This is a genomic window from Flavobacterium channae (assembly GCF_021172165.1).
Lineage (GTDB): Bacteria > Bacteroidota > Bacteroidia > Flavobacteriales > Flavobacteriaceae > Flavobacterium > Flavobacterium channae.
The window spans coordinates 2594322-2651992 of sequence record NZ_CP089096.1 but is presented as its reverse complement, the minus strand read 5'-3'; the positions used below and the strand labels follow the sequence as shown (position 1 = coordinate 2651992).

Genomic DNA, 57671 nt, shown 5'->3' with positions numbered 1-57671 from the left:
AACTGAAAAAACACTTGGCGATATTATTTGGCAAGAAATTGAAGATTCAGAAACCATTATTTTTAATGATTCAATTGTGAACACTTTGGATTCATTATTACTGCCAATTTGTAAAGAAAATGACATCGAAAGAGACAGTTTGAAAGTTCACATCATTGATAAAGATGAAGTAAATGCTTTTGCTATGCCAGATAATCATTTAGTGGTTTACACTGGATTGATTAAAGCGTGTAAAAACGAACAAGCGTTATTAGGTGTTTTAGGTCACGAGATTGCCCATATCGAAAACAAACACGTAATGAAAAAACTGTCTAAAGAAATTGGACTTTCGGTCTTATTATCGATTACAACAGGTTCTAATGGTGCGGTTTTAAGCGAAATTTTAAAAACACTTTCGTCATCCGCTTACGATAGAAGTTTAGAAACGGAAGCTGATATGGAAAGCGTAAAATACATGCTTAAGGCCAATATCGATCCGCGTCCATTTGCTGATTTTCTTTACGAATTATCTTTAGATAACGAATTGCATAAATACACGTATTGGGTTTCTACGCATCCTGAATCAGAAGCGAGAGCCAAAACTATTTTGAAGTACTTAAAAGATAAAAAAATAAAATCGAAACCGATTTTAACAAAAGAAGCTTGGGAAGAGTTTAAAGAAAAAGTTGAGAAAATAGAGAATGAATAATTCTGAAAACAAAATAAAAAAGGCTAATCAATCGATTAGCCTTTTTCTTTTCTTTCCAATTCTGCTTGAAATTCTTCCATTACTGGTTTTACTGTGCTTTCTGGTAAATCGGCAATTTTAATATACATTAATCCGTCTACCGAATTATTAAACAATGGATCTACATTAAAAGCAACTACTCTAGCGTTTTGTTTGATGTATTTTTTAATTAAAACAGGCAAACGTAAATTTCCTGGTTCTACTTCATCAATTATTTTGTCAAACTTATTTAAGTCAGCTTCAGTTTCGTTAAATACGAAATCTTTATCTGCGTCTTTCAGTTTTACTTTGTATTCTTTTTTAGGGTGAACGTATTGCGCAATATATGGATCGTAATAGTGCGACTTCATAAATTCAATCATCAACGATTTAGAAAAATCTGAGAATTGATTACTAATACTTACACCACCAATTAAATATTTATGTTCCGGATAATGTAAGGTTGTATGAACAATTCCTTTCCATAATAAGAACAAAGGCATTGGTTTTTGTTGGTATTCCTTAATGATGAAAGCTCTACCCATTTCGATAGATTTACTCATCATATCATATAATTCTGGTTCAAAACGGAACAATTCGTGTAAATAGAAACCATCAATTCCGTGTTGTGGATAAATGTGCGAACCTAATCCCATTCTATAAGCTCCTGCAATACATTGCGCTTCATCATCCCATAAAAACATGTGATGATAATATTTATCGTAATCATCAAGATCTAACGATTCGTTGGTTCCTTCTCCAACTTCTCTAAACGTAATTTCTCGTAAACGACCAATTTCATGTAAGATATTTGGAATTTTATCAGCAGTTACGAAGTAAACTTCATAATTTTTACTTTGTAATAATCGGTAATCACCTTTTTTTAAGCAAGCCATTTCCTCAAGAATTTGCTCGTGATTAGCCGGTTTTGCAATTTGTTTTGGAGGTTTTGGTATCGTTAATTTTGGTAAATTAATTTTACTTTCATCTTCAAAAACATTTGAAAGCATGTAAGTTTTCTTTCTTAAGAATTCACCATAACTTTCAATATCTTGGTATTCGTTTTGTTCGGCAACCGAAATCGGTTTTCCAATACGAACTTTAATTACTCTGTCTTTTTGTGTTAATAATTCGCTTGGTAATTTTGCAGTTCTAAGTGTGTCGTCGATTTTTGATAAGAAGTAAAATAGTTTACTGTTCTTAGCATGAAAATAAATCGGAACTACCGGAACTTGTGCTTTACGAATAACTTTAATTGCGCCTTCTTCCCAAGGTTTATCAACTACAATCTTACCATCTTTATAAGTAGAAACTTCTCCAGCAGGAAACATTCCTAATGGTTTTCCGTCACTCAAATGACGTAAGGTTTCCTTAATTCCAACCACACTTGATTTGGCGTCTTTATGATTTTCAAACGGATTTACCGGCATAATATACGGCTTCATCGGTTCGATTCTGTGTAATAAAAAGTTCGCGATAATTTTAAAATTAGGCTCTCTTTCTAACATTAATTTCAATAAAAGAATACCATCAATTCCACCAAGTGGATGGTTTGAAATAGTAATATAAGCACCGTCTTTTGGTAAACGTTTTAAATCTTCTTCAGGGATTTCAAATTTGATTTGGAACTCATCTAAAATAGCATTTAAAAATTCCAATTCACTCAAATGTTTGTTGCGATCATAAATTTTATTCATTGTCGAAATCTTAAGCACTTTCATGAGCAACCAGCCCGAGAAAGTCCCGAAAACGCCATATTTATCAGCATTAATTGCTTTTGCAACTTCTTTAGCAGTAACTAAACCCATTCATTTTTGTTTATTGAGCAAGAAACAAAGATAATAATAATGTTGAATTTATGTGCTTTTCGTCTTGTATTAAAAATCGAAATTTGTTATATTTTTTTAGATTACTGACTGTTAGTGTGTTATAAAATCAGTGAAATCTACTATTTATATTTAGAATCCTTTTTCCTATATTTGGTCAAAATGCCAAACAAGCAAATGAAAATCATATCGTACAATGTTAACGGGATTCGAGCAGCTATTACTAAAGGATTTTTAGAATGGTTGCAACAAGCAAATCCAGATGTTATTTGTCTTCAAGAAATTAAAGCTACAGAAGACCAAATTCCAAAATTAGAAATTGAAGCCGCAGGTTATCCATATCAATACTATTTTCCAGCTGAGAAAAAAGGATACAGTGGTGTAGCTGTTTTATCAAAAATCGAACCTAAAAAGGTTGTTTTTGGTACTGGAATTCAGCACATGGATTTTGAAGGTCGAAATTTACGTGTTGATTTTGATGACTTGTCTGTAATGAGTTTGTATCTGCCATCTGGCACAAATATTGATAGGTTAGAACATAAATTCATGTATATGGATGACTTTCAAAACTACATTAACGAGTTAAAGAAAGAAGTTCCCAATTTGGTTATTTGTGGCGATTATAATATTTGTCATGAAGCTATCGATATTCATGATCCAATTCGAAATGCGAAGATTTCAGGTTTTTTACCAGAAGAACGTGCTTGGTTAGATGGTTTTATGAAAAGCGGTTTTATAGATACATTTCGTCATTTAAACAAAGAACCACACAATTATAGTTGGTGGAGTTATAGAGCAAATGCTCGTAATAATAATAAAGGATGGAGAATTGATTATTGCTTGGCAGCCGAACCTTTGAAAGATAAAATTCAAAGAGCTTTAATTTTGCCAGAAGCAAAACATTCTGACCATTGCCCGGTTTTAGTAGAAATTAAATAAGTAAAAATTCAATCTCAAATACAAAATTCAATCACAAAAATATGATAAGAAAAATTGCCCTTGCCTGTGTAGTTTTAAGTTTAACTACGTCATGTGTTTCTAAAAAAATCTATCAAGATTTAGAAAATAAATATGCTGATTTAAAGAAAGAAAACAATGCTTTATCTGATGAAAATGGAGTATTAAAAACAGATAAAAATCAGTTAGAATTAGATAAAAATAAATTACAATCGGAATTAGACAAATTAAAAGCGGAGCGTGATAAATTAGCTTCTGATTATGCAGCAACTAAAAAGAATTTAGATAATTTAAAAGCATCTTATTCGGCTCTTGAAAAAGATAGTAACGATGCATTAGAAGCAAATATCAATAAAAACAGACAATTGTTAGCGCAGTTAGAAGCTAAAGAAAAAGCATTGGCTGCAGAGCAAGAGCGTTTAAATAAATTGAAAAAAGATTTAGAAGCGTCTTCAAGCAGATTAGCAGATTTAGAAAAAATGATTGCTGATAAAGAAGCTTTAATGAACAAATTAAAAGAAACATTATCTAAATCGTTAAAAGCATTTGAAGGTAAAGGTTTAACAGTTGAAAATAGAAATGGAAAAGTTTATGTTTCTATGGAAAACAAATTACTTTTCGAATCTGGAAGTTGGACAGTTGGTGCTGAAGGGAAAAAAGCGGTTAAATTAGTTGGTGATGTTTTAGGTCAAAATCCTGATATTTCAGTATTGATTGAAGGACATACTGATAATGATAAAATTACAGGAACAATTGGTGGTGGAGTAGAAAACAACTGGGATTTATCTACAAAACGTGCTACTGCAATCGTAAATATTTTATCTGAAAATAAAGCTATTGATAAGAAGAACTTAACTGCTGCTGGTCGTGGTGAATATATGCCATTAATGAGCAACGATACAGCTGAAGGAAAAGCAAAAAACAGAAGAATTGAAATTATTTTAACACCTAAGTTAGATGAGATTTCAAAACTGATGAATGAACTATAACATTTCATAAAAGATTGATAAAAAAGGCTTGAGTTTCAAATTCAAGCCTTTTTCTTTGGTTGAAACTTTGTAAATTTGTCTTTTAAGATTTTAAATTCAAAAATGAACTACACAACACTACCCAATACCAATTTAAAAGTTAGTAAAATTTGTTTAGGAACGATGACTTTTGGTAATCAAAACACCGAAAGTGAATCACACAGTCAATTGGATTTCGCAATTGAAAAAGGAATCAATTTTATTGATACTGCCGAAATGTATCCAATTGGCGGAAACGCCCAAATCTTTGGAAGTACAGAACGTCACATCGGAACTTGGATTAAGAAAATTGGTGCTTCGGAAAGAGAAAAATTAGTTTTAGCTACTAAAATTGCTGGACCAAATCGTGGAATGGATTATATCCGTCAACCACTAGATTTTTCTAAGAAAAGTATTCATGAAGCGGTAGAATTAAGTTTAAAAAACCTGCAAACCGATTATATCGATTTGTATCAAATGCATTGGCCAGAACGCGTAATGAACATGTTTCAAAAACGTGGTGTTCAAGAAATTGATACCAAATGGCAAGATAATATTTTTGATGTGTTAACGGTTTATGATGGTCTGATTAAAGAAGGAAAAATCAAACACATTGGTCTTTCTAATGAAAATCCGTGGGGCGTGATGCGTTTTCTGATGGAAAGTGAAAAACACGGTTTACCAAGAATTGCTACTATTCAAAATCCGTTTTCGTTATTGAATCGTTTGTATGAAGTTGGTTTATCAGAAATTGGAATGCGTGAAAATGTTGGTTTGTTAGCATATTCACCTTTAGGTTTTGGATTCCTAACAGGAAAATATTTGAAAGGTTATCCAGAAAATTCTCGAATGAAATTGTTTCCAAATTTTGTTCGTTATACTAATGAAAATTGCTTCAAAGCAACCAAATTATACAAAGAATTAGCAGAAGCTAATGGTTTAACATTAACCCAAATGGCTATTGCCTTTGTACACCGTCAAAAGTTTGTGACTTCAACAATTATTGGTGCCACAACGATGGAACAATTGCAAGAAAATATTGCTGCTTTCGACACAATTTTAACTGATGAAATTGTAGCTGAAATAGAGAAAATTCAGGAATTAATCCCGAATCCAGCTCCTTAATAGTAAACAGTTTTCAGTCTCAGTTAGCAGTATATCACTGAAAACTGAGACCGTCAACTGCGACTTTTTTATAAATTGTCTATAAACTTATCCTTTGGATATTTAATCTTATAACTGATTCTAAATTTCTTAGTTTCTCCTGCAGCAAGTTTTAAATCCCAAGTTAAGATTCCGGTTTCTGGGTTTACTTTTGCTTTTCCGCTTTCTAACAATTCGATAGTGATTTCCTTATCTGTACTAATTGGATATTGATCTTTTAGCAACATTTCAACCGCTTCTTTTTTGTTGTTTTTCACCGTAATATCATACGTAAACGTTTGTTCTTTGTAACCTGATAAGAATTTAGTTCCCGATTTATCTGCAATTTTTTCACGTTTGATAGCGATTTTTTTGTCTCTTCCCATGCTCAAATTCAAAGTGTCTGAAGTTTGATTTGGGTTAATCATTGTTTTGCCTACATACATGCCCTCGAAGATAATATTTGCTTCACCAGGTAATAAATTGAATTTAGAATACTCGCTAATTTCAGCTAGCAAGAAAGCTTCTTTTTCTACTTTTGGAGCTGCGTAATATTTGTAAGAAGCTGGTAGTTTTAAATCTTTTAAAGCAACACTATGTGCTTTTCCATTCGATAAAATATCATACGGAATATCAATATCAAATGAAATGTTCAATTGGTTTTCGTTGATAGTAGTATAATTTGAAATTGAAGATTCATCCATTTCTGCTTTTTTATCATATGAAGCATATCCTCTTACAGCAACAGTATTCATTGCAGCATTACTATTATTGTAAACTCTTGGATAACCAAATCGTAAAAACCAAGCTTGTAAAATAGGGGCTGTATTATTTTGATTCGGATTGCCACTAGAAAGTGTTAGTTTTACTTTTTTCCAATCAATTCCTGTATTTTGAACTACTTTTGCTTTATACATTAAATTAATTGGCGAATTGATATTGTCGGCACGTAAATCGTAAAATGGCGACCATGAAGCATTATTAGTTAAATAATTGATGTCTAAATTCACCGAGCTTGCCACATCGGTCATTACTTGTAAAACTAATTTTCCTTGTGAAGATTTTTCCTGCTTTTGGGTATTTAGTTCTAATTTAGAATTCAGTTTTGAAAGTCTAAGTCTAAGTTTTTCTTCCTTTTCTATTAAGTTGTCAACTAAGTTGCTCAACTCATTTCTTTTAGCTCTGTAGTAATCCACAAGTTTCATTAATTCGGAAACATTTAAGCCCGAATTTTGTCCAGCAACAGTTTGGTTTTTGTCTAATAAATCTATCGTTTTAGAATACGACACTTTTTCATTGGCAATTTTGCCCATTTCTTTTTCAATGATAGCAATACTATCGCGTACTTTTTTAATTATTGGGTTGCTTTCATCAATTTCATATTCCGAAATAAAATTTCGTGTAAACTGAACTGATAAAACCGTAACATTTGCTGGAGCGCCAATTTGAATGGTGTTTTCATTGACGTAGTCGGCTACGTTTTTAACGACTATCTCGCTGGTTCCTGAAGGAAGTGTAACGGAAGCCGATTGTAATAATTCAGCCGAATTGCTATATACAGTAGCACTTTTAATTTTTGCAGAAGTAAAAATTGGTTTTTGAGCAAATACCATTGCTGAAAAACAGAACAAGGTTAAAACGAATATTTTTTTCATCTCTATAAATTTTAGTATTTCTACTATAGAGTGAAATAAAATGGAAAAGGTTGGGAAGCTTTTTTAAATATTTTGTAAAATTGTAAGAAAATATAGATTTATGAAACGTTTTTTTCTATTGTTGGTTTGTTTTGTTGGAAGTTTAGGTTTTTCACAGAAAAAATATCATTTCGATTATGCATTAATTTATGATAATCCTGTTTCTGTAGATAAAGAGACTAAATCGAATTTATATTTTATTAATTCAAACGATAATAGTTATCGAACTTTAGTGTCTTTTGAAAATGATTCTCTAAATGTTACATTACGGTTAACTGATTACAAAGGTTTGTATATTAGCGCTATTGTCAAAAAGAAAAATTTTTATGAAGCTGAAACTTTTTCTAATGAGTGCAATTCTGTTTATAGGTTTTCAAATAAATTTAAGTATAAGACAAAAGAATACGATTTTATAAAGCATAAAGACACAACAATTAATGACACTGTTTACTTTCATTACTCTATCAAATGCAATAAAAGTTTAGCATATCAAAAAAGAAATGAAATTGTTACGTCACATTATATTATTGATAAAAATAGTGAGCAATTTAAGCCTTTTTTATACCATAGTACAGTATACAATAAGTGGTTTGAAACTTTAAAATTACCTAACGGAATTATTAAAATAAAGTATGATGTTAATGTTGAAGGTGAAATAATTTTCAAACAAGAATTAATTAAGGTGATTCAAATAAATAAATTTTTCACAATCCCAGAAGAATGCGATTATACTAAATCCCCAAAATAATCTTGGCAATTGTAAAATAGGTCAAGATTCCTAAGATGTCGTTACTGGTTGTAATAAACGGTCCTGTTGCTAATGCAGGGTCAACGCCATATTTGTTTAAAATAATTGGAATAAAAGTTCCAATTAACGACGCCATAATAATTACCGAAAGTAAGGCAATTGAAACGGTATATCCTACATGAATTTCGTATCCTAATAAAAAGTAACTTCCTAAAAGTAAAATTGCAGAAAGAATAATTCCGTTAAGTAAACTTAAGGAAAGTTCTTTTAATAAACGTTCCACAATAGGGCCAATAATAGTGTTGTTTGCCAAACCTTGGACAATAATCGCCGAAGATTGTACACCAACATTTCCAGCCATTGCGGCAATCAGCGGTGTAAAGAAAAACAACTCAGGATGTAATTTCATGATAGGTTCGAAAATTCCCAAAACATGAACCGAAATAAAACCTCCTAATAACGCTAAAACCAACCATGGTAAACGCGCTTTTGTTAATTCTAAAACGCTATCATCCGCTTCAACGTCTTGCGAAATCCCGGCTGCTAACTGGTAATCTTTGTCGGCTTCTTCCTTGATAACGTCTACGATATCATCAATGGTAATTCTGCCTACTAAACGCCCAAGTTCATCCACTACCGGAATGGCCTCCAAGTCATATTTTTGCATTATTCGGGCAACTTCTACATCTTTTGTATCAACTTTTACGTAGTCTACTTTTTTGATGTAAACTTCGCTAATTGGAGTTTTTGTTGAGGTAGTTAATAAATCTTTTAAAGACAAACGACCTTTCAATCTTTCTTCATCATCAACTACGTAAATAGAATGCACTCTAGAAACGTTTTCTGCTTGAGCTCGCATTTCTTTTACACAAGTAAGAACATTCCAGTTTTCGTTAACTTTTACAAGCTCTTTTCCCATTAATCCACCGGCAGAATCTTCATCGTAACGTAATAAGTCAACAATGTCTTTTGCGTGTTCAACGTCTTCTAATTCCGAAATTACTTGTTCTTTTTTGTGTTGTGGTAATTCGGCAATAATGTCGGCAGCGTCATCAGTACTAAGTTCGTCTAACTCTTCTGCAATTTCTTTTGGTGAAAGGTTTTTTAAGATTTTCTCACGAACTTCTTCATCTAATTCAAGAAGAATTTCGGCTGTTTTTTCAGAATCAAGGGTGTTAAATATATAAGAAGCGCCATAATCATCGAGTTCTTCCATGATTTCGGCAATATCAGCAAAGTGAATATCTTCAAGAAGTGTAAGTAATTCTTGCGATTTGTTTTCACTTATAAGTTGTTCTATTTCAGATAGAAACTCTCTGCTGATTTTAAACTCCATCGGCTGCTATTTTTTGGGTGATTTCAATAAATTGTTCTACCGAAAGTTGCTCCGGACGCAGGTCAAAGATACTATCTTCTTTTAAATTATCAGAAAAATTCAATGTTTTTAAGCTATTTCGCAATGTTTTTCTTCTTTGTTGAAAAGCGGTTTTCACTACTCGGAAGAATAATTTTTCATCACATGGTAACGAATAATCTGCTTTTCTTCTTAATCGCATTACACCAGAATCTACTTTTGGTGGTGGATTGAAAACATCCGGCGGAACTGTAAATAAGTATTCTGCCTCATAAAATGCTTGGGCTAAAACGGATAGAATTCCATAGGTTTTACTTCCTTTTTTCTCGCAAATTCTTTCGGCTACTTCTTTTTGAAACATCCCAGCGAATTCCGGAATTTGATCGCGCATTTCTAGAGTTTTGAATACAATTTGAGTCGAAATATTGTATGGAAAATTTCCAATAATTGCAAAAGGTTCGCCATTGAAAACTTCGTTTAAATTGTATTTTAAAAAGTCTTTCGAAATGATATGATTTTCTAATTTTGGATAGTGAACGCCCAAATATTCTACCGATTCTTTATCGATTTCAATTACAAAGGTTTCGGTTGGTTTGTCCAATAAATATTTGGTTAAAACACCCATTCCTGGACCAATTTCCAAAATTTTAGAATAGCCTTCTAGCGAAAGTGTATCAGCAATATCTTTTGCGATGCTTTCGTCTTTTAGGAAATGTTGTCCTAAGTGTTTTTTTGCGGTTACTTTTTCCATTTTAATTCGTTTCTCCGTAGAATTCTTCCATCACTTCCAACTCCGTTCTAAACGCTAACATTTTATCTGCAAAAAGTTGTAAGCCTTCTTGGCGTAATCTTGGTGCGTGATTTTGGTAATAGTCTTCCAATTTGGCTCTAGAATCGGTAAAATATTGAACGGCATATGTTACGCCACCCATTTCTTCTTCTACCAAAACGCGAACCATTTTAGCATTGGTAAACAAACCGGTTGCTAAAACATCGTTAATATGTTTGTTTTGCATCCACTTTAACCAAGCGGAATGAATGCTTTCGTCTACGTTTATGGTTACGTTGTATATAATCATTGTTTATGTTTAATCGTTTATGTGTTTAGTTGTTTAACTTTTTTCTTTAAATTGTCGAATCACCTCGCAATGTTCTGTATTGTTTTCTACTTTCGGTATAATACAAACTATCGGGATGTTCTAAAACTACTTTTTCGTATAATGCTTTTGCTTTTTCGTTGTCTAAAAGATGTTTTCTATAAATCTCTGCTGAAAAGTATAAAGCTTCATCTTTGTAAATTCCGTCTTTATGGTTGTCTAAAATATTTTGATAATACGTTAAGGCTTTGTTGAAATCACCTTTTTCTTCATAAATTTTGCCAACTTTGAATAAGGTTCCTTCTTCGATTCTTTCGCCTTTGTGTTTTTGTAAAATGGCTAAAAAGAGTTGAAGTGCTTCTTCTTTTTTATTCTGATACAATTTTAAATCCGCTGTTGAATAGGCTTGAAGTGCTACTCGTAAACTGTCTTCGGCTGAATTGTCTTGAATAAGTAAAAACATTTCAATCGCATCATTTGCAATTAATAAACTTGGCGATTGTTTCAAAACTTTTACTTGTTGCAATGTCCAATCGAAATCTTTTTTATAGAAGTTGGCTTTTGCTAATTTCAGGCTTGCTTCGTGCGCTAAAACATCGTTTTTTAAATTATCTTCTACTTGTGCATAATACAAAATGGCTTGATTGAATTTTTCATCATAGACCATAATATCAGCTAATTCCATTTTTACTTTTGATTGTTCTCTCACATTTAATGGAAGTTTCAAGGTGTTTTGCAACAATTCAATTCCTAATTTCGATTGATTCAAATAAAACGTTTTAAAGTGAGCCGAGAGAATTTGCAAGTCTGTTGAATACGGACTAATGCCATATTTTTTCAACAACTCTTGAAGTTTTAAATCAATAGCAGGATAGTCTTTTGAAGTCGCTGATTCCATTTCCATGGAAATTAGAAAATGATGCGCTTTCATTTGTAATTCTACATCTTGGGTATTTTCCAAAACAAATTCCAAAATTAGTTTAGTATCCTCAAATTGTTTTTCTTCCATTGCCATGCTTCCCAAAGTGACAATGTTGTAAAAACTTTCTGGATTTCTCTTGTAAACCGCTTTCTCTTGAATAAATGCTTTTCCGTATTCTTTTTGCTGAACGAAAAACCAACTTAAAAATTGGTTCCAATATACATCTTGCGACTTTTGAGTTCTTAGCAATAAGTTTTTTCGAATAGTCGCTGCAAAAGTACCATCGGTATCGTCCATTAAAAAACGAGTCAACTGATTTTGAACCATTGGAGTTCCATCTGGCGTATTGAAACCGTAATCTAATAATTTGTTCAACATGACTTCTAAATTGCCCAATTGCCCTTGAATCATAGCAGTTTGGTAATCGAAATTTAGATTAGGATTTTTCTTTTGAGCCGTTTCATATGCTTTTAATGCCCAAGTCAACAATACTTTTTTCTCAAAGGAATTAGCAACTTGATATGCGTAATTCGGCTCTTTTTCAACTTCTTGAATGGCTATTTCGTAATTTTTATCCGCTTTGTCGGTGTTTTTTTGAAGTTGGTAATTGTAACCCAATTCAATATATAACAAAGGTTGGTTGTATTTGTCTTTTCGTTTGGTGATTGCGTTTTCCGCTTTATCGTATTGTTGCAATTGTTGGTAACATTCCACTACTTTTTGAAAAAAGAAATAATTGGAAGGTTGTTTGGTCGAAATTTCCTCAAATAAAGTCAGTGCTTTTTGAAACTCGCCTTTTTCAAAATAGTCCATAGCCAATTGCTCATTCTGTGCCGAAACCCAAAACGAGGACAAAAACAATATGAAAAAAGCAATTTTTTGCAACATAAATAAAACAAATAATGTACTAAAGTAACACTTTTTAGCGTCAAATTAGTACATTATTTTATAAAGATTAACGTTTAGTTAATGATATCAAATCCAGTGTATTTTCTTAAAACTTCAGGAACTACGATACCTTCTGGCGTTTGATAGTTTTCTAAAATTCCAGCTAATACTCTTGGTAACGCCAATGAACTTCCATTCAACGTGTGTGCTAATTGGTTTTTACCTTCTTTGTCTTTAAAACGTAATTTCAAACGATTTGCTTGGAATGTTTCAAAATTAGAAACCGAACTAATTTCTAACCAACGCTCTTGTGCTGTTGAATACACTTCAAAATCATAAGTTAAGGCAGAAGCAAAACTCATATCGCCACCGCATAATCTTAGAATTCTATATGGTAATTTTAATTCTTGTAAAATTCCTTTTACGTGTTCCACCATTCCATCTAATGCTTCGTAAGATTTTTCAGGATGTTCAATACGAACAATTTCTACTTTGTCAAATTGGTGCAAACGATTCAATCCACGAACGTGAGCACCATAAGAACCTGCTTCGCGACGGAAACATGGTGTGTAACCTGTGCAAAGAATTGGTAAGTCATTTTCGTTTAATAAAACATCTCTGAAGATATTCGTTACTGGAACTTCAGCTGTTGGAATTAAATACAAATCATCAACTCCAACGTGATACATTTGTCCTTCTTTATCAGGTAATTGCCCTGTTCCAAAACCAGAGGCTTCATTTACTAAATGTGGAACTTGGTATTCTAAGTAACCAGCATCGGTATTTTTATCAAGGAAATAAGTGATTAAAGCACGTTGTAATTTAGCACATTTTCCTTTGTAAACTGGGAAACCTGCACCTGTGATTTTTACGCCTAATTCGAAATCAATTAAATCGTATTTTTTTGCTAATTCCCAGTGAGGTAAAGCACCTTCGTGTAATTTAGGAATTTCACCTTCTTGATACACGTTTAAGTTTTCTTCTGGAGTTTTTCCTTCCGGAACGATGTCGGCTGGTAAATTAGGCAATTTGTATAATTCTTCTTGTAATTTAGTGGCATATGTATTCAATACTTCGGTCAATTCTTTGTCTTTTTCACGAAGTTGAACTGATTTTTCTTTTAAGATTTCAGCTTTTGCTTTTTCACCACTTTTCATTAAATCGCCAATATCTTTGGATAGCTTATTTGACTCGGATTTGATAGTGTCTAATTCAACTTGAGTTGCTCTTCTTTTTTCGTCTAGTACAATTACTTCTTCGATTGCACTTTTAGCATCTAAGTTTTTCTTAGCTAATCGTTTTACTACTTCGTCTTTGTTTTCTCTAATGTACGCTATCTGTAACATAATATATAGGATTTTAAGGATGCAAATTTAAGAAATTGGATTCAGATAATACATAAAAAACGATTTCACTTATGTGTTTTTGTGAATTGATGAAATTCTTACAAAAAGTAGTATTAAAACGAAGATATTGTTGTATATTCGCTTGATTTTTATTTAAATTGATAATTTTATGCTTAAAATATTTGGTATAACAGAATTGTTTTGAATAAAAATTGTCCCTAAAAATTATAACCTACTAAAAAATGAAAAAAATTACTTTTGGTTTAATTCTATTATTTGATGTTTTTTGTTTTGCCCAAACAGATAACAACGAGTTTGATAGAATGGTTGAAGCTGAGATGAAATCAGCATCTTCTCTTCAAAATCTAAGGGTAAATCCAAACACGCAAAATTATGATATTACGTATCATGAACTGCGTTTTACGGTAAACCCAAACAATACAACGCCTTATATTAGCGGTGTTGTAAAATCTACATTTACAGCATTGTCAAACATGAATACGGTTACGTTTGATATGGCAACTGCATTAGTAGTAAGTTCAGTTACTATGAACAGTTCAAATCTTACTTTTAGTCAAAGTAATTATGAACTAAATATTAATTTACCAGCTACTTTAACAACCGGAAATAGTGCTACGGTAGAAATTACTTATGCTGGTTCACCACCGCAAGCAGAAGCTGGATTCACGAGAAGTACTCATAGTGGAACACCAGTTATTTATACACTTTCAGAGCCTTTTGGTGCTAGAGATTGGTGGCCTTGCAAACAAGATTTAACGGATAAAATAAATAGTTTTGATATTTATATTACTTGTCCAGATACTTACATTGGGGTTTCTAATGGTTTGTTGCAAAGTTCAACAACAACTGGCGGAAATACAACGCGTCATTACAAGCACAATTATCCAATACCAGCTTATTTGATTTCGTTAAACGTAACTAATTATACAACGTATAATATTCAAGCAGGTTTAGGAACAGTTGAAAGTCCGTTTTTTCCAATAAATAATTATTTGTATCCTGAAAATAATACTAGTTCTGTTCAAGCTCAAATTGATCAAACTGTTCCAATTATGAATGTTTTCGAAACAAAATTTGGACCATATCCTTATAGAAATGAACAATACGGTCACGTTCAATTTGGCTGGGGCGGAGGAATGGAGCATGCTACTATGTCATCAATGGGAGGATGGAGTAGAAGTTTAATTGCTCATGAATTAGGTCATCAATGGTTTGGCAATAAGGTTACATGTGGTACATGGAAAGATATTTGGTTAAATGAAGGTTTAACAGAATATACAGCAGGAATTGTAGTTGAAGAATTGGATGGGCCTGCAAGTTTTGTTTCTTGGAAAGATAGTAAAATAAATAATATTACATCATCTGCAACTGGAGCAGTTTATTTAACTGATGCCGAAGCGCTAAATGTAAATCGTATTTTTAGTAGTAGATTGTCTTATAACAAAGGGTCAATGGTAACACACATGTTACGTTGGGTAATGGGAGATGCGAATTTCTTTCAAGCATTACGAAATTATTTGTCGGATAGTAGTTTAGCTTATGGATATGCGCTTACCAATGATTTAAAAGGGCATTTAGAAGCACTTCACGGAAGTAGTTTGTCAGAGTTTTTTAACGATTGGATATACATGCAAGGTTATCCTACTTATGATGTGTCGGCTCAAAATTGGGGAGCAGGTCAAGCTAAGATTACAATTAATCAAACGCAATCCCATGCTTCAGTTACGTTTTTTGAAATGCCATTAGAGATTCGTCTAACTGGCGCAGGAGGTTTAGTTCATGATGTGGTTGTAAATAACACAACAAATAATCAGGATTTTATTGTTTCGGTTCCTTTTGTGGTTACAGGAGTTCAATTTGATCCAAACCGACATATTATTTCAAGAAATAATGTAGCAACATTAGCTAATGAAGCTTTTGAATTGGAACAAACCATTTCAATTTATCCAAATCCGGCTAATGATGAAATCCACATTATGATGCCAACAAATTCGCAACTTGAAAAAGTAGAAGTGTATAATACTTTAGGTCAGTTATTAGCAACACACAATACTACCGATTTTAGAATTGATAATCTAAGTTCAGGAATGCACATGTTAAAAATCGTAACATCTGAAGGGGCAATTCATAAAAATTTTATAAAAAAATAGTTCCTAAATAAAATAATGATGAAAAGTAAGGTGAAAACCTTACTTTTGTCGTTTAAATAAAAGCATAAAAATGATTCAAGTAGCACAAATTTTATTCATATTATCAGTTTTAGTAATTCTTCATGAGTTTGGTCATTACATTGCGGCCAAGATGTTCAAAGTTAGAGTTGAGAAGTTTTATTTATTCATGGATGCTGGTTTTTCTTTAATTAAAAAGAAAATTGGTGAAACAGAATGGGGAATTGGATGGCTGCCTTTAGGTGGATATGTAAAACTTTCTGGAATGATTGATGAGAGTATGGATACTGAACAAATGAATCAAGAGCCACAACCTTGGGAGTTTCGTTCAAAACCAGCTTGGCAACGTTTGATTATTATGCTTGGTGGAATTATTGTAAATGTAATTTTGGCTTGGTTAATTTTTACTATCATGTATGCGACTGTTGGTCAAAAATTCATTGCAACAGAAAAAATTCAAGAAAATGGCTTGGCTTTTGGAGAAGTTGGTCAGAAAGCTGGATTTAAAAATGGAGATAAAATTCTTTCGGTAGATGGAAAATTTCAACCAAGTTTTAATAGAATGACATTGGATGTTTTATTAGGAGATAACGTTGAGGTTGAACGTAATGGGGAAAAAGTAGATGTAATTTTAACTGATGAAATGAAAGGTGAGATCATCAGTAAAGAAGGGAAAGGTTTTATAACTGCAAGAAAAGATATTTCTGAGACCTATATAGATTCAGTGGGAGCAAATTCTGCTTTCAAAAGATTTGATGAATTAGTTGGGATTGGAGATAAAAAGTTTAAGTATTTTGATGAGTTTACGGATGAATTAAAAGAAAATAAAGGCAAGACTATTGATGTAATTGTAAGAAGAGATGGTAAAGAGTTAGTTGTTTCGACAAAGGTAGATAATGATGGAAAAATTGGATTTAATAAAACTATTTTTGTGTCTTCTAACTATGAGTTTAAGAATGCGAAAATAGATGAGATTGAAGAAAATTCAGCAGCTGAAAAAGCAGGAATCGAATTTGGTGACATTATAACAGGAGTAAATAATTTACCAATAAACAATATTAAGGATTTTAAACAATTTGTGAGTAACAATAAAAACGAAAAAATTAATATAGGAGTAATAAGGGATGGGGTTGCAAATTCTATAACTGCAACGGTTTCAAAGAAAGGAAAATTAGGTATTGACTTTGATGATAAAACAGCTGAAAAAAAATACACCAAAATTAATGACTTGTCTTTTGGTCAAGCAGTTCCAGCCGCAGTAAAAGAATCTTGGGCATTGTTAGTTTACAATGTAAAACAATTCAAATTAATCTTACGTCCTAAAACAGAAGCTTACAAACATGTTCAAAGTCCAATTGGAATTGCGCGTCGTTTACCAGATACTTGGAATTGGGAGTTTATATGGAATTTCACAGCTTTATTTTCTATTGGTTTAGCATTTATGAATTTATTACCGATTCCTGGTTTAGATGGCGGACATGCTTTATTTACAATAGTTGAAATGATTACTGGAAGAAAATTATCAGATAAAGCTGCAGGTTATGTTCAAACAGCCGGAATGATTATCTTGTTGACATTAATGGCTTTAACTTTTGGAAAAGATATCTATCAGTTAGTAGTAGATAAACTTTTATAATTTTTTCAACAAAATAATTTGCGATAATAAAAAATCAGTTTATATTTGCACTCGCTAAAAAGATAAACACTTTCCTCCTTAGCTCAGTTGGTTAGAGCATCTGACTGTTAATCAGAGGGTCCTTGGTTCGAGCCCAAGAGGGGGAGCAACTTTTTAGCAAAATATAAACCTTTGAGGTGATTCCTCCTTAGCTCAGTTGGTTAGAGCATCTGACTGTTAATCAGAGGGTCCTTGGTTCGAGCCCAAGAGGGGGAGCAAAAGAGCAACACGTATGTGTTGCTCTTTTTTTATGTATGTTATTAAAAAGAAAAGTAATCTTTGATACAAGATTATTAAAATATTAAGACTTAACTTTTAGAATACAAAAGCAGGCTTTGATTTAATAGTTTCTTATTTTTTAATTTATTTATTGGTAACTTTTTGAATTCATTTTTGTACAACTTTAAACAACATAAAAAATGAATAAAAATTACACAGTAAAAAGGAAAAGCTACATTTTGTTTCTTCTTTTGGGATTGTTTGTTTCTACTACTTACGGACAAACATTAGTACATTATTGGAACTTTAACAACAGTACATCAATTTCTGCGATAACAGCTCCTACACAAACTATTGGAGGAGCAACTTTAAATGCAATTCCTGTAGGAATAAGTGTTATTGATTTTGCTAATGGAACAGGTCAAAATTTTAATTTACTTAATTTAAATGCAAGAAATGGTGATGCTTCTGGAACACATTTACGTTTCAACGATCCTATTGGTGGAGCATTAGAATTTGCATTACCAACTACAGGTTACGAAAACTGTGTCGTAAACTTTGCAACTCGTCGTTCAGGTTCGGGTGCTGGAACACAAATTTGGTCTTATTCTACAGATGGTTCCAATTATGTTTTTTTTGCCAATGTAATTCCAAATAATGGTGATCCAGCATTTGCAACTTTAGATTTTTCATCAATTGCTGCTTCAGATAATAACCCTAATTTTAAATTAAAAGTTGAATTTGAACAAGGAAGTGGTGGTACAGTAGGAAATAATCGTTTTGATAACTTTACTTTAGAAGGAACAGTTTTTAGTGGTCCTGATGTTATAGCTCCAGTAGCTACTTTATCTCCTTTAAATAACGCGATTAATGTTGCAACTAATGTTGTGCCAACAATTTCTTTTAATGAAGCAATACGTTTAATTGATAATAGTGCAATTGATAACAACAATGTAGATGCTGTTGTAGAATTGCGATTAAATAACGCATCTGGTGCTATTGTCCCTTTTGATGCTACAATTTCTGGAAATGTAATTTCGATTACGCCTCTTTCAAGTTTAGCAGTTAATCAAACCTATTATGTTGCATTGATGGAAAACGCAATTGAAGATTTAAACGATAATGCTATTACAACGGTTCAATCTGGAGTTTTTACAACGGCAAACCCTAGTATTTCTTTTGCTTCTAATTTTATTACTGTAAATGAAAATCAAGGTACATTATCATTGGTTTTAAATATTATAAATCCAGCTTCTAGTTTAGTAGATTTAGTTGTAAAGTCAGCACCATTTAGTACGGCTGATAATTCTGATTTTACATTGACTTCACAAACAATTTTTATTTCAGAAACGTCATCAACTACTCAGACTATTACGATTCCAATTATAGATGATAGTTTAGAAGAACAACATTCAGAATATTTTGTTTTGAGTTTAGAAAATGCTTCTGGAATTTCAATAACAGGAACACCTACTGCTACTATTTATATTGTTGATAATGATAGTCAGGCACCAGTTCCGAGTAATCAAATTGAATTAAATTATATTGGAAGTTTTGATCCTTCTGGTGTAAGCGCTAGTACTTGCGAAATTGTAGTTCATGATCCTGCTTCTCAACGTTTGTTTACAACAAGTGCGGTTGCTGGATATTTAGATATTATCGATTTTTCAGATCCAACAAGTCTTTCTGTGATTAATTCGATAAATATTAATCCTTATGGAGGTGTAACAAGTGTTGCAGTTAAAAATGGAGTAGTTGCAGTTGCATCGCCTAATGCAGATGAAACTTTAAACGGTTCTGTTTTATTTTTTGATACAAACGGAGTGTTTTTAAATCAAGTAACTGTTGGAGCGCTTCCAGATATGATAACATTTTCACCAGATGGAACTAAAGTGATGACTGCAAATGAAGGTCAGCCAAATACAGATTATTCTATTGATCCAGAAGGTTCAGTAAGTATTATTGATATTTCAGGCGGAATCCCTTCGTTATCACAATCAAATGTAACAACATTATTATTCACAGATTACAATGCTCAAGAAGCTGCTTTAATTGCTTCAGGAGTAAGAAAAATAAAGGCTACAAGTACATTGTCTCAAGATATAGAACCAGAATACATTACAATAAGTTCAGATTCTCAAAAAGCATGGGTTTCTTTACAAGAAAATAATGCAATTGCAGAAATCAATCTTGCAAATAATACGATTTCTGATGTTTGGGCAATGGGAACAAAAGATATTAGCTTGCCTGGAAATGGATTTGATGTTTCTGATAACAATGGTCAAGTTTTGATTGCTAACTGGCCAATTCAAGCTTATTTTATTCCAGATGGAATTGCAAGTTACACTGTTGGAGGAACAACGTATTTGGTAACTGCAAACGAAGGAGACGAAAAAGAATATGGTGCTTTTACTGAAAGAGTTGCTGTAAGTGCAGGAGCTTATGGTTTAGATGCTGCAAATTTCCCAAATGCTTCAGTTTTAAAACAAAATTACAATTTAGGAAGATTTAGAGCAACAAACGTAAACGGAAATATCGATGCTGATGCTCAATTTGAAACAATTCATTGTGTGGGAACTCGTTCGTTTTCAATTTTTAATACAACCACAAAACAAATAGTTTTTGATAGTGGAGATGATTTTGAGCGTTATACAGCGGCAAATTTACCAGCACTTTTTAATGCAGATCACGAAGATAATACGCCAAAAGGTAGAAGCCGTGCAAAAGGTCCAGAACCAGAAGGAGTAACTATTGCTCAAATTGCAACTGAAACTTTTGCTTTTGTTTCTTTAGAAAGAGTTGGTGGAGTTATGGTTTACAATATTACAGATCCTAATAATCCTGTTTTTGTAGATTATAAAAATTCAAGAAGTTCTTCAGCTTATTCGGGAGACCACGGACCAGAAGGAATTACTTATGTTACTCCGGCTAACAGCACAACTGGAAAAGGTTATGTTTTAGTTGCTAACGAAATTAGTGGAACAATCACAATTTATGAAGTGGATGAAAATACATTGTCATCGTCAGATTTTAGCGTTGATCCAAAAACTTTTGTGATTTTTCCTAATCCAGCATCAAACTCTGAGTTGGTTTATTTTAATAGAAAAGCAGATATTGAATTATTTGATTTAACAGGAAAACTTATTTTATCAGAAAAAGATGCGTTGACAATAAATATATCAAAATTACAAACGGGAGTTTACATCGTAAAAACTTCTGAAGGTATTACAAAAAGGTTGGTTGTTAAGTAGTTTTTTTATTTATTTAGTTGAAAAAGCCAGTTAATTATTAACTGGCTTTTTATTTTAATCTCTTCTTAACCAACCGGTAACGCTTAGTCTTGGTTTATGAGCTTCTAAAACTTCATGAACTAATTCATTACTTTTAAAGAAAACCGTTTTTCTGTTTGTAGGTGTTACTTTTTGAGTTACATCACCATCATAAATGCATAATTCTCCACCATCTTCAGGTTGCCAATTTTCATTCAAATACGTAATCATAGAAAATTGTCGGCTCGAATTATCTTGAAATTGATCCAAATGTTTTCTGTAAAAACTTCCTTTGTCAAACAAAGCAAAATGAAATTCATAACCTGTAATTCCGGTATAACAACTTCTATTTAAATACAAAACAAAAGCATCAACTTGATCTAAAAAAGCATTTTCATATTCGTTGTTATTGGCTCTATCTAACCAATAAATAGCATCGCTTCTAATTTCGGTATTCTTAATTAGTTTTGCTGCATTTCCTATTCCTGCTGCTTTAAGTAGATTTTGTTCTTTAAGTTCAAGTAGTCGCTTTATTAAATGCTGCGACAATTCTTCAGATACAAAATGCTCTACAATTCCTACTTTCGAATCCAAATAACTTGAAATCAAAGTTTCAAAACAATCTTCCATTTTATTAAAATTGAAATATGCTACAAAGATATTATTTCCTTTCGAATTTAAATTTGATGTTTTAGCAACAAAGGATTTTCTATTCAATCTGTGTTTTCAATTTTAATATGTAATTTTACATAAACACTTTTGTTATGCAATCACAATTAGAATTTTCAGCCAATACACAACTTTCTTGGAAACAATTATCTATTAAAAATAGAATATCTTTTTTACCACAATTAGCTAAACTACTTTTAGAAGATAGGCAAGAATATGCAACTTGTATCGCCACCGAAATGCATAAACCTATTTCGCAAGCCATTGCAGAAGTTGAAAAATGTGCGCTTTTGTGTAATTATTATTATGAAAATGCAGAATCATTTTTAGCTTCAAAAACAATAAAAACAGAAGTAGCTGAAAGTTTTGTGACTTATGAATCTTTAGGAGTGATTTTAGGAGTAATGCCGTGGAATTTCCCTTTTTGGCAAGTGTTCCGATTTGCTGTTCCTACAATTATCGCTGGAAATACAGTTGTTGTTAAGCACGCTAGTAATGTTCCAAAATCTGCGGAATTAATTCAAGAAATATTTGAACAAGCTGGTTTTCCAAAAGGATGTTATCAAAATTTGCCAATTCCAAGTAATGAAGTGGCTGCTGTTATTGCAAATCCTATTATTAAAGCGGTTTCGCTTACTGGAAGTGAACATGCTGGAATTGCAGTTGCTACAGAAGCTGGTAAATATCTTAAAAAGTGCGTTTTGGAATTAGGCGGAAACAATGCTTTCATCGTTTTAGAAGATGCCAATCTTGAAAGAACAATAGCAACAGCAGTAAATGCACGTATGCAAAATGCAGGGCAAAGTTGTATAGCTGCCAAACGTTTTTTAATTCATGAAAATATCGCAACTGATTTTATTTCTCGATTTACAAAAGCTGTTCAAGAATTAAAAACAGGTGATGCTTTAGATCCAAAAACGCAAATAGGTTCCCTTGCGAGAGTTGATTTAGCCGAAGAATTAGATGTTCAGGTGCAAAAATCGATTCAAATGGGAGCAAAATTAATTTCAGGTGGAAAAAGAACGGGTGCTTTTTATGAGCCTACTATTTTGACTGAAGTGACAACTAAAATGCCTGTTTTTAAAGAAGAAACTTTTGGACCAGTTGCTGCGATTGTGACTTTTAAAAATGTTGATGAAGCAATTAAATTAAGCAATCAATCGGATTTTGGTTTAGGTGTTTCTATTTTTACTCAAGATATTGATTTTATTAAAACCAAGATTTTAGATTTTAATGAAGGGGCAGTTTTCATCAACGAAATGGTGAAATCAGATCCTAGACTGCCTTTCGGCGGTGTTAAAAAATCTGGTTATGGAAGAGAATTGTCTGAAGATGGTATTAAAGAGTTTGTAAATGTAAAAACGGTTGTAATTAATACTTTTTAATTTTTACCCTATATTTCTAGAGGTATTAAATAAAAAATTTATATAAATTATTAAAACAACCCCTATTTTTCATAAAGTTTTTTTTAAATAAAATACTTTTTATTAAATTTACCCTATAAAAAATAGGGGTATGAAAGTTAAAAAAAGATGGTTAGTTTCTTTTGTGATTATTTCGATAGTATCGATAATTAGTTTGTTTTGGGAAAATAAAAACGAATTACAATCACAATTTTCAACGGTTGAAGCCATAAACTTTGCTGATGTTGCTTGGTTGTTAACATCATCATCATTCGTATTATTAATGACGCCAGGATTGTCTTTTTTCTATGGTGGAATGGTAGGAAAGAAAAATGTAATTTCTACGATGTTACAAAGTTTTATATCACTTGGTGTGGTGAGTTTACTTTGGGTTGTTGTAGGATTTAGTCTTTCTTTTGGAGATAGTCTAGGTTTTGAAATTGGAGGTAAACATTACGGAATAATTGGAAACCCATTTGATTTTATGTTTTTTGATAATGTAGGTTCGTTGCCTCACAAACAATTAGCAGGAACAATTCCTTTTGTTTTATTTGCATTATTTCAAATGAAGTTTGCAGTAATTACACCGGCAATTATTACAGGTTCATTTGCAGAACGTGTACGTTTTATAGGTTACTTGTTCTTTATCTGTTTGTTTACTTTATTTATTTATACTCCATTATGTCACATGGTTTGGCATCCTAGCGGATTATTAGGTTCTTATTTTGGAGTTAAAGATTTTGCAGGTGGAACAGTAGTTCACATGAGCGCAGGATTTGCTGCTTTAGCAGGTGTTTTAGTGCTTGGTAAACGTAAAAATAGCGAACATATTCCGACGAATATTCCTTTTGTATTACTTGGTACAGGAATGTTATGGTTTGGTTGGTTTGGTTTTAATGCGGGTTCGGCTTTGGCTGCTAACGGAACTGCTGCTATGGCTTTTGCTACAACAACTGTAGCTTCTGCTTCTGCTATGTTAACTTGGGTATTTTTCGATAGAATTAATGGTCGTAAAGCTTCCGCTCTTGGAGCATGTATTGGAGCTGTTGTAGGATTAGTTGCTATAACGCCAGCTGCAGGATTTGTATCCATTCCAAAAAGTATTTTCTTTGGATTTATTACCGCAATAGTTTCTAATAAAATGTTGTATTGGAAAAAACTTAAAGAAATTGATGACACACTTGATGTTTTTGCTTGTCATGGTGTTGGTGGTATTATGGGAATGATTTTAACAGCTATTTTTGCTGAAGGAGAAAATGCAAGTTTGCTTCACGGTGGTTGGTCGGTTTTTGGACACCACATGATGGCATTGATATTGGTTGCTTTCTTTACTTTTTTTGGATCTATTTTATTATACAAAGTAGCAAATTGGTTTATTCCATTACGAGTTTCAGAAGAATCAGAACAACTTGGTCTTGATTTGTCTCAACATAACGAAAAATTTTAGGTAGAATATGTTATTTTTGATATACTCAATTTTTTAAACAATCAAAAATGAAACTCTATTATCTTTTTTTTCTAGTTATTGTTAGTTGTTCAACTCATCAGAATTTAGATACTCAAAAATCATCAATTAATGCTATTTTAGATAATTGGCATAAGGCGGCAGCGCAAGCAAATTTCAATGCCTATTTTGATGCAATGTCAGAAGAATCAATTTTTATTGGAACTGATGCAACAGAAAATTGGGACAAAAAAGAATTTCAAGCTTTTGCAAAACCTTATTTTGATAAAGGAAAAGCATGGAATTTTAAAGCTATTGAACGAAATATTTATTTTAGTTCAGACGGGAAAACGGTTTGGTTTGACGAATTGTTGAGTACTCAAATGAAAATTTGTAGAGGTTCAGGAGTTTTAGTTCAAGAAAACGGAGAATGGAAAATTAAACATTACGTTTTATCGATGACCATTCCTAATGAAAATGTAGATGAAATAGTTAAAATTAAATCAATATTAGAAGATAAAATTCTATCAGATAAAAAATAATGCAAACATTTTGTTTGTTTTAAAATCCCAAGGTAAATAGCCTTGGGATTTTTTATTTTAAAAAAAAATCAGTTTGAGAAAACCAAGGCAATTTATTTTTCGTAAATGCTACTAAACAAAAAATCTCAACATTATGAAAATTAGTAAAAAATTCAAAATCGCTATTGGAAGTGTTTTAGCATTTTCGACACTTCTTTTTGTTGTATTGGTTGTTCATATAGCTACAGCCAAACCAATTGTAATTGATAATGCATCGTTACAAATTAGTAGAATTGATTTTAAAGAGCCTTTGGATTCAATTAAAGCTAAAGAAATTCACAGGAATCTTAAAAAAATTCCAGGTGTAAAAACAGATAGAATTAATATTGAAACTGGTGCTTTGGTTTTTTTTCATGATTTAAAGGTTGCCGATTCAAAAACCATTTATGATAAGTTAATGGCAATGGGAAATTATAAAGCTGAAAGATATATAGTTTCAAATGAGCTTGCATCAAAACAAGTTTGTCCGGTTATGAATGAAGATAGCTTTAGTTACAAGTTTTCAAGAGGAATACAAAGAATATTTAATTAACTTCCAAATACTATTACTATGAAAAATTTTTCAAAATTAGCCTTAATGGCTTTGTTTATTGTTTCAGGATTATTTGTTGTGTCATGTAATGATGATGATGATGACAGAGTTGCTGAACCAGCATCTTTATATGCTAAATTAGGAGGAACAACTCTGGTTTCTGATCCTAATAATCCAAGTCAAATGATTGAACAAGGACGCTTGAGTTATCGTTCAGTTGTTGATTCTACTATTACTTTAATTGTTGCAGATGTTTTAGATGGAGCTGAAGGTAATTTAGGAGAACATTTTGCTCCTATTCTTTCAGAAGCATTAAGTGGAAACACTACAAATGTAGCTATCTTAAGTAAAAATTTAACAGATTTCTTTTCAGCAAATACTGGAGGCGGTGCAACAAATGTTTACACAGGAATGAATATGGTTGCAGCTCATGATCCAGCTCAAAATCCTCGTATGGGAAGAAAGTCTAATGATGCTAATTATGATAAATTTATAGGATATGTAGGTGCAGCTGCTGGTTTAAATGGGGTTACTGATCCAGAATTAATCGGCGAAGTTGTTGCGGTATTAGAATCATTGAGAGCTCCTATTGTACAGGAGTAAGTTTGTTTTTTTGTTTTAATTGAAAACGCTCCAAGAAATTGGAGCGTTTTTTATTAATTGTAAGTATGTTCTTTTAAATTTTTGAACATATCAACTGTCATGTTTTCTATGTTAAAATCATTTTTCCAGCCCCAATCTTCTCTAGCTGAAGAATCATCAATACTGGCTGGCCAACTATCAGCAATTTTTTGACGGAAGTCTGGCTCATAACTCAACTCGAAATTTGGATAATGTTTTTTTATTTCTTCACCAATTTGTTTTGGAGTAAAACTCATTGCAGCTAAATTATATGATGAACGAATTTTTATTTGCTCAGCTGGAGCTTGCATAATTCCTATGGTTGCTTTAATGGCATCATCCATATACATCATTGGTAATTCTGTGTTTTCAGATAGGAAACTTGTGAATTTTCCGTCGGTAATTGCTTTGTGGTAAATGTCAACCGCATAATCAGTAGTTCCACCACCAGCTTCAGTACTCCAACTAATTAAACCTGGGTAACGAATACTTCTTACATCAACACCATATTGGTTATAGTAATATTCACACCATCTTTCTCCAGTTTGTTTCGAAATTCCGTAAACTGTTGACGGTTCCATTATAGTATATTGAGGTGTGTTTTCTCTAGGAGTTGTTGGTCCAAAAACAGCAATACTTGAAGGCCAAAAAATCTTTTTGATTTTACCTGCTTTAGCCAAGTTTAAAACATGGAATAAAGAGTTCATATTTAAATCCCATGCAAAAGCTGGATTTTTTTCAGCAGTTGCAGAAAGTAAAGCCGCCATTAAATAAACATCAGTTATTTGATATTGCTCAATTAAATGCTCAATTTGATTATAATCTAAAGCATTAACAACTTCAAAAATACCATTGTTAACTACATCATTATTTAATTTTCTAATATCTGAAGCAACTACATTGTTTACACCATATGTTGCTCTTAATTTAGCAGTAAGTTCGGTGCCTATTTGACCACAAGCACCAATAATTAATATTTTCGTATCCATTTTGTTGTGTAAATGAGGTAACAAATATAGCATTTACAAGTAATTTTTTAATCGAAATTTTGTGATATTTTTATAAAACACAGCCGATATTTGGATATTTAATAAATTAACATGTTTTAAATGATTATTCTTAATTGATTAACAAAATTGATGTTAAGATATTGTAATAAAAAACGCTACGTTTAACAAACATTTGTACCTTTGCATTTTAAAAATTTAAAATGAAAGTTTTCTTATATAGTTTATTGTTTTTGGTTTTTACTTTATTTGCTTGTGAATCTGAAAATCAGCAAGTAGAAGCACAACGTGTTGCTCAAAAAAATGAAGCTGTTTTTAAAAACATTTCTAAAATGTGGCAGTTTCAATTTCCAAATCCAAGACCAGAAGTTAATGCTACTTTAAACAGATGGAATGAGTGGAGACAATTTGAAATAGAAATGTTGCAAAAGCCGCAATCTACTTTAACGGCTTTTCAAATGAAGACCAAAAATTTGTCTTCTAAAGCTGATACTTTGGCTATAACTATTCCATCAGAATACAATAAACCTCAAATTTTAAGTAGAATCACAACCCTTAATACGAAACTAAAATCGTTAGAAACATTTATGAATTTAAGAGTAATTCCAGAGCAAAGAATTGCCAAATTAATTCCAGAAATAAATGAAGAAATTAAAGGATTGTATAATCAATGGGATGAAATTATTATCAAAAAAGCTATCCCAAAAGAAATAGGGGAAGAACTAATGTTACAAGCATTAGATACTGCTCGCCATGCTGATCCAAACAGAATGCGTGAGAAGATGGAAATTTCAGACGGAATCAAATAAAATATTTTATTATATTTACTATCAAATAGTTACACATGAAAAAAAATTACTCTTTAATAATCGCGACAGTTTTCGCATTATTTCATTTACAATCAAGTTTAGCTCAGGCTACTTTATTCTCTGATAGTGCTGCTAATTATGGTACATGGACAAATGGAAGTAACGCTGGAACTGGTTTTTCAGTTTGGGATTTATGGACTCAAAATACCGATGGAACTCATTTTGCAGGGCATTTTTTAGGGAGTTCTTCTGCTCAAGGATTTGGAGATATTAATACTTCTGGAAGTTCTTTTTCTATGTATGCAAATCCAGGAGGGACATCTGTTCAAGCAAATGCACAACGTTTTTTAACAAACACTGGTTCGCCTGCTGTTAGTGGTCGTCAGTATTTGTTGCCTGGAGAATCTTTTAAGATTGATTTGGCAATTGCATATAGAAACGGCTATAAAGGAATCGATTTAATGGACCAGAACTTTGGTGCGTTATTCAATTTTAATGTTGGTTCAGATGTATATTCAACAACAACGGTTGCAGATTTGGGTTGGGCTTATGATCAAGCATCAATTTTTATGTTGCAAGTAAATCAAACAGATGTAAATTCGTATGAAGTAATCATAACGAGAGGTTCAGAAGTTTATTCTTCAGGAATAAGAACTGGGCAGTTTTCTGGATTCAAATTATATGTTGGTAATACAGATCCTGGAAATGATTTAAATAATTTACATGCTAACAATTTATTGGTTCAAAAGTGTGCAATGACTACCACTTGGAACGGAACGTCATGGGATAAAGGTGAACCAAATGCTAATAAAAATGTTGTTTTCACAGGAGATTATTCTTCTACAGCAAATTTAGCAGCTTGTTCTATTTCTGTTTCAAACAACGCAATTGTAACTATCAATTCAAATCACACTTTATCTGTTGAAAATGGAGTTAATGTTGTTGCTGGATCAAATTTGGTTTTTGAAAATGATGCAGCTCTTTTACAAGCAAATGCTTTAGCTGTAAATACTGGAAACATTAATTACAAGAGAAATGCAAAACCAATGCGCCAATACGAATTTACATATTGGGGAGCGCCAGTTTCAGGTCAAGTTTTAAATGTGTTTTCACCGCTTACTTTAGGAGATAAATTTTATTCATATAATGCAAATCCGGCAGTTAATAACTGGGTGATTGAAAACCAATCAAATGTTATGGCTCCAGGTAAAGGTTATGCAATTAGAGCGCCACAGGGTTATACAACTACACCGCAAGTTTTTAACGGAGAATTTGTTGGAACTCCAAACAACGGAAATATTTCAGTAAATGTAGAAGCATTTAATCCAATGTTGTTGAACTATAATTTTATTTCAAATCCTTACCCTTCTGCAATTAATGTAATTACTTTGATTGATAATAGTAATTTAGGGACACTTTATTTTTGGACGCATAATTCCGCAATTACGAATAATGTTTTTACAACAGATGATTACGCGATTCGTACAAGAACAACGGGAACTGCCGCAGTAACTGGTGGTGATGCTCCTGGAATTTACATTGGTGCAGGACAAGGTTTCTTTGCCTCAGCAGCTACTACTTCATCTTTTAATTTAACTAATGCAATGCGTGTTGGCGGAAATAATTCGCAATTTTATAGAGAAGCGCAAGACTTACCTTTAAATTATTATTACCATCTAAATATGACTAATACACAAGGGGCTTTTAAACAAATAGCGATTGGTTATCAAGAAGACGCAACGGATGGTTATGATTTTGGATCTGATGCCTTAGCGTCAACTCAGGGAGCAATTCGTTTTTATTCTTTAATTCCGTCTTTAACGTTTCCATTAGGAATTCAAGCAAAAGCGTATCCATGGGTAATTACAGATGTTGTTCCTTTAGGATATATGACAACACAAGCGGGAACTTTTGAAATTGCAATTGATCATTTTGATACATTTTTTGCAGACAAAGACATCTTTTTAGAAGATACAAATGACGGAAGTTTTCATAATTTAAAAGGTAATAATTTTAGTTTTTCAACTGCAATAGGAACTTTTGATTCTCGTTTTAGATTGCATTACGAAGACACTTCACTTTCAAATGATGATTTTGTTGGAAACGAAAATTCCGTTTATGTTTTCACACAAGATAATCAACCTAAAATTGTATCAACAAAAGCTGCTATTTCAAGTGTTGTTGTTTACGATATGTTAGGAAGAGTGGTGTTGTCTAAAAATAAAATTAACGCATCAGAAGTAGTACTTTCAGAATTAGCAACTAATAATCAAGCATTAATTATTAAAACAACACTAGAAAACAACGTAACAGTAGCTAAAAAGTTCATTTTTTAACACTCGTTTCATTAATATTACCACTACTTTTCTATCGAAAACGTAGTGGTTTTTTTATTTTTGTAGTCAATTAAAAGTATCATTTTGAGTAAGTCCGATATCATTTCTATTTACGATAAGTCGCCTAAAATTTCAATTTTAGAAAGCACATTTGCATCTCGCCAAAAATCACAAGTAACAGGTTTGGTGGGTTCGTCATTGTCATTTGTTGTTCATTCGTTATTCAAAAAATCGGAACTTCCTTTTTTAATTTTATTTCAAAATAAAGAGGAAGCAGCTTATTACTTAAATGATTTAGAACAGCTACTAAATTCTGAGGATGTTCTTTTTTACCCAAGTTCGTACCGTAGACCTTACCAAATTGAGGAAACCGACAACGCTAATGTGCTGCTTCGTGCTGAAGTTTTAAATCGAATCAATTCGCGCAAAAAACCAGCAATTATTGTTTCGTATGCCGAAGCCATTTTTGAAAAAGTAGTTACTCGAAAAGAGTTAGAGAAAAACACCTTGAAATTGTCTGTTGGTGATAATTTGTCTATTGATTTTATCAACGAAACTTTATTTGAATACAATTTCAAACGTGTCGATTTTGTTACCGAACCAGGCGAATTTTCCGTTCGTGGTGGAATTATCGATGTGTTTTCTTTTTCTAATGATAATCCGTACAGAATCGAATTTTTTGGAAACGAAGTTGATAGCATCCGAAGTTTTGATGTGGAAACGCAATTATCGGTTGAAAAACTTAAAAAGATTTCGATTATTCCAAATGTCGAAAATAAATTACTGCAAGAAAACCGTGAAAGTTTCTTAGATTATATCAATGAAAAAACGGTTTTAGTCATTCAAAATACCGAATTGCTAAGCCAACAATTGGATAAATTATTCGACAAAGCCAATGAAGCTTTTGAGAAATTATCTAAAGATATTCAACACGCGCCACCAGAAGAATTATTTCTTAACCAAAAACAGTTTTTAAAACGAGCTTTAGATTTTACAGCAATTGAATTAAGTTCAAATTCAGTTTTTAAAACAGATAAGAAAGTTGAATTTCATATTCAACCACAACCATCATTTAATAAACAATTCGATTTATTATTGAATAGTTTGAGCGAGAATCATTTTAATGGCTACAAAAATTATTTGTGTTGTTCAAATGAAAATCAGGCAAGTCGTTTTCATGATATTTTTGAAGATATCGATGAAGCCAATCATGAAAGTATTCGCAAGCAATATAAAACCATGGTATTGCCATTGTTTGAAGGTTTTATCGATGAAGAAAATCAAATTGCATGTTATACGGATCATCAAATTTTTGAGCGTTACCACAAGTTTTCTATCAAAAATGGTTATTCAAAAAAGCAAACCATTACGTTAAAAGAATTGACTTCGTTGTCGGTTGGCGATTATGTAACGCACATCGATCACGGAATTGGAAAATTTGGTGGTTTGCAGAAAATTCAGGTCGAAGGCAAAACACAAGAAGCCATTAAATTGGTCTATGCCGATAACGATATTGTATACGTAAGCATTCATTCGCTACACAAAATCTCAAAATACAATGGAAAAGATGGCGCGCCACCTAAGATTTATAAATTAGGAAGCAACGCTTGGAAAGCCTTAAAACAAAAAACAAAAGCGCGTGTAAAACATATTGCGTTCAACTTAATTCAGTTGTATGCAAAGCGAAGATTAGACAAAGGTTTTCAGTTTGCACCCGATAGTTATTTGCAAAAAGAATTAGAAAGTTCCTTCATTTACGAAGATACGCCTGACCAAGTTACCGCAACAGCCGATGTAAAAGCCGACATGGAAAGCGAACGTCCAATGGACCGATTAGTGTGTGGTGACGTTGGTTTTGGAAAGACAGAAGTTGCTATTCGTGCAGCTTTTAAAGCGGTAGATAATGGAAAACAAGTTGCCGTTTTGGTTCCAACAACCATTTTAGCGTATCAACATTACCGAACATTTTCTGAACGTTTGAAAGATATGCCAGTTACCGTAAGTTATTTGAACCGATTTAGAACAGCGAAACAAAAATCAGAAACACTTCAAAAACTACAAGAAGGGAAAGTGGATATTTTGATTGGAACACATCAATTGGTCAATAAAAATGTCGTGTTTAAAGATTTAGGTTTGTTGATTATCGACGAAGAACAAAAGTTTGGTGTAAACGTAAAAGATAAATTAAAAACCATTGCAACCAATGTTGATACACTAACGTTAACTGCAACTCCGATTCCGAGAACATTGCAGTTTTCATTGATGGCAGCTCGCGATTTATCCGTAATTACAACGCCTCCGCCAAATCGTTATCCGATTGAAACACAGGTCATTCGTTTTAACGAAGAAGTGATTCGTGATGCGGTTTCGTACGAAATTCAGCGTGGCGGACAAGTCTATTTTATTAACAACCGAATTGAAAACATCAAAGAAGTTGCCGGAATGATTCAACGTTTGGTACCAGGCGCAAAAGTAGGCATCGGTCACGGTCAGATGGATGGAAAAAAATTGGAAGAATTGATGTTGGCTTTCATGGAAGGAGAATTTGACGTTTTGGTCGCAACTACCATTATTGAAAGTGGTTTAGATGTGCCAAATGCTAATACAATTTTTATCAATAATGCCAATAATTTCGGATTGTCTGATTTACACCAAATGCGTGGTCGCGTAGGAAGAAGTAATAAAAAAGCGTTTTGTTATTTCATTACGCCACCGTATTCGATGATGACGGGAGAAGCGCAAAAACGTATTACGGCTTTGGAACAATTTAGCGAATTAGGAAGTGGTTTCAACATTGCGATGAAGGACTTGGAAATTCGTGGTGCGGGTGATTTATTAGGTGGTGAACAAAGTGGTTTTATCAACGAAATTGGTTTTGATACCTACCAAAAAATCATGAACGAAGCCATAGACGAGTTGAAAGAAAACGAATTCAAAGACTTGTACCAAGAAGAAAACGACATCGAAACCAAAGAATTTGTCAAAGACATTCAAATTGATACCGATTTCGAATTGCTGTTCCCAGATGAATACATCAACAACATTACCGAACGTTTGAATTTATACAACGAATTGAGTCAAATTAAAGACGAAGCGGCTTTACAACAATTTGAACAAAAATTAATTGACCGTTTTGGAGCTTTACCAAAACCAGCTATTGCCTTGCTAAATAGCGTGCGTATCAAATGGAAAGCTACCGCTATGGGAATTGAACGTTTGATGATGAAACAAGGCAAAATGATTGGTTATTTTATTGGCGACCAACAAAGTGATTTTTACCAAAGTAACCGTTTTATGAAAGTGCTACATTTTGCTCAACGCAACGGCAATGTTTGTAAAATAAAAGAAAAAGAAACCAAAAACGGTTTACGCTTGTTGTTGACTTTTGATAATGTGAAATCAGTGAATAAAGCGTTGGAGTTGTTGGAAGGGATTTAGGTTGATTAGTAATTTATAATTATCTTTTCCCAATTATTTAAAAAAACCATGAAATATCACGATAATTCTTCTTTTGCATCTGATTCAATTGGAATTGATATCGATTTAAAAAAATTGAAGTTTCTAATTCCAGAAATAGTAGGGCCAATTCAAAAAATTAAATATAAATTAAAGAATTGGGGCTTTTCAACCCATATTGAAGTTATTTCTGAGCATATAAAATATGGAGATAGTCAAGGAGCAATTGTTGTAAAAACAAATCCATTGTTAATTGCAGCTTATAATGAGGATGTTGATTGTATTGTAATGCTTGTTTTTGAAGACAAAATTCAAAAAAAATACAATTTTGAGGTGAAAGATAGATTGGTTTGTGTTAATACTTTTGCAAATATTCCAGAATTACAATCTGATTTGATTCCAGGTGAAAATAATTCAGGTATGTGGACATTAGTTCATCCTATAATTGCTGATTTAGTTTCAAGCGATGAAATAAAAATTGAGAAAAGAAAAGAGGAAATAGGAGATGAAGGTTATGAATATATTTGGCAACTTGCCACAGATTATTTGAAATTAAAAAAAGGAGTATCTCGGTTAGGTAAACCTTTATATTCAGATCAAGTTATTCCTCAATCTTATTAATTTATTCAGATCATTTCTCATTAAAATTCATCTTAATCCCTAAACAAATCAATAAAATCTCGGTCTTGTTTTAATTTCTTAATTTTTTTCTTGTCTTGAATTTTAAAAGTAACTAGCATAATAATGCAAAGTACAATATAAGATAATGCTATAACCGAATAGCACAAAGGATAATCGTAGTTAAAATAATAGATTAAATTTTTTGAACCTCTTGTAGTGTATTCAGGAGTAATAATAGTAACAGATATTCCAATTAAAAGTAATCCTAACCCATATTTTTTAAAATAATTGGGTTGATTTTCTAACTCTTGAATTCGATAATCAAGGCTTTTTAATCTTCTTTCTTTTAAATCATCCATTACCCAAACAATTCACTTACCACATCTTCAATTTTTGCTACTAAAACAATTTTGATTCCGGTGTTTTTTAAAGAAATTTTATTGTGTTTCGAAACAAAAATAGTGGTAAAACCTAATTTTTCTGCTTCCTGAATGCGTTGTTCAATTCGGTTAACGGGTCTAATTTCACCTGAAAGTCCAACTTCTCCAGCAAAACAAAAGCCCTCTTCAATTGCAATGTCTTCGTTTGAGGATAAAATGGCAGCCACAACGGCTAAATCAATTGCAGTATCTTCTACAGAAATTCCACCAGTTACGTTAAGGAAAACGTCTTTCGTTCCCAATCGAAATCCAGCACGTTTTTCTAAAACAGCCAAAATCATATTCAAACGTTTGGCATTGTAGCCTGTAGTACTTCTTTGAGGAGTTCCATAAACTGCAGTACTTACTAAAGCTTGAATTTCAATCATCAAAGGACGCATACCTTCTAAAGTAGTGGCAATTGCAGTTCCTGAAAGTTGCTCGTCTTTATGTGAAATTAATATTTCTGATGGATTATCCACTTCGCGTAAACCAGAACCTTGCATTTCGTAAATTCCTAATTCGGCAGTTGAGCCAAAACGGTTTTTTAACGAACGTAAAATACGATACACGTGATTTCTGTCTCCTTCAAACTGTAAAACTGTATCGACCATGTGTTCCAAAATCTTTGGTCCCGCAATGGTGCCATCTTTGGTAATGTGACCAATTAGCAAAACAGGTGTGTTTGATTCTTTAGCAAATTTTATCAACTCAGCCGTACATTCTCTAATTTGGGAAATACTCCCAGCAGACGATTCAATATAATCCGTATGTAAGGTTTGAATTGAATCGATAATAACGATATCAGGTTCAATTTCTAAAATTTGACGAAAGATATTTTGGGTTTTGGTTTCGGTTAAAATGTAGCAATTATCACCATTTGATGTAATGCGTTCGGCACGCATTTTTATCTGCTTTTGGCTTTCTTCTCCCGAAACGTAAAGTGTTTTGTAAGGTAATTTTAAAGCAATTTGTAGAAGCAACGTACTTTTTCCTATTCCCGGTTCGCCACCTAATAATGTTAATGATCCTGGAACCAATCCACCACCTAAAACCCGATTCAACTCATTGTCAGTTGTGTTCAATCGGATTTCTTGTGCGGTGTCTATTTCTTTTACTAGTAAAGGTTTTGTAACGGCTTTAGAAGTTGCGGTTGTGGTTTTCCAAGCAACCTTTTCTTCTTTTTGAACCAATTCTTCAACTATAGTATTCCATTCTTTACATGCATTACATTGTCCTTGCCATTTCGAATATTGCGTGCCACAGTTTTGGCAAAAAAAAGCCGTTTTTACTTTACTCATTTGATATTATTATTCCTGTTTTTGTTCTTCTGTTGGTGTTTCTTCAGCAGGTGCTTCTGCCGGAACATCTTCAGTTGGTTTGTCTTCTTTACCTTTTAAAGCTTCAGCTCTGTTTAACATAAAATCTTTTGACAATTCACGAATTGCTTCTTGAGTAAATGCTCTTTGGTAAGTTTTAATTGCTCTTTTGTAGTTACCTGTTTTTTCGTAATACAAAGCTTCGTGGTATGTTCCTAAAGTAGTCTTAGGATAATGTTTGTTGGCAAAATCACTTAAAGTAAGTAAATCATTATATCCTTTGTTCTTTAAAATAGCGGCTTCAATTGCTTTAAAATCGCTTAATCTTGGTTTGATTTTGAATCCAAATCTTTTTTCTAATTCATCGTATTTTGCAATAAGATAGTCAGTATAACCGCCATCTAATTTTAAGATTTTATCTTGGAATTCTACCATTGAAATTGGTTGGTAACCATCAAAAATAAAATAGATGGCATTAGGGATTGCTTTAGCGACTAATGAATAATGTGACGCTCCTTTGAAAGCATCGTTTTGATATTTAAAAGTTGGACTAGGAATTGCTTTAATATTGGCATCTAATTCAGCAGCTTTTTCGTTGATTTCTTTTAAATCACCTTCACCGGTAGCTTGGTAATAAAAAAGAGGCTTTGTGATTTTTGCCAAGCGTTCAGCAACACGTTTTTCCATTTCAGGAGCCATTTCAGGAGCTAATGAAATATAAGCATTAAAAATTGGATTGTCTTTGTATAAATAGAAATTCAAGAATCCCGCTGTAGTGTCATGACCAGCAACCATTCTAAAAGGAATAGTTCTGTATTTTTTATCAACGTAAGGATATAGTTCTTGTCCAATGAATTCAAAAAAGTTTGCTCCAGAACCTGAAGGGAAACCTGCTTCATCAAATTCGCTATCAGCAAAACGAGTTTCGCCATAATTTTGATTAACAGCGATGATAATCATTTCTGGTAAATCATCCCAATATGCACCATATTTTAAAATTCCTTCAAAAGGATCTAATAAATATTCGCCATCTAAAACTAATAATGTTGGATAGCTTTTTTCAGGACTTGAAGCGTATGAAGGTGGCGTAACCACTGTAAAAGTACGAGTTCCTAATTTTTTAGTTTCGATAGTTTCAGGATTACGTTGCGCAAATAGCCCAGACGTTATCATTAAAACGAATAAGATTAATTTGATTTTCATTTTAAATAATTTGGTTAAATAGATTAGCAATTTACTAATTTATTTTTTATTTAAAATAGGTAAGAGTAAATAAGATAATAATCCTAAGAAAATGGTTAAAAGAGTTTGAGAAACCCAGATTAAATAACCAAATGCAGTTCCAACACCTTCCGATATTCCGTAAAGACTTAAAATAGATGCTACAGCTAATGGATAAGCGCCTAAACCTCCGTTAGTAAAGCCGACTGCTAGAGTTCCGAAAATGAATCCCATTACTACAATATCAAAGCTAATATCTGAAGTTTCAGGTAATGCAAAAATGGTAACATAAAACATAGCTAAATATGAAAACCAAATAAAAAAAGAGTGGAAAATGTATTTCCATTTGTCTTTCATTTTTAAGATACTTTGCATGCCTTCGATTAATCCAGAAAGTTTTTGTTTTAATTTTAAGATGATTTTCCATTCGGCGTAAATCCAAATTAAAATAAAAACCACAAACAAAACCAATCCTAATATTCCAGTCCAAATTAGAGTTTCAAACTCTACTCCGTTTTTGATTAAGTACTGATAGATGGTGTCAAATTGTGATAAAAATCCGATTGCAACGAAAAGTAAAAAAATCAACATATCTACAATTCGTTCAGCTACAATTGTTCCAAAAGCTTTGTCAAAAGGAACATCTTCGTATTTTTTTAAAAGCGCGGCTCTAGATACTTCTCCTGAGCGCGGAATGGTAAGGTTTACCAAATAGGAAACACAAACAGTAAGTAAGTCGTTGTGAAATTTAGTTTTGTAACCTAAATGTTGTAAAGCAAATTTCCAGCGATAAGCTCTTGACCAATATCCGAAAAGCGCAATGAAAAGTGATAGATAGATATAGAAGTAATCAGCCTTAATAAAACTAATTTTGATTTTTTCTAACTCTTCTGATGTAAGCGTAGTATATTGATAATAAATAATTCCTAACCCAATTAAAAATGGGATAGTAATGCTTAGAAATTTTCGGATTCCCGTTTTCAAACTACGTTAAAGAATTATCTTTTTCGTTAGGAAAAACTAAAGTAGGTTTGAATTTTTTAGCTTCTTCAAAGTCCATAATTCCATAAGAAATAATGATAACAATATCTCCTCTATGAACTTTACGAGCTGCTGGTCCGTTTAAAGTAATTTCTCCAGTGTTTCTTGGACCTTTGATTGCATACGTTTCTAATCGTTCTCCATTGTTAATGTTAACGATTTGTACTTTTTCACCTTCAATAATATTAGAAGCTTCCATTAAAGCTTCATCAATGGTGATACTTCCTATATAATTCAAATCGGCACCCGTTACGGTTACTCTATGAATTTTCGATTTTACTACTTGAATTTGCATGATGCAAAGTTAATTAATTTAGTGAAATATTATCAATTAATCTGATATTCTCGATGAAAATTGCGATAAATCCGCGATATTTTTTATCTGCTTCTTTTTTTGAAACAGGTAAAAGCGAAGACTCTTCTGCTATTTCGAAATACTCCAATTGAAATTCAGGGAATTTTTTAAATTCATTTTCAACAAATGAAATGGTAGCTTCGGGTGAATTATTTTCAAAAAAAGTTTTAGCACTTTTTAAAATTTTAAAAATTTCGGCTGCTTTTTCTTTTGCTTCGTATGAAAGACGTTCGTTTCTTGAACTCATTGCTAATCCGCTTTCTTCTCTGTGAATTGGGCAACCAATAACAGCAACAGGGATTTTGTTTTTTGAAACCATTTTTTTTACAATTTGTAATTGTTGAAAATCTTTTTCTCCAAAATACGCTTTGTTTGGTTGAATAATTTCGAAAAGTCGTTTTACAATTGTTCCAACACCATCAAAATGGCCTGGGCGATGTTTGCCTTCCATTTGATTTTCTAAACCATCATAATCAAAAGATTCAGAAACTGTATTGCCTTCATAGATATCGTCAACTTCTGGTGCATAAACGATGATGTTATTGCTCAATTCTTGCATAATTTCAACATCTCGATTTAATGTGCGAGGATATTTATCTAAATCTTCGGCGTTATTAAATTGGGTTGGATTTACAAAAATACTCATTACGGTTACATCGTTTTCAGAAAGCGATTTTTCCAGCAATGACAGGTGTCCTTTATGTAGTGCTCCCATAGTAGGAACAAAACCAATTGACTTATTTTGGTTGATTAACGGGCTTAAAAAAGCACTTAAATCGGACTTTTTGTTAAAAACGAGCATTTTTCTCAATGTTATTTCGAGTGCAAACTTACTATTTTAGTGGATAAATCCATAAAATTTTGTAATTTTGCAAGGTTTTTTAAACCAATAATTAACTAGAATACATTATGGAAGACAAGAGGATATTGTATGTATCATCTGAAGTGGTGCCTTATTTAGCGGAAAACGAAGTATCAATACAATCGTATGAAATGCCTAAAATGATTAATGATTTAGGAGGTCAAATACGAATTTTTATGCCTAGATATGGTAATATCAATGAAAGAAGACACCAATTACATGAAGTTATCCGTTTGTCAGGGATGAATTTAGTGGTAAACGATATGGATATGCCACTAATTATAAAAGTAGCTTCAATCCCAAAAGAAAGAATTCAGGTTTACTTTATTGATAACGACGAGTATTTTAAGAGAAAAGCAACTTTTTCTGACGAAGAAGGTGTTTTGTATCCAGATAATGATGAAAGAGCTATTTTCTTTGCAAAAGGAGTAGTTGAAACTGTAAAGAAACTAAATTGGGTTCCAGATGTTATTCATGTTCATGGTTGGATGGCTGCTATGTTGCCGGTCTATTTAAAACATTATTACAAAGATGAAGGTATTTTTGCTGAAACAAAAATTATTTCATCAGTTTACGACCAAGGATTTGAAGGAGAATTAGATAAAGAATTCATCAATAAAGTTTTATTTGACAACATAAGTAAAGATGCTGTTTCTGATTTGGAATCGCCTACTTATGAAAACATAATGAAAGTTTCTATAATGCATTCAGATGCAGTTGTAGTGGGCTCTGAAGCCTTGTCTCCAACTTTAACAAAATTTATAGAAAGTTCAAACAAACCTTTTTTACCTTTCGCCTCTAAAGACACAATTAAAGAAGTGTATACTTCATTTATTAAAAATCACGTATTATAAAAGGGTTTTACCATTATGAAAAAAAGTTTTTTAAAAATAACCTCTCTATTTGTTTTATTTGTTCTAATTGTTTCATGTGATAAAGATTTTAATTCTTTAGATTCAGATGTTATTGGTGATCAGAATTTTGTTTTAGAAAAATACCCAGTAGAAAGTTTAATTGCTTACACAAAACAAACTGGATCTGTTCAAACAAATAATTTGCCTTTAAATGCACTTGGTATTTATAATAATCCACGATTTGGTCTTACAAAAGCCCATTTTGTAACGCAGGTTGAGTTGGGTAATGAAAACCCTTCTTTCGGATATAATCCAGTAGTTGATTCAGTTTATTTATACATTCCATATTTTGTGGATCCTGATTTTACTACTGAAGCTAGTGGAGAGAGAGTTTATGAATTGGATTCTGTTTTTGGTAATCCTATAACTGCAAAATTCAGATTGAATGTTTATGAGAATGGTTATTATTTGAGAGATTTTGATCCAACAGATAATTTGCAATCTTCTCAAAAATATTATAGCGATGAAAAAAATATTATTGATCCTTTTAAGGGGACAGAGCTTTTAAATAATAGTGTAAATACTGCGCAAAATTCTGAATTTTTTTATGATAAGAAAGAATTGTATATTTACAAAACAAATGGTGTTGGTTTGTATGTAGACAGTAACGATGATGTTTTAGCGGATCAAAATGATGTGACGTTACGAGTGATTAAAGAAAGAAAAACACCTGGAATGTGGTTGGATTTGAAAAACAGTTTCTTTCAACAAAAAATATTAGATGCATCATCATCTGGAAATTTATTTAACAATAATGTTTTTAAAAACTATTTCAGAGGGCTTTTATTTGAAGTAGAAGAAACAACACCAGGTCAGGGAGCTTTAGCTATATTGGATTTTTCAAAAGCGGAATTCAAAATTTTATACAAAGCTTCTGCAGAACCTACTGCCGAAAATCCAAACCCTGCTAGGACAAGAAGAGAGTTTTCTTTAAAAATGGGTTATAATGCATCGACTAATTTAAGGAATAATAGTGTGAACTTTTTTGATTACACTAGTTCAACAGAATACACTAATGGCTTAGCGGCTTCAGACGAAGTTGTAGGGAGTGATAAATTATACATTAAAGGAGGTAATGGTTCGCTAGCTTTTATTGATTTATTTGGAAATGGAGAGCTTGAAAGTTTGCGCGATAATATTGAGGCTAATAACTGGTTGGTTAACGATGCTCGATTAACATTTTACATTGATAAAGACGCAATGCTAAGTGCAACTGATGAGCCAGAGAGGATTTATGTTTATGATGCAACAAACAATGTAGTTTTGATTGATTATACGTATGATACATCAAGTGGATTAAATCCAAAAAATAATAAATTAATTTTTGGAGGAATTATTGAAAGAGAAGATTTGTCAAGTGGAGGTAAGGGTATTAAGTATACTGTAAGACTAACGGAACATATTAATAGAATTCTAAAAAAAGATGATAATGGAAATTATCAAAACAACATTAAAATAGGAGTTTCTGTTACTGAGTCTATTAACTTGGTTGCAACGGCGAAATTAAAAACGCCTTTTACGACAAACGGAGTAACGATTAATAGTTTGCCTTTGGCTGCAATAATTAATCCTTTGGGAACTGTATTATATGGAAATATTGTTACAGATCCTAATCCTGATGAACAAGCAAAAAAACTAAAATTAGACATTTATTTCACTAAACCTAATTAATAATATATGTGTGGAATTGTAGGTTATATTGGACATAGAGATGCGTATCCTGTAATTATAAAAGGATTACACAGACTTGAATATAGAGGTTATGATAGTGCCGGAATCGTTCTTTATGATGGGAAAGATTTAAAATTATCAAAAACTAAAGGTAAAGTTTCGGATTTAGAAGCTAAAGCTGAGTCTGAGAAAACTACAATCGGAAAAATAGGAATGGGTCATACACGTTGGGCTACTCATGGTGTGCCTAACGATGTGAATTCACATCCGCATTTTTCTAATTCAGGTAAATTGGTGATAATACATAATGGTATTATTGAGAATTATGAGCCTTTGAAGCAAGAATTAATTAAAAGAGGTTACACTTTTAAATCAGATACTGATACGGAAGTATTGGTTAATTTGATTGAAGAAGTAAAGAAAAACGAGAATTGTAAACTTGGAAAAGCTGTTCAGGTAGCTTTAAATCAAGTTGTTGGTGCTTATGCTATTGCTGTTATCGATGTTGAAAATCCAGACGAAATAGTAGCAGCTCGATTAGGTAGTCCTTTAGCAATAGGCATAGGTAATGATGAGTTTTTTATTGCTTCAGATGCAACTCCTTTTATTGAATATACTTCAAATGCAATTTATTTAGAAGATGAAGAAATGGCTATTGTAAGACTACACAAGCCATTAAAAGTTAGAAAAATTAAAGATGATTCTTTGGTTGATCCTTATATTCAAGAACTTCAGTTAAACTTGGAGCAAATTGAAAAAGGAGGTTACGATCATTTCATGATGAAAGAAATCTATGAGCAACCAAATGTAATTAAAGATACTTATAGAGGAAGACTTTTGGCAAATCAAGGAATTGTTCAAATGTCAGGTGTTGAGGATAATTTAGAAAAATTCTTAAATGCCAATAGAATTTTAATTGTAGCTTGTGGAACTTCTTGGCATGCTGGTTTAGTAGCTGAATATATTATTGAAGAATTTTCGAGAATTCCTGTTGAAGTTGAATATGCATCTGAGTTTAGATATAGAAATCCTATTATTAATAAAGATGATGTTGTAATTGCAATTTCACAATCTGGTGAAACGGCAGATACATTAGCTGCTATTAAATTGGCAAAAGAAAATGGTGCTTTTGTTTTTGGAGTTTGTAATGTTGTCGGTTCTTCTATTTCTCGTGAAACTCATGCAGGCGCATATACGCACGCTGGTCCAGAAATTGGAGTAGCTTCAACAAAAGCATTTACAACTCAAATTACAATCCTTACTTTGTTGGCACTTCGTTTAGCTAAAGCAAAAGGGACTCTTACTAATTCAAGTTACCAACGTTATTTGTTAGAGCTAGAAATCATGCCTGAGAAAGTTGAAGAGGCTTTATTGACGAATGAGGTTGCAAAACAAATTGCAGAAATATATAAGGATGCAACAAATTGTTTGTATTTAGGTAGAGGTTATAATTTCCCTGTTGCTTTAGAAGGTGCTTTGAAATTAAAAGAGATATCTTATATTCATGCAGAAGGCTATCCTGCTGCAGAAATGAAACACGGTCCAATTGCTTTAATTGACGAGCAAATGCCTGTAATTGTAATAGCTCCTAATAAAGGACATTATGATAAAGTAGTAAGTAATATTCAAGAGATAAAATCAAGAAGTGGAAAAATTATCGCAGTTGTAACAAAAGGAGATGTGCAAGTTAAAGCTTTAGCTGATCACGTAATTGAAATCCCGGAAACTAATGAGGTATTTACACCTTTATTAACTACAATTCCTTTGCAATTATTGTCATATCACATTGCAGTTTTAAGAGGTTGTAATGTTGACCAACCTAGGAATTTAGCAAAATCAGTGACTGTAGAATAACATTTTAGAAGCGAAATTGGAAAATTTCGCTTTTTTATTGCAAAAAATTCAAAAAATAAATTGCAAAATTGTTTTAGAAAAAACTATCTTTGCACTCGGAAAAATATATCATTTTTTCTGCACTAATTAGCTATTAAATAAATACATAAGCAATGTCTAGAATCACAGGAAAAGTTGCACAAATTATCGGGCCAGTTGTTGACGTCGTTTTTGATGACGCAAATAACGAATTACCTAAAATTTACGATTCATTAGAAATCACTAAAAAAGATGGTACTTTATTAGTACTTGAAGTTCAATCTCACATTGGTGAAAATACTGTACGTACCATTTCTATGGACTCTACAGATGGATTATCAAGAGGTACAGAAGTTGTATCTACTGGTGCGCCAATTCAAATGCCAATTGGAGGAGAGGTTTTTGGTCGTTTATTTAATGTAATTGGAGATGCAATCGATGGTTTAGGAGATTTACCTAAAGCAGGTGAAAATGGATTATCAATCCATAGATCAGCTCCAAAATTTGAAGACTTATCAACTTCTACTGAAGTTTTATTTACAGGTATTAAAGTAATCGACTTAATTGAGCCTTATGCAAAAGGAGGTAAAATTGGTTTATTCGGTGGTGCTGGAGTAGGTAAAACAGTATTAATTCAGGAGTTGATTAATAATATCGCAAAAGGTCACGGAGGTTTATCAGTATTCGCTGGAGTAGGTGAAAGAACGCGTGAAGGAAATGACCTTTTAAGAGAGATGTTAGAATCTGGAATTATTAAATATGGTGATGAATTCATGCACTCTATGGAAAATGGAGGATGGGATTTAGCTAAAGTTGACAAAGAATTAATGAAAGATTCTAAAGCAACTTTCGTATTCGGTCAGATGAATGAGCCACCTGGAGCACGTGCTCGTGTAGCTTTATCTGGTTTAACAATCGCAGAATATTTCCGTGATGGAGCAGGAGATGGACAAGGAAAAGATGTACTTTTCTTCGTTGATAATATCTTCCGTTTTACACAAGCAGGTTCTGAGGTATCTGCGTTATTAGGACGTATGCCATCAGCGGTAGGTTACCAACCTACATTAGCAACTGAGATGGGTGCTATGCAAGAGCGTATTACTTCAACTAAAAAAGGATCTATTACATCTGTACAAGCGGTTTATGTACCTGCGGATGACTTAACTGACCCGGCTCCTGCAACAACGTTTGCTCACTTAGATGCTACTACAGTATTGTCTCGTAAAATTGCTGAGTTAGGTATTTATCCAGCGGTAGATCCATTAGATTCTACTTCTCGTATCTTAACTCCAGAAATCTTAGGAAAAGAGCACTATGAGTGTGCACAAAGAGTAAAAGAGATTCTTCAAAAATACAAACAATTACAAGATATCATCGCTATCTTAGGTATGGAAGAGTTATCAGAAGATGATAAATTAGCTGTAGCAAGAGCACGTCGTGTACAACGTTTCTTATCTCAGCCATTCCACGTAGCAGAGCAATTTACTGGTATTCCTGGAGTATTAGTAGATATCAAAGATACTATAAAAGGATTTAATATGATTATCGATGGTGAGTTAGATCACTTACCAGAAGCAGCATTTAACCTTAAAGGTACTATCGAAGAAGCTATCGAGGCTGGACAAAAAATGTTAGCAGAAGCATAATAAATATAGTGTTCAGTTAACAGTGGCAGTAAACAGAATACTGAGACTGAAAACTGAGACTGAAAACTAAAAGAAAATGATTTTAGAAATAGTATCACCAGAAGCAACATTATTTAAGGGAGAAGTTATCTCGGTAGCGGTTCCTGGAATTAATGGTGAATTTCAAATGCTAAATAATCACGCGCCAATTGTTTCATTGTTAGCAAAAGGGAATGTGAAAATTAATGCTCAAAACTTTAAAATTGAAAAAGAATTTGTTTCTAAATTCAACAAAGTAAATGAGCAAACCTATTGGTTACCTATTAATTCGGGTACAATAGAAATGAATGAAAACAAAATTATTGTTTTAGCTGACTAAGACAATATAGAATTATAGTAAAAAGTCCTGCAATTTGCAGGACTTTTTTTATTTAAACGATTGATATTTAGGTTTTTTTTTGATTAAAATGTTTCTAGGCAGATTATTTGTTTATTTTTGTTCAACAAACAATTTTTATGAAGTTAAAATATTACTTAATTTTATTAGTGACAACTTTTGCGTTTTCTCAAGACAATTGGCAAAAGAAAATGTCAGACAGGAATGAAAATTTTTTCGATATCGAAAGAGATTTTGAGGTTTTTAAGCAATCTGTAATGAATAATGGGAAAACCATTCCAAAAGGTTTTGGTATTAAACAATTTGAGAGATGGCGTTATTATTGGAAAAACAGAGTTGATGTAAATGGTGTTTTTCCTATTGAAGGCTATGTTTTAAATGAAATACAAAGATACAGTAACTATCAATCTAATTTTAGATATGCATCAGGTACTGGAAATTGGCAGCAATTAGGTCCAATTCCTACCCCTTTAAACGGAACAAGTCAATTAAATGGAAGTGGAAGATTAAATTGTGTTACTTTTCATCCTACAAATCCAAACATTATTTATGTTGGTGCCCCAGCAGGAGGCTTTTGGAAATCAGAAGATAATGGAGTAACTTGGAGAGAATATTCTAGTGGTTTAGTACGACTTGGAGTTTCTAGTATAGTAATTCATCCTACAAATCCAGATATAATTTATATTGGAACTGGAGATAGAGATGCGGGAGATGCACCTGGTTATGGTGTATGGAGAAGTACTGATGGAGGTTTAACATGGACATCTAGAAATAGTGGAATGGGTAATGTTACAGTCAATGAAGTAATAATGGACCCAACGAATTCTAATCGACTTATAGCAGCAACAAGCAATGGTAGAATTTATAGAACTACCGATGCTGGAGCAACTTGGACGGGAGCAACTTCTTTAGGTACAAATCCAAAAGATATTGCTTTTCATCCTACAAATGCTAATATTATTTATGTAGGAACATATAGTAGTGGAAGATTTTATCGTTCAACAGATGGAGGTGTAACATTTACACAAATTACAAGTGGTTTAGGTACTACTGGAAATCGCTTAGCTTTAGCAGTTTCGCCTAATCAACCGAATTGGGTTTATGCATTAATAGGTAATTCTTCAGGTTTAGTTGGTATTTATAGATCTACAGATAGTGGGTTAAATTTTTCAACAAGAACAAGTACACCAAATATTTTAGGGTATGATACTACTGGTGGGACAGGAAGTCAATCATTTTATGATTTAGTTATTGCTGCAGATCCAACAAATGCAGATGTTATTTACACAGGAGGAGTTAATCTTTGGAAATCAACTAACGGAGGTTCAACTATGAATTGTGTTTCTTACTGGGTTGGAACTAGTGGCGCAATTGATGGTGTTCATGCTGATCAACATGCATTAGAGTTTTCGCCTTATACTAATGATGTTTATTCTGGTAATGATGGAGGTTTGTATGTAACTTCTGATGGCGGAACAAATTGGAATGATTTAAGTAACGGATTAGCAATTGCTCAATTATATAAAATTGGAGTTTCACAGACTGTTGCAGATTTAGTTATAAATGGACATCAAGATAATGGAACATCTGTAAGTAGGGGATCAACTTTTTCTACCGAGATTGGAGGAGATGGGATGGAATGTATTATTGATCCTACTGATGAAAATTATATGTATGGTGCATTATATTATGGAGATATTCGTCGTTCTACAAATGCTGGTTCAACTTTTTCAGGCAGTATTTCAAGTTCAATTACTGAAAGTGGACCATGGGTTACACCATATAAATTAGATCCTAATAATGCTAATACAATGTTTGCAGGTTTTGCGAATATTTGGAAAAATACGACTGTTCGTACAGGTACTTCTTGGACACAAATTTCAAGTTTTGGAGGAACAAATTATATAACTGATATTGCAATTGCGCCTTCAGATAGTAATGTGATGTATGTTTCAAGAGAAGGGACAAATAAATTTTATATAACAACAAATGCTTTAGCAGCAACTCCTGCTTGGACAGATATTACGGCTAATCTACCTGTAGCTTCAACACCTAAAGACATTGAAATTGACCCTACAGATCCAACACATTTATTTATTGCTTTAGGTAATGATATTTATGAGTCAACTAATAGTGGCGTAAGCTGGACAAATATTGCTGGAACACTTCCAAATATTTCTTTAAATACGATTGTTATAGATAAAGATAGTAATGTAGATGCAATGTATGTTGGGATGGATGTAGGAGTTTATTATAAAGATAATTCTATGTCAGATTGGACTCCTTTTGGAACAGGCTTGCCAAATGTAGAGATTACCGAGTTAGAAATTCATTATAATAATAATGAATGTAAAAGCACTATTTATGCAAGTACTTATGGACAAGGTTTATGGAAAGGAGATTTGAAAAATCCTGGAAATTTAGCACCAAAAGCTTGTTTTTATGCTAATACAACAAATGGATGTGTTGGAAACACATTTACATTATACGATAATTCAGATTATACACCTACATCATGGTCTTGGACAATTACACCAGCTACCTTCATTTATGTAGATGGAACATCAGCATCTTCACCAAATCCAAAGATTCAATTTACTGCGGCTGGTAATTATACAGTAGCTTTAACAGTGACTAATGGTTTTGGAAATGATATAAAAACGAATCCATCATATATTCAAGTTAATGGTGGAAATATAGCAACCGCATTAAATGATAATTTTGAATCTTATGCGTTGTGTGGAGTATCATCAGATTGTGGAACTACGGTTTGTGGATTAGGAGGATTATGGTCTAACTTAACAAATGGATCTGAAGATAATATTGATTGGAGAGTAGACGAAAATGGGACTCCTTCAGCTAACACGGGTCCATCAGTTGATTATAATCCAGGTACTTCAGCAGGGAACTATATGTATATTGAAGCTTCTAGTTGTTCAGGTCAAACAGCAATTTTAGAGAGTCAATGTATACTTTTAGACCAAGAGTATGATTTTGTTTTTGCATACCATATGTATGGAACATCTATGGGAAGTTTACATTTGGATGTCTTTGTTAATGGAACTTGGAATGAAGATTTTATTCCTGCACTTACAGCTAATACTGGAAATGTTTGGAATGTTTCAACTACACAGTTATATGCTTATCAAGGAGAGACAATAAAGATTAGAATTAGAGGAATTACTGGAAATGGTTTTGAATCAGACATTGCAATAGATGATTTGAAATTTGTTCCAAAGTGTTCTGCTACTACAACTTGGAATGGAACAGCGTGGTCAAATGGACTCCCATCAACTACAAAATCTGCGATTTTTACAGGAAATTATTCTTCTACTAGTGATTTAAATGCTTGTACAGCAACAATAACAAATAATGCACAAGTAATTTTTAATTCTGGACATACTTTTATTGTAGATAGTAATTTAACAGTAAATGCAGGTTCATTATTAACTATTGAAAATAATGCAGCTTTGCGTCAAGTAAATGATAGAGCATCAAATAGTGGAAATATTATTGTTAAACGAGATGCTTCAATAATGAATAGGTTAGATTATACAGCATGGTCTTCACCCGTTTCAGGACAACAATTACAAGCTTTTTCACCAAATACGGTGTCTACTCGTTTTTACGAATATTTGTATACAGGAACGACAACAGCTACAGCATATCAATCAGTTGATCCTACAACTAATTTTATGGAGGGTAAAGGTTATATGATTCGTGCTGATAATTCGTATACTGGACCAACTGTTTTCAACGGTCAATTTACTGGAGTTCCTTTTAATGGAATTGTAAATCAAAATATTGGAACAGGAATCAATGTTATAGGAAATCCATATGCGTCTCCTATAGATGCAAATACTTTTTTGGAAGATAATACTAGTATTGGAACCTTATATTTCTGGACAAATACGACTCCTGCAAGTGGAGGTTCGTATCCGCAAAATAATTTTGCGGCTTATACAAAAGGAGCTGGTGGAGTTCCTGCATTTTCAAGTGCTAAGATTCCTAATGGAACTATTCAAACAGGACAGGGTTTTTATATTCAAACAAATGCTACTGCTGTTGCAGAATTTAATAATGCACAAAGAGAAAATGCTTCTGTAAGTACTCAGTTTTTTAGAAATGGCAATGATAATGTAGAAAAAGATAGAGTTTGGCTAAATCTAAGTAAAGATGATATGCCATATAATCAAATTTTAATTGCTTATGTAGAAAATGCTACAAATGGAGCAGATTATGGTATAGACGGAAAAACATTAAGTCAAACTAAAACTACGCTTTATAATATTGTAGAAGATAGTGAATATGTAATTCAGGGAAGACCTTTGCCTTTTACTGAAGACGATATTGTGCCATTAGGATTAAGAGTAATTACGACTGGTACTTATAGTATTTCTATTGATAATCAAGAAGGTTTGTTTAATAATCAAGATATTTTCATTAAAGACAAATCAATAAATATGATTCATGATTTAAAAGTAAGTCCTTACATGTTTACATCTCAAGACGGTATATTTAACGAAAGATTTGAAATTGTTTATAAAGATAGCACATTGAGTAATGACGATATTATTGATGAAGCTTCGGTTAGTGTTTTTGTGAACAATGAAGTTGTTTATATCAACTCTTCTAATGAATTTATTAAAGAAGTAGTCGTTTTCGATTTATTAGGAAGAAAAATATATCAAAGTAGTAATGTAAATCAAAAAGAAATGAAAATTTCTGGTTTACATTCTAGTAATCAAGTTTTAATGGTTAAGGTTAAACTTGAAAATAATCAAGAGTTAACTAAAAAATTACTGTTCAAATAAAAGTCAAATAAAAAGTCCTGCAAATTGCAGGACTTTTTTTATTTTTGGATACATGAAACTACCTAAATCGTTACAAGAAAAATTAAATAAAAGAATTGCAAATAATGCTTTGCGACAATTGACAACTCAGTCAATTTCAAGAATAGATTTTTCTTCTAATGACTATTTAGGCTTTGCTCAATCCGAAACTATTTTCAACCAAGCACATCAATATTTGTTAGATAATAATATTAAAAGTAATGGTGCTACAGGGTCACGTTTGATTTCTGGAAATCATTCTTTATATAATGATGCTGAAAATTATATTGCGCAGTTTCATAATTCAGAATCGGCTTTGATTTTTAATTCAGGTTACGATGCTAATGTTGGCTTTTTCAGTGCAATTCCACAGCGCAACGACTTTATTTTATATGATGAATTGTGTCACGCCTCTATTCGTGATGGAATTCAAATGAGTCATGCAAAATCATTTAAATTTTCACATAACAATATTCATGATTTAGAAGAGAAAATAATAAAACTTAAAGCGCATAGCGGAACAATTTATATAGCAACTGAATCTGTATTTTCAATGGATGGCGATGTCCCAAACTTTGAAAAAATGATTCAAGTTGTTGAAAAACACAACTGTTATTTAATTGTAGATGAAGCTCATGCATTAGGAGTTTTTGGGGAAAAAGGTGAGGGTTTGATTCAAAGTTTAGGTTTTCAGGATAAAGTTTTTGCACGAATAATGACTTATGGTAAAGGATTAGGTTGTCATGGTGCAGCAATATTAGGAAGTCATGAATTGCGCACTTATCTAGTTAATTTTGCAAGAAGTTTCATTTATACAACCGGACTTTCTCCTCATAGTGTAGCAACTATTTTAGTTGCATATAAAGAACTGTCTTCTAATATTTCGGTTATAAAACAATTAAATTCTAACATTGATTTTTTTAATCAAACTAAAAATGAGTTGAATCTAACAAATGTATTCGTGACAAGTAACTCTACAATACAGTGTGCTATTGTTCCGGGTAATGAAAAAGTAAAAAGTATTGCAAAACAACTTCAAGAAAAAGGTTTTGATGTAAAACCTATTTTATCACCAACAGTTTCTGAAGGTCAAGAAAGATTGCGTTTTTGTTTGCATTCGTTTAATAAAAAAGAAGAAATTACTCAAGTATTATTTTTGTTGAGTACAATTATAAATAATGAATAAAGAAACATTTAAAATAGTTGCAACTTATATTTATTCGTCTGAGGCTATTATTTTCAAAGGAAAATTAGAGTCGGAAGGGATTGAAGCCTTCCTTAGAGATAACTTTACAATAGATACAGATCCTTTGGTAAGTAATGCTGTTGGTGGTGTAAAGTTATATGTGAAAAGTGAGGATTTTGATCGTGCAATTGAAATTTTAGACTCTATTCCTAAATATGAACTTACTGATGATGGAAAACCAATAGTTTGCACAAAATGTGGTGGTAATCAGGTACAACAGTTTTCAGTAATAGATGATGCTAAGTCTTTCTTATCAATGTTAATTGCTTTGTTATTTATTGTTCTGCCATTATATATTAAAAGAAGATATCGTTGTAAAACGTGTCATTTTGAATTTAAAAAAGAGAAAAAATAATATGAAAATATTTATTACAGGAATAGGGACTGATGTTGGTAAAACAATTGCTTCTTCAATTGTAGTTGAAGCTTTAGAGGCTGATTATTGGAAACCGGTTCAGGCTGGAGATTTAGATAATTCAGACAGTCATAAGATTAAAAGGTATATATCTAATTCTACGACTAAAATTCACGATAATAGTTATAAATTAAATACTCCTGCAAGTCCACATTTAGCAGCAGAAATTGATGGAATTACAATTAATCTGAAAGAAATCAAAGAGCCAAAGACTGAGAATAATTTGATTATTGAAGGTGCGGGAGGTATTTTAGTTCCTTTAAACACAAATGATTCTATAATTGATTTAATTAAAAAAGATTATAAAGTTATTGTGGTTTCAAGACATTATCTAGGAAGTATCAATCATACTTTGATGACAATTGAAATGCTGAAAAATAAGAAAATAGAAGTAGCTGGTATTATTTTTTCAGGCGATGAAAATCAGTCAACGGAACAAATTATTCTATCTAAAACCAATGCTAAATTTATCGGAAGAATTGAAAATGAACCTTACTTTGATCAAAATGTAATTAAATATTACGCTGATAAGTTTAGAGATAATCTTTTAGCTTTATAAATCAATTTAACAATAAGTAAAAAGGCAGATTGTTTATCTTTGCATTACAATTATAAGAAATAGTTGAAACCTTATCTATTTCTTTCATTTTCTATACCATGAACCTTACAGAGAGAGATAAATTATACAACTGGCACCCATACACCCAACATAAAACAGCAAATAAGTTTCCTGCAATTGTTAAAGGAAAAGATGCTTTGTTGTGGGATGAAAATAATAAAGAATATATCGATGCAATTGCATCTTGGTGGGTAAATCCATTCGGACATTCTAATACTGTAATTGCAGATGCTATTTACAAACAATTAACCACTCTAGAGCATGTTTTGTTTGGTGGTTTTACTCATGAACCTGCAGTTCTTTTGGCTGAGAAATTAATGGAAATTTTGCCTTCTAACCAAAAGAAACTCTTTTATTCTGATAATGGTTCTACATCGGTAGAAGTGGCTATCAAAGTGGCCATGCAATATTTTTACAATCAAAATAGTAAAAGAACTAAAATCATTGCATTTGAAGATGCATTTCATGGAGATACTTTTGCAGCAATGGCAGCAAGTGGAATTTCTTTTTTTACGGAAGCATTTCAAGGTTCGCTTTTGCAAGTAGATAGAATTCCGGTACCAACAAAAGGAAATGAAGAAAAAACGATTCAAGCTCTTGAAGAATTGGTACAAACTAATGAATATGCAGCTTTTATTTTTGAACCATTGGTACAAGGTGCGGCAGGAATGGTTATGTATTCTCCAGAAATTTTAGATAAATTATTGACTATTTGTAAACAGAATAATGTATTTACAATTGCCGACGAAGTAATGACAGGTTTTGGAAAAACAGGTAAAACATTTGCGTCGGATTATCTAACACATAATCCAGACATGATGTGTTTGTCTAAAGCTTTAACTGGTGGAACAATTCCAATGGCAATTACAACTTTCACTCAGGAAATTTTTGATGGATTTTATGATGAAGATACCAATAAAGCATTATTCCACGGTCATACATTCACAGCAAACCCAACAGGATGTGCGGCAGCTTTAGCTAGTATCGAATTGTTACAAACTGATGAAATTCAATCAAGTATTACTAGAATAAATCAAAGTCATTTGAATTTTGAAAACGTAATTAAAAATCATCCAAAAGTGAAAACTACTCGTGTGCTTGGAGTGATATTTGCTTTAGAAATAGTAACTAATAGTGAAGAATCATATTATGGTAAACTTAGAAACAAGTTGTACGATTTTTTTATTGAAAACGGCGTTATTTTGAGACCTGTAGGAAATATTGTCTACATTTTACCGCCATATATTATTTCACAAAATCAACTGGAAAAAGTATATCAAACAATTGAAAAAGCGTTAGAATTAGCGTAGTTTTGTACCATTGTTATAATTGATTTTGTCTTTTCGACAACTTTAATTATTCAAGACGAATTATCATGCAAACTAAAATCGCCCTAACATCTTTAGCGTCAATTTCTCCTTTGGGAAATAATCCTGAGGAAATTTGGAATAATTATCTATCAGGAAAATCCTTAATTAAATTAAAGGATTATTACGGTGAACCCCAATTTGTTGCACAGATTCCAAGTAATTTAAGAGTAGAAATTGAGTATCTAAGAAATTCAGATAGCAAATACAAAGCTTTAGACGAAACTGTTTTAATGGCTATTTTAGTATCGCGAGAAGCTATTAAAAAAGCAGGTTGGAATTCTGGAGATGATTTCGGAATTAACATTGGTTCATCTCGTGGAGCAACACAATTGTTTGAAAAACATCACAAGGAATTTATAGAAACTGGTAAAGCAGGAACTTTAGCTTCTCCAACAACAACACTTGGAAACATTTCATCATGGGTGGCTCATGATTTAAAAAATGATGGACCAGAAATTTCACATTCTATAACCTGTTCAACAGCTTTACATGCAGTATTAAATGCAGTGGCTTGGTTGCAATCTGGAATGGCGAATAAGTTTTTAGTTGGTGGTAGTGAAGCCCCATTAACAGCATTTACTATTGCTCAGATGCATGCGTTAAAGATTTATCAAAAGCCGAGTAATGTTGAAAATTTCCAATACCCTTGTAGAGCATTCGATTTTTCTAAAACAAAAAATTCAATGGTTTTAGGGGAAGGAGCAACTGTTGCTTGTTTAGAGGTTGGAAAAAAAGAAAATGCGTTGGCTTATATCGAAGGAATAGGATATGCAACTGACGATATTGAACACAATATTTCAATTTCAGACGAAGCAAATTGCTTTCAGAAATCGATGAAAATGGCGTTGAAGAATTCCAATTTAGAAGATGTCGATGCTATTGTTATGCATATGCCGGGAACTTTAAAAGGGGATACTTCAGAATATAAAGCAATTCAGAAAGTATTTGGAGATAATTTACCTATGTTAACTACAAATAAATGGCAAGTTGGTCACACTTTTGGTGCTTCTGGAATGTTGAATTTGGAAATGGCAATTTTGATGATGCAACACAATCAATTTATCGAAGTGCCATTTGCCGAAAAGCAGAATATAAATAGAAAAATAAATAAAGTTTTGATAAATGCTGTTGGGTTTGGAGGAAATGCAGTAAGTGTATTGCTTTCTAAAGATTTCTAAATTAACATTAATGGTGTAATTTTTATCTGAATTCCTTACATTTGAAAAATAATATGAAAATGATGAATACAACTAGACATAACTGGACCAAAGAAGAAATTATTGCTTTATACAACAAACCGATGATGGATTTATTGTACGAAGCTGCAACAATACACAGAACAAATCATGATCCTAATGTAGTACAAGTTTCTACATTATTATCTATTAAAACAGGCGGATGTCCTGAAGATTGTGGATATTGTCCGCAAGCAGCAAGATATCATACCGATATTGAAACAAACGACTTAATGTCAGTGCAACAAGTAAAAGCACAAGCTTTACGTGCTAAATCATCAGGTTCTTCAAGAGTTTGTATGGGAGCAGCTTGGCGTAATGTTAAAGACGGACCTGAGTTTGAACAAGTTTTAGAGATGGTTAGAACTATCAATAAACTAGACATGGAAGTTTGTTGTACTTTAGGTATGCTTACTGAAAACCAAGCAAAACGTTTAGCTGAAGCTGGTTTATATGCTTACAATCACAATTTAGATTCTTCTGAAGAATATTATAAAGAAGTTATTTCTACTAGAGGATATGAAGACCGTTTAGAAACAATTGCAAACGTTAGAAAAACTAATGTAACAGTTTGTAGTGGTGGAATTATTGGAATGGGAGAATCAGTAGAAGACAGAGCAGGAATGTTAGTAGCTTTAGCTTCATTAAATCCTCAACCAGAGTCGGTGCCAATTAATGCATTAGTAGCTGTTGAAGGAACACCATTAGAAGATGAAAAACCAGTTGAAATTTGGGATATGATTCGTATGGTAGCAACTACTCGTATTGTAATGCCAGATACACAAGTGCGTTTATCTGCAGGAAGAACTCAAATGACTAGAGAAGGACAAGCAATGTGTTTCTTTGCAGGAGCTAATTCAATTTTTGCTGGTGATAAATTACTAACGACTCCAAATCCTGATGTGAATGAAGACATGAAAATGTTTGAATTGTTAGGATTGAATCCTCAAAAACCATTCATCAAAAAAATGCAACCAGAAACAGTTGAAGCATGTGATTCTCAATATGAAGCTTTAGGTGAAAAACCAAAATGGACAAGACCAGGGCATAAAATTGAAAAGAACATTGAAGCTTCTGTAGCAAAAAAATAAACAAATAAAACAATTTTGAAAGTCTGTAGTAATACAGACTTTTTTATACATTTTTATGAATACAATTATTAGTTACCAAAAAGAGATTCCATTTTTTAAGCGTTTTATCGGAGTTGCATTTGCAAGTTTAGGGTTTTTAATGCTGGTTTTAACCGGAAGTTTAATGGCGCTTATTTTTATAGTAATAGGTTTAGGGTTGAATGTAGTAGAAGGTTCAGATATTAATTTAGAAACGAAACAATTTAGAACTTTTCACAAATTATTTAATTTTAAAATAGGGAAATGGATGCCAATTCCGAATTTTGAATACGTTTCGGTTTTTAAAACTAAAGAAAGTCAAACTGTGAGAGTAGTTACAGCTGAAACAACTCAGAAATATGAAATTATAAAAGTAAACCTATTTTACAATCGTAATAAGCACATAACATTTTATAAAACTACCAATAAAGAAGATGCATTTGCGGTTGCTAATAATTTTAAGTTAGCTTTAAATATTGATGTTTTAGATGCTACTGAAAGCGAAACAAAATGGTTATAAATAAAAAAAGTCCCGATATAATCGGGACTTTTAATCTTTCTAGGTAATCAAAAAATACTTATATTATTCGATAACTACTACTTGAGCAGCTACTTTACCTTTTCTTCCTT

The 57671-nt window shown here is 32.3% G+C and carries 46 protein-coding genes and 2 tRNA genes (2 of these 48 cut by a window edge); 32 read left to right on the top strand and 16 right to left on the bottom strand.

Annotated features, from left to right (window positions below):
• Positions 1-688, top strand: the 3' portion of a protein-coding gene (locus LOS89_RS12310; protein WP_231835537.1) for a M48 family metallopeptidase. The gene continues 113 nt to the left of window position 1, outside the view; only the last 688 of its 801 coding nucleotides appear in the window; the start codon falls outside the window, past its left edge; its stop codon occupies positions 686-688.
• A gap of 35 nt (positions 689-723) precedes the next feature.
• Here the strand turns inward: LOS89_RS12310 and LOS89_RS12305 are convergent, their stop codons facing one another.
• Positions 724-2514, bottom strand: a complete 1791-nt coding sequence (locus tag LOS89_RS12305) for a GNAT family N-acyltransferase (RefSeq protein ID WP_231835536.1) — start codon at positions 2512-2514, stop codon at positions 724-726.
• Positions 2515-2709: 195 nt separating this feature from the next.
• On the opposite strand from LOS89_RS12305, the gene LOS89_RS12300 reads away from it, so the two are divergent.
• The 3 genes from LOS89_RS12300 to LOS89_RS12290 all read left to right on the top strand — a co-directional run bounded on the left by LOS89_RS12300 (position 2710) and on the right by LOS89_RS12290 (position 5621).
• A complete protein-coding gene (locus tag LOS89_RS12300; protein ID WP_231835535.1) occupies positions 2710-3471 on the top strand; it encodes an exodeoxyribonuclease III in 762 nt (253 codons plus the stop codon).
• A 41-nt stretch (positions 3472-3512) separates the two neighbouring features.
• Complete coding sequence (locus LOS89_RS12295; protein WP_231835534.1) at positions 3513-4478, top strand: OmpA/MotB family protein; 966 nt, start codon at positions 3513-3515, stop codon at positions 4476-4478.
• A 102-nt stretch (positions 4479-4580) separates the two neighbouring features.
• The gene (locus LOS89_RS12290) at positions 4581-5621 is read left to right on the top strand and encodes an aldo/keto reductase (protein ID WP_231835533.1); all 1041 of its coding nucleotides are present in this window, start codon (positions 4581-4583) and stop codon (positions 5619-5621) included.
• A 68-nt stretch (positions 5622-5689) separates the two neighbouring features.
• Here LOS89_RS12290 and LOS89_RS12285 read toward each other — a convergent pair whose 3' ends face one another.
• On the bottom strand, positions 5690-7294 hold the full coding sequence (locus LOS89_RS12285) for a DUF4139 domain-containing protein (RefSeq protein ID WP_231835532.1): 1605 nt from the start codon (positions 7292-7294) through the stop codon (positions 5690-5692).
• A 100-nt stretch (positions 7295-7394) separates the two neighbouring features.
• Between LOS89_RS12285 and LOS89_RS12280 the strand changes: the two genes are divergently transcribed.
• Complete coding sequence (locus LOS89_RS12280) at positions 7395-8081, top strand: hypothetical protein (protein ID WP_231835531.1); 687 nt, start codon at positions 7395-7397, stop codon at positions 8079-8081.
• Here the strand turns inward: LOS89_RS12280 and mgtE are convergent.
• The 5 genes from mgtE to serS all read right to left on the bottom strand — a co-directional run bounded on the left by mgtE (position 8065) and on the right by serS (position 13688).
• Positions 8065-9417 carry a magnesium transporter gene (mgtE, locus tag LOS89_RS12275; RefSeq protein WP_231835530.1) on the bottom strand — a complete coding sequence of 451 codons (1353 nt, stop codon included), beginning with the start codon at positions 9415-9417 and terminating at the stop codon, positions 8065-8067. The genes LOS89_RS12280 and mgtE overlap by 17 nt on opposite strands.
• Positions 9407-10186, bottom strand: a complete 780-nt coding sequence (gene rsmA / locus LOS89_RS12270) for a 16S rRNA (adenine(1518)-N(6)/adenine(1519)-N(6))-dimethyltransferase RsmA (protein ID WP_231835529.1) — start codon at positions 10184-10186, stop codon at positions 9407-9409. The genes mgtE and rsmA overlap by 11 nt, the downstream gene beginning before the upstream one ends.
• 1 nt (position 10187) lies before the next feature.
• Positions 10188-10514: a DUF4286 family protein gene (locus LOS89_RS12265; RefSeq protein ID WP_231835528.1), complete on the bottom strand. Its 327-nt coding sequence runs from the start codon at positions 10512-10514 to the stop codon at positions 10188-10190.
• 46 nt (positions 10515-10560) lie between these two features.
• Positions 10561-12342 (bottom strand): tetratricopeptide repeat protein, encoded by a 1782-nt coding sequence (locus tag LOS89_RS12260; protein ID WP_231835527.1) that lies wholly within the window; start codon positions 12340-12342, stop codon positions 10561-10563.
• Positions 12343-12416: 74 nt separating this feature from the next.
• The gene (gene serS, locus LOS89_RS12255; protein WP_231835526.1) at positions 12417-13688 is read right to left on the bottom strand and encodes a serine--tRNA ligase; all 1272 of its coding nucleotides are present in this window, start codon (positions 13686-13688) and stop codon (positions 12417-12419) included.
• Positions 13689-13930: 242 nt separating this feature from the next.
• Here serS and LOS89_RS12250 point away from each other — a divergent pair, with 242 nt between their 5' ends.
• From LOS89_RS12250 to LOS89_RS12230, 5 genes are all read left to right on the top strand, one after another.
• Positions 13931-15859 (top strand): M1 family metallopeptidase, encoded by a 1929-nt coding sequence (locus LOS89_RS12250; protein WP_231835525.1) that lies wholly within the window; start codon positions 13931-13933, stop codon positions 15857-15859.
• Between the two features lie 70 nt (positions 15860-15929).
• Positions 15930-17513 carry a site-2 protease family protein gene (locus tag LOS89_RS12245; RefSeq protein WP_231835524.1) on the top strand — a complete coding sequence of 528 codons (1584 nt, stop codon included), beginning with the start codon at positions 15930-15932 and terminating at the stop codon, positions 17511-17513.
• A 72-nt stretch (positions 17514-17585) separates the two neighbouring features.
• Positions 17586-17659 (top strand) — tRNA-Asn (locus LOS89_RS12240).
• 35 nt (positions 17660-17694) lie between these two features.
• Positions 17695-17768, top strand: a tRNA-Asn gene (locus LOS89_RS12235).
• 203 nt (positions 17769-17971) lie between these two features.
• Positions 17972-21022, top strand: coding sequence for a choice-of-anchor I family protein (locus LOS89_RS12230; protein WP_231835523.1), 3051 nt, complete (start codon positions 17972-17974; stop codon positions 21020-21022).
• Between the two features lie 54 nt (positions 21023-21076).
• Here the strand turns inward: LOS89_RS12230 and LOS89_RS12225 are convergent, their stop codons facing one another.
• Entirely contained in the window at positions 21077-21757 is a 681-nt protein-coding gene (locus LOS89_RS12225; RefSeq protein ID WP_231835522.1) for a 2OG-Fe(II) oxygenase, read from the bottom strand.
• A 47-nt stretch (positions 21758-21804) separates the two neighbouring features.
• Between LOS89_RS12225 and LOS89_RS12220 the strand changes: the two genes are divergently transcribed.
• The 5 genes from LOS89_RS12220 (at position 21805) to LOS89_RS12200 (ending at position 26272) form a co-directional block, all read left to right on the top strand.
• Positions 21805-23094 (top strand): NAD-dependent succinate-semialdehyde dehydrogenase, encoded by a 1290-nt coding sequence (locus LOS89_RS12220; RefSeq protein ID WP_231835521.1) that lies wholly within the window; start codon positions 21805-21807, stop codon positions 23092-23094.
• 130 nt (positions 23095-23224) lie between these two features.
• Entirely contained in the window at positions 23225-24559 is a 1335-nt protein-coding gene (locus LOS89_RS12215) for an ammonium transporter (protein ID WP_231835520.1), read from the top strand.
• Positions 24560-24606: 47 nt separating this feature from the next.
• A complete protein-coding gene (locus LOS89_RS12210; protein ID WP_231835519.1) occupies positions 24607-25098 on the top strand; it encodes a nuclear transport factor 2 family protein in 492 nt (163 codons plus the stop codon).
• Positions 25099-25231: 133 nt separating this feature from the next.
• On the top strand, positions 25232-25669 hold the full coding sequence (locus LOS89_RS12205) for a hypothetical protein (protein WP_231835518.1): 438 nt from the start codon (positions 25232-25234) through the stop codon (positions 25667-25669).
• 18 nt (positions 25670-25687) lie between these two features.
• Positions 25688-26272 carry a globin family protein gene (locus tag LOS89_RS12200; protein WP_231835517.1) on the top strand — a complete coding sequence of 195 codons (585 nt, stop codon included), beginning with the start codon at positions 25688-25690 and terminating at the stop codon, positions 26270-26272.
• 53 nt (positions 26273-26325) lie between these two features.
• On the opposite strand, the gene LOS89_RS12195 is transcribed toward LOS89_RS12200, so the two are convergent.
• Positions 26326-27279, bottom strand: coding sequence for an NAD-dependent epimerase/dehydratase family protein (locus LOS89_RS12195; protein WP_231835516.1), 954 nt, complete (start codon positions 27277-27279; stop codon positions 26326-26328).
• Between the two features lie 221 nt (positions 27280-27500).
• On the opposite strand from LOS89_RS12195, the gene LOS89_RS12190 reads away from it, so the two are divergent.
• From LOS89_RS12190 to LOS89_RS12175, 4 genes are all read left to right on the top strand, one after another.
• Positions 27501-28106 carry a hypothetical protein gene (locus LOS89_RS12190; RefSeq protein WP_231835515.1) on the top strand — a complete coding sequence of 202 codons (606 nt, stop codon included), beginning with the start codon at positions 27501-27503 and terminating at the stop codon, positions 28104-28106.
• A 35-nt stretch (positions 28107-28141) separates the two neighbouring features.
• Positions 28142-30442 carry a RemA C-terminal-like gliding motility protein gene (locus LOS89_RS12185; protein ID WP_231835514.1) on the top strand — a complete coding sequence of 767 codons (2301 nt, stop codon included), beginning with the start codon at positions 28142-28144 and terminating at the stop codon, positions 30440-30442.
• A gap of 129 nt (positions 30443-30571) precedes the next feature.
• Positions 30572-33880: a transcription-repair coupling factor gene (gene mfd, locus LOS89_RS12180; RefSeq protein WP_231837078.1), complete on the top strand. Its 3309-nt coding sequence runs from the start codon at positions 30572-30574 to the stop codon at positions 33878-33880.
• A gap of 48 nt (positions 33881-33928) precedes the next feature.
• Entirely contained in the window at positions 33929-34519 is a 591-nt protein-coding gene (locus LOS89_RS12175) for a hypothetical protein (protein WP_231835513.1), read from the top strand.
• A gap of 32 nt (positions 34520-34551) precedes the next feature.
• Here LOS89_RS12175 and LOS89_RS12170 read toward each other — a convergent pair whose 3' ends face one another.
• From LOS89_RS12170 to panC, 6 genes are read right to left on the bottom strand one after another with little or no spacing between them, the layout of a single operon-like run.
• On the bottom strand, positions 34552-34878 hold the full coding sequence (locus LOS89_RS12170) for a hypothetical protein (protein ID WP_231835512.1): 327 nt from the start codon (positions 34876-34878) through the stop codon (positions 34552-34554).
• Positions 34878-36239, bottom strand: coding sequence for a DNA repair protein RadA (gene radA, locus LOS89_RS12165; RefSeq protein ID WP_231835511.1), 1362 nt, complete (start codon positions 36237-36239; stop codon positions 34878-34880). Before radA ends, LOS89_RS12170 begins: the two co-directional genes overlap by 1 nt.
• Before the next feature lie 9 nt (positions 36240-36248).
• On the bottom strand, positions 36249-37460 hold the full coding sequence (locus LOS89_RS12160) for an alpha/beta hydrolase (RefSeq protein WP_231835510.1): 1212 nt from the start codon (positions 37458-37460) through the stop codon (positions 36249-36251).
• 39 nt (positions 37461-37499) lie between these two features.
• A complete protein-coding gene (locus LOS89_RS12155; protein WP_231835509.1) occupies positions 37500-38462 on the bottom strand; it encodes a lysylphosphatidylglycerol synthase transmembrane domain-containing protein in 963 nt (320 codons plus the stop codon).
• 1 nt (position 38463) lies between these two features.
• Positions 38464-38814 (bottom strand): aspartate 1-decarboxylase, encoded by a 351-nt coding sequence (panD, locus tag LOS89_RS12150; protein ID WP_008255780.1) that lies wholly within the window; start codon positions 38812-38814, stop codon positions 38464-38466.
• 13 nt (positions 38815-38827) lie between these two features.
• Positions 38828-39676 carry a pantoate--beta-alanine ligase gene (panC, locus tag LOS89_RS12145; protein ID WP_231835508.1) on the bottom strand — a complete coding sequence of 283 codons (849 nt, stop codon included), beginning with the start codon at positions 39674-39676 and terminating at the stop codon, positions 38828-38830.
• A 107-nt stretch (positions 39677-39783) separates the two neighbouring features.
• On the opposite strand from panC, the gene LOS89_RS12140 reads away from it, so the two are divergent.
• The 13 genes from LOS89_RS12140 (at position 39784) to LOS89_RS12080 (ending at position 57561) form a co-directional block, all read left to right on the top strand.
• Positions 39784-40590, top strand: coding sequence for a glycogen/starch synthase (locus tag LOS89_RS12140; RefSeq protein ID WP_231835507.1), 807 nt, complete (start codon positions 39784-39786; stop codon positions 40588-40590).
• A 15-nt stretch (positions 40591-40605) separates the two neighbouring features.
• Positions 40606-42321 carry a BamH family beta-barrel-assembly machinery protein gene (gene bamH, locus LOS89_RS12135; RefSeq protein ID WP_231835506.1) on the top strand — a complete coding sequence of 572 codons (1716 nt, stop codon included), beginning with the start codon at positions 40606-40608 and terminating at the stop codon, positions 42319-42321.
• A 6-nt stretch (positions 42322-42327) separates the two neighbouring features.
• Entirely contained in the window at positions 42328-44175 is a 1848-nt protein-coding gene (gene glmS / locus LOS89_RS12130) for a glutamine--fructose-6-phosphate transaminase (isomerizing) (protein ID WP_231835505.1), read from the top strand.
• Between the two features lie 152 nt (positions 44176-44327).
• The gene (gene atpD / locus LOS89_RS12125; RefSeq protein WP_231835504.1) at positions 44328-45839 is read left to right on the top strand and encodes a F0F1 ATP synthase subunit beta; all 1512 of its coding nucleotides are present in this window, start codon (positions 44328-44330) and stop codon (positions 45837-45839) included.
• Positions 45840-45915: 76 nt separating this feature from the next.
• Positions 45916-46197, top strand: a complete 282-nt coding sequence (locus LOS89_RS12120; RefSeq protein WP_231835503.1) for a F0F1 ATP synthase subunit delta/epsilon — start codon at positions 45916-45918, stop codon at positions 46195-46197.
• A gap of 137 nt (positions 46198-46334) precedes the next feature.
• Positions 46335-51029, top strand: a complete 4695-nt coding sequence (locus LOS89_RS12115) for a RemA C-terminal-like gliding motility protein (RefSeq protein WP_231835502.1) — start codon at positions 46335-46337, stop codon at positions 51027-51029.
• A 52-nt stretch (positions 51030-51081) separates the two neighbouring features.
• On the top strand, positions 51082-52233 hold the full coding sequence (locus LOS89_RS12110; RefSeq protein ID WP_231835501.1) for an aminotransferase class I/II-fold pyridoxal phosphate-dependent enzyme: 1152 nt from the start codon (positions 51082-51084) through the stop codon (positions 52231-52233).
• On the top strand, positions 52226-52648 hold the full coding sequence (locus LOS89_RS12105) for a putative signal transducing protein (RefSeq protein ID WP_231835500.1): 423 nt from the start codon (positions 52226-52228) through the stop codon (positions 52646-52648). The genes LOS89_RS12110 and LOS89_RS12105 overlap by 8 nt, the downstream gene beginning before the upstream one ends.
• A 1-nt stretch (position 52649) precedes the next feature.
• A complete protein-coding gene (gene bioD, locus LOS89_RS12100; RefSeq protein ID WP_231835499.1) occupies positions 52650-53267 on the top strand; it encodes a dethiobiotin synthase in 618 nt (205 codons plus the stop codon).
• Positions 53268-53365: 98 nt separating this feature from the next.
• Positions 53366-54637, top strand: coding sequence for an adenosylmethionine--8-amino-7-oxononanoate transaminase (gene bioA / locus LOS89_RS12095; RefSeq protein WP_231835498.1), 1272 nt, complete (start codon positions 53366-53368; stop codon positions 54635-54637).
• A 65-nt stretch (positions 54638-54702) separates the two neighbouring features.
• Positions 54703-55875 (top strand): beta-ketoacyl synthase N-terminal-like domain-containing protein, encoded by a 1173-nt coding sequence (locus LOS89_RS12090; protein WP_231835497.1) that lies wholly within the window; start codon positions 54703-54705, stop codon positions 55873-55875.
• Between the two features lie 62 nt (positions 55876-55937).
• Entirely contained in the window at positions 55938-57023 is a 1086-nt protein-coding gene (gene bioB / locus LOS89_RS12085; protein WP_231837076.1) for a biotin synthase BioB, read from the top strand.
• A gap of 55 nt (positions 57024-57078) precedes the next feature.
• Positions 57079-57561, top strand: a complete 483-nt coding sequence (locus tag LOS89_RS12080) for a hypothetical protein (protein WP_231835496.1) — start codon at positions 57079-57081, stop codon at positions 57559-57561.
• A 63-nt stretch (positions 57562-57624) separates the two neighbouring features.
• Here the strand turns inward: LOS89_RS12080 and LOS89_RS12075 are convergent, their stop codons facing one another.
• Positions 57625-57671: the end of a cold-shock protein gene (locus tag LOS89_RS12075; RefSeq protein ID WP_231835495.1), read on the bottom strand. 151 nt of this gene lie beyond the right edge of the window; 47 of the gene's 198 nt are visible here — the last part of the coding sequence; its start codon lies off the right edge, out of view; the stop codon is at positions 57625-57627.

Bases quoted from the DNA above. Each gene is read 5' to 3' on its own strand.
- LOS89_RS12305 (WP_231835536.1), bottom strand. From the start codon at position 2,514: ATGGGTTTAGTTACTGCTAAAGAAGTTGCAAAAGCAATTAATGCTGAT.
- LOS89_RS12300 (WP_231835535.1), top strand. From the start codon at position 2,710: ATGAAAATCATATCGTACAATGTTAACGGGATTCGAGCAGCTATTACT.
- LOS89_RS12295 (WP_231835534.1), top strand. From the start codon at position 3,513: ATGATAAGAAAAATTGCCCTTGCCTGTGTAGTTTTAAGTTTAACTACG.
- LOS89_RS12290 (WP_231835533.1), top strand. From the start codon at position 4,581: ATGAACTACACAACACTACCCAATACCAATTTAAAAGTTAGTAAAATT.
- LOS89_RS12285 (WP_231835532.1), bottom strand. From the start codon at position 7,294: ATGAAAAAAATATTCGTTTTAACCTTGTTCTGTTTTTCAGCAATGGTA.
- LOS89_RS12280 (WP_231835531.1), top strand. From the start codon at position 7,395: ATGAAACGTTTTTTTCTATTGTTGGTTTGTTTTGTTGGAAGTTTAGGT.
- mgtE (WP_231835530.1), bottom strand. From the start codon at position 9,417: ATGGAGTTTAAAATCAGCAGAGAGTTTCTATCTGAAATAGAACAACTT.
- rsmA (WP_231835529.1), bottom strand. From the start codon at position 10,186: ATGGAAAAAGTAACCGCAAAAAAACACTTAGGACAACATTTCCTAAAA.
- LOS89_RS12265 (WP_231835528.1), bottom strand. From the start codon at position 10,514: ATGATTATATACAACGTAACCATAAACGTAGACGAAAGCATTCATTCC.
- LOS89_RS12260 (WP_231835527.1), bottom strand. From the start codon at position 12,342: ATGTTGCAAAAAATTGCTTTTTTCATATTGTTTTTGTCCTCGTTTTGG.
- serS (WP_231835526.1), bottom strand. From the start codon at position 13,688: ATGTTACAGATAGCGTACATTAGAGAAAACAAAGACGAAGTAGTAAAA.
- LOS89_RS12250 (WP_231835525.1), top strand. From the start codon at position 13,931: ATGAAAAAAATTACTTTTGGTTTAATTCTATTATTTGATGTTTTTTGT.
- LOS89_RS12245 (WP_231835524.1), top strand. From the start codon at position 15,930: ATGATTCAAGTAGCACAAATTTTATTCATATTATCAGTTTTAGTAATT.
- LOS89_RS12230 (WP_231835523.1), top strand. From the start codon at position 17,972: ATGAATAAAAATTACACAGTAAAAAGGAAAAGCTACATTTTGTTTCTT.
- LOS89_RS12220 (WP_231835521.1), top strand. From the start codon at position 21,805: ATGCAATCACAATTAGAATTTTCAGCCAATACACAACTTTCTTGGAAA.
- LOS89_RS12215 (WP_231835520.1), top strand. From the start codon at position 23,225: ATGAAAGTTAAAAAAAGATGGTTAGTTTCTTTTGTGATTATTTCGATA.
- LOS89_RS12210 (WP_231835519.1), top strand. From the start codon at position 24,607: ATGAAACTCTATTATCTTTTTTTTCTAGTTATTGTTAGTTGTTCAACT.
- LOS89_RS12205 (WP_231835518.1), top strand. From the start codon at position 25,232: ATGAAAATTAGTAAAAAATTCAAAATCGCTATTGGAAGTGTTTTAGCA.
- LOS89_RS12200 (WP_231835517.1), top strand. From the start codon at position 25,688: ATGAAAAATTTTTCAAAATTAGCCTTAATGGCTTTGTTTATTGTTTCA.
- LOS89_RS12195 (WP_231835516.1), bottom strand. From the start codon at position 27,279: ATGGATACGAAAATATTAATTATTGGTGCTTGTGGTCAAATAGGCACC.
- LOS89_RS12190 (WP_231835515.1), top strand. From the start codon at position 27,501: ATGAAAGTTTTCTTATATAGTTTATTGTTTTTGGTTTTTACTTTATTT.
- LOS89_RS12185 (WP_231835514.1), top strand. From the start codon at position 28,142: ATGAAAAAAAATTACTCTTTAATAATCGCGACAGTTTTCGCATTATTT.
- LOS89_RS12175 (WP_231835513.1), top strand. From the start codon at position 33,929: ATGAAATATCACGATAATTCTTCTTTTGCATCTGATTCAATTGGAATT.
- LOS89_RS12170 (WP_231835512.1), bottom strand. From the start codon at position 34,878: ATGGATGATTTAAAAGAAAGAAGATTAAAAAGCCTTGATTATCGAATT.
- radA (WP_231835511.1), bottom strand. From the start codon at position 36,239: ATGAGTAAAGTAAAAACGGCTTTTTTTTGCCAAAACTGTGGCACGCAA.
- LOS89_RS12160 (WP_231835510.1), bottom strand. From the start codon at position 37,460: ATGAAAATCAAATTAATCTTATTCGTTTTAATGATAACGTCTGGGCTA.
- panD (WP_008255780.1), bottom strand. From the start codon at position 38,814: ATGCAAATTCAAGTAGTAAAATCGAAAATTCATAGAGTAACCGTAACG.
- panC (WP_231835508.1), bottom strand. From the start codon at position 39,676: ATGCTCGTTTTTAACAAAAAGTCCGATTTAAGTGCTTTTTTAAGCCCG.
- LOS89_RS12140 (WP_231835507.1), top strand. From the start codon at position 39,784: ATGGAAGACAAGAGGATATTGTATGTATCATCTGAAGTGGTGCCTTAT.
- bamH (WP_231835506.1), top strand. From the start codon at position 40,606: ATGAAAAAAAGTTTTTTAAAAATAACCTCTCTATTTGTTTTATTTGTT.
- glmS (WP_231835505.1), top strand. From the start codon at position 42,328: ATGTGTGGAATTGTAGGTTATATTGGACATAGAGATGCGTATCCTGTA.
- atpD (WP_231835504.1), top strand. From the start codon at position 44,328: ATGTCTAGAATCACAGGAAAAGTTGCACAAATTATCGGGCCAGTTGTT.
- LOS89_RS12120 (WP_231835503.1), top strand. From the start codon at position 45,916: ATGATTTTAGAAATAGTATCACCAGAAGCAACATTATTTAAGGGAGAA.
- LOS89_RS12115 (WP_231835502.1), top strand. From the start codon at position 46,335: ATGAAGTTAAAATATTACTTAATTTTATTAGTGACAACTTTTGCGTTT.
- LOS89_RS12110 (WP_231835501.1), top strand. From the start codon at position 51,082: ATGAAACTACCTAAATCGTTACAAGAAAAATTAAATAAAAGAATTGCA.
- LOS89_RS12105 (WP_231835500.1), top strand. From the start codon at position 52,226: ATGAATAAAGAAACATTTAAAATAGTTGCAACTTATATTTATTCGTCT.
- bioD (WP_231835499.1), top strand. From the start codon at position 52,650: ATGAAAATATTTATTACAGGAATAGGGACTGATGTTGGTAAAACAATT.
- bioA (WP_231835498.1), top strand. From the start codon at position 53,366: ATGAACCTTACAGAGAGAGATAAATTATACAACTGGCACCCATACACC.
- LOS89_RS12090 (WP_231835497.1), top strand. From the start codon at position 54,703: ATGCAAACTAAAATCGCCCTAACATCTTTAGCGTCAATTTCTCCTTTG.
- bioB (WP_231837076.1), top strand. From the start codon at position 55,938: ATGAATACAACTAGACATAACTGGACCAAAGAAGAAATTATTGCTTTA.
- LOS89_RS12080 (WP_231835496.1), top strand. From the start codon at position 57,079: ATGAATACAATTATTAGTTACCAAAAAGAGATTCCATTTTTTAAGCGT.